We start from the raw sequence: 57,671 nt of genomic DNA, 5'->3' as shown, positions 1-57,671 counted from the left end.
GTTGGAGGCGTGGTTCATGCACATCCCCGGGATGAAGGTGATCGTGCCGTCCACCCCGCGGGATGGCAAGGGCCTGCTGACCGCCGCGATCTTCGACGAGGACCCGTGCCTGTTCGTCGAAACCATCCGCCTGCAAAGCAAACGCGGACCCGTCCCCGTCGACCCGGGTTTCTCGATCCCGTTGGGTCAGGCCGATATCAAGCGGACGGGCACCGACGTGAGCCTGATCGGCTACGGGCGCAGTGTGCACGACGCGCTCGCGGCCGCGGCCACCCTGCAGGAACAGGGGGTCAGCGCCGACGTCGTCGACCTGCGCACCCTGGTGCCGCTCGATGTCGAGACCGTCGTCGAATCCGTCCGTCGCACAAGACGAGCCGTCGTGGTGCACGACGCGGTGCAATTCGGCGGGCCCGGGGCGGAGATCGCCGCGATCCTGCAATCGCAACTGTTCGGCGAACTCGCGGCGCCCGTGGAGCGGGTCGGTGCGCGGTTCGTCCCCAACCCGGCCGCCGCCGCGCTGGAGGCGCAGGTGTATCCCTCGCCGGCACGAATCGTCACGGCCGCGCAGCGGACCCTGAACAGGACGGGAGTGCATGGCTGACTTCGTCATTCGCATCCCGCGCGTGTCGGTCGCGGTGTCCGAGGCCGAACTCGTCGAACTGCTCGTCGAAAGCGGCCAGCATGTCGAGGAGGGCACCCCGATCTACGTCGTCGCAACCGAGAAGGCCGAACAGGAAGTCGAGGCCGGCGCGTCCGGCACCGTGCAGTGGACCGCGGCCGCCGGTGGGACCTACGACATCGGCGTTCAGATCGGCGTCATCACCTCATAACCCAGGAGAAGGCATGGACCTCAAGGAAACTCGCGAACGCATCATCTACGAGAAGACCGGCGCGATAGCGCGGGTCACGCTGAACTGGCCCGAGAAGGCCAACGCCCAGGACCAGAAACTTGCCGAGGAGGTCGACGCCGCGCTGGCCGACGCGGACCGCGATTACGACATCAAGGTGCTGATCCTCAAGGCCAACGGCAAGGGTTTCTGCTCGGGACACGCGATCGGCAACAACGCGGTCGACTATCCGGCGTTCGTCGAGGGTGCAAAGGTGATGGGCACGCCGTGGAAGCCGCAGTCCGACTTGTTCGTCAAGCCGGTGCTCAATTTGTGGGAGTTCGCCAAACCGACGATTGCCCAGGTCCACGGCTACTGCGTGGGCGGGGGCACGCACTACGGGTTGACCACCGATATCGTCATCGCCGCCGAGGACGCCTACTTTCAGTACCCACCGCTGCAGGGCTTCGGCATGCCGTCGGGCGAATGCTCGATCGAACCCTGGGTGTTCATGAATTGGCGGCGGGCATCGTATTACCTGTACCTGAACGAAGTCATCGACGCGCAGAAGGCGTTGGCGGTGGGTCTGGTCAACGAGGTGGTCCCCCGCGATCAACTCGACGCCCGGGTGGAGGCGATCGCGCGGCACATCGCGCAGGCTCCGCTGACGACGCTGTTGGCGACCAAGGCCAACATCAAACGCGCCTGGGAGCTGATGGGCATGCGGGTGCACTGGCAAAGCTCCAATGACCTGGTGGCGCTGGCGTCGATCAGCGCCGACGTACAGGCTCTGGTGCAGCAGGTGCTGAAGGGCAAGATCAAGCCCGCCGAGATGGCGCGCCGCCAGGCGACCGCGGCGGAGTCGACCGACGGCGCTCCGGCCACATGACGTCGTGGCGAACCGACACCGATGAACCTGACCGACCACGCCAGTAGCGCAGCACCGGCACTTGTCGTGGGTGACGGGGCGGGCATCTCGTATGCGGAGTTGCATGCCCGCAGCCGCCGCGTCGCCGCGCTGCTGCACGAAGCGGGGTTCAGGCGCGGCGACGGTGTGGCCCTGCTGCTGTCGAATCGCCCGGAGTTTCTCGAAATCACCTGGGGCTGCCAGCTTTCCGGGCTCTACTACACGCCGGTGAACACCCACCTCACCTTGGACGAGGTGGCCTACATCGTCGACGATTGCGAGGCCCGGGCGGTGTTCCTCGACTCGGCTTTTGCCGACCTGGCGGGCAAGCTGGCCGACAGCAGCCGCGTCCCGGTCTGCGTCGGCGGGTCGATACCCGGCTGGCATTCCTACCTCGACGCGCTGGCCGGCGCCGGCGACGATTTCCCGGCGTCCGACGGCAGCGAGATGCTGTATTCGTCGGGCACCACCGGCCGGCCCAAGGCGGTGCGCCGCGGCCTGCCCACCGCCAACGGTTCCTGGGCTCAGGCGGTTCTGGAGATGGCGCTCACCCGGCGCTACGCCCTGCGCCCGGCCAGCGTGTACCTGTCCCCCGCGCCGCTCTATCACGCCGCCGGGGTGAACTATGCCATGGCGGTCCACCGCGTCGGGGCCACCGTCGTCCTCATGGGCAAGTTCGACGCCGAGACGGTACTGCGGCTGATCGAGACCCATCGGGTCACCCACGCCCAGTTCGTGCCGACGATGTTCGTGCGCATGCTCAAGCTGCCCGAGGAGGTGCGGCGCGCGTATGACGTTTCCAGCCTGCAGTGCGTGCTGCACGCGGCCGCGCCCTGCCCGGTCGACGTCAAGCACCGAATGATGGCCTGGTTCGGGCCGATCATCCACGAATACTATGGGGGCACAGAGGGATTCGCCGGAACCACGATCGGCCCGCGGGAGTGGCTCGCCCACCCGGGTTCGGTCGGCAAACCATTGAGCCCGGTCCATGTCCTCGGCGACGACGGAACCGAGCTTCCCGTCGGGCACTGCGGTGAACTCTTTTTCGAGGGCGGCCCGCAGTTCGAGTACTTCAAAGATCCGGTCAAGACCGCGTCGGTGCGCAACGACCGCGGTTGGCGCTCGCTGGGCGACATGGGTTATGTGGACGAGGACGGATACCTCTATCTCACCGACCGCTCGACGTTCATGGTTGTCTCCGGCGGGGTCAACATCTATCCGCAGGAGGCGGAGAACCTGTTGGTGATGCACCCCAAGCTCGTCGACGCCGCGGTGTTCGGCGTTCCCAACGATGAATACGGCGAGGAGGTCAAGGCCGTGGTGCAGCCGGTGGACGAGGTTGGGGCGGGACCCGAGCTGGAGGCCGAGCTGATCGACTACTGCCGAACGCACCTGGCCGGCTACAAGTGCCCGCGCAGCGTCGACTTCACCGCGAAGCTGCCCCGCGACCCCAACGGAAAGCTGTACAAAAGGCGCATCCGCGAACGGTATTGGCAAGGCCGCACGTCGCGAATCATGTGAGCGAGGGAAGCCAGATGGTGAACATTGAGGTGAACTGGACACCGCTGCCGGTGCCATGGGCGGTCCAGACCGCCGACCGGATCCCCAAGCAGCGCTACTACGACGCCGAGTTCTACGCGCTGGAGGCCGAGAAGTTCTGGCCACGCGTGTGGCAGATGGCCTGCCGGCTCGAAGAGATCCCCCAGCCGGGCGACTTCGTGGAGTACCAGATCCTCGACGAGTCGATCATCGTGGTGCGGGTGGATGCCGACAACGTGCGGGCCTATCACAACGCCTGCCGGCACCGCGGGGTAAAGCTGGTGGAGGGCAACGGATTCCGGCGCACCTTCGTGTGCCCCTTCCACGGCTGGTGCTGGGCCATCGACGGACGCAACACCTATGTGGCCCGGCCGGAGGTGTTCGGCGAGCACAACCTGTGCCCGCAGGATCTTCAGCTGGTGTCGGTCCGGTGCGAACTGTGGGGCGGGTGCGCGTGGATCAACCTCGACGACGCCGCACCCGCGTTGCGCGCCTGCCTGGAGCCTTTCGCCTCGATCTACGACGCCTGGAAGGTCGAGTCGCTGCGCACCGAGTGGTGGCTGTCGTGCCGGCTTCCGGTGAATTGGAAGCTGGCCACGGCGGCGTTCATGGAGGGCTATCACGTGCCGCAGACCCATCCGCAGCTGCTGCCGTCGGCGCAGGGCAACGGTACGTCCGCGCCGGGCACACGCCCGGTCATCGCCAGCAGCCTGTATTTTATGCGGACCCTCGGCGCGGGCATGGGCGGCATGACCCACGCCAACGACATCCGCATCGCCGAAGGCCTGCAGAACGTCGAGTTGCCGGACGATCCCGCCGAGGCGATGACTGCCTGGCGCGCCACGCTCAACGACGCCGTCGTCGCCTGGCATCGCGCCCGCGGATGCGATGTTCCCGACCTCAACGAGTTGGCGCGCCGCGGCATTGTCGACGCGATCGGGTTCGGCTTTCCGCATTACTTCCTGTTGCCGCAATACAGCAGCGCTTCCTCGTACCGGGTTCGTCCGCTGGGGCCGGAGGAGACGTTGTTCGAGATCTGGTCGCTCATCCGGATTCCGCCCGATCAGGTCACCGGCAAGCCCACCCCACCGGAACCGATGGCGCCCGATGACCCGAGCTGGCCGCCAATTCCCGCGCAGGACTTCTCCAACCTGCCGCGGCAGCAGAAAGGGCTGCGCTCCAAGGGTTTCGAGTACATGCGGTTGTCGAACCAGATCGAAGGGCTGATCTCGAACTTCGAGCGGGTCATCGACGGATTCCTGGCCGGGTTGCCCTACGACACGCTGCTGCCCGCGATTGCGCAGACCAACACCACCATCGACGTGCCGATCGCCGATTTGGGCCTCGCTGCGGGCGTTTCGGCGGCACAATGAGCGCGCGGTGGGACCGCTCGGTCGACCTGCTCATCGCAGGAAGCGGCGGGGGCGGCATGGTGGCGGGGCTGGCCGCACTCGACCGCGGGCTCGAGCCGCTCATCGTCGAGAAGCAGCACCTGGTCGGCGGCTCGACGGGTCTTTCCGGCGGTATCGTCTGGCTGCCGAACAACCCGCTGATGCGGGCCGACGGCATCGCCGACACCTACGAAGACGGTCTGGCCTACCTTGCCGACGTGGTCGGCGACATCGGCGCGGCGTCTTCGGCTGCCCGCCGGGAGACGTTCCTGTCAGCGGGCTACGAGATGCTCGATTTTCTTGTCCACAAAGGTGTTCGGCTGATCCGTTGCGCCGGCTGGAGCGACTACTACCCGAATCATCAGGGCGGCAACGCCGCCGGCCGTGCCGTCGAGGGAGTTCCGTTCGACGCTGCTGTCCTGGGGGCCTGGGGCGACAAGCTGCAGCCGCCGCTGGCCAAGAATTACGGCTACGTGGTGCTGACCAACGAGTTGCGCTCGCTGCAGTACTTCAACCGGTCGACACGTGCCTTCGCCGTAGCAGCCCGAGTGTTTCTGCGCACCCGCGCCGCCCGGGTCCGCGGCCGCCAAATCCTCACCAACGGAGCATCATTGATCGGCCAGATGCTCAAGGTGCTGCTTGACCTCAGCGATGGCCGGCCCACGTTGTGGACCAACGCCGCCATGGAGGACCTGATCGTCGAGGACGGCCGGGTGGTCGGGGCGCGCGTCATCCGCGACGGTATTCCGGTCGGTATCGAGGCGCGCAAGGGAGTCCTGTTGGCGGCCGGCGGCTTTGGCCACAACGCCGAGATGCGACGGCAATACAGTGGCGATCAGCCCAACGACGGTAAGTGGTCGATCGCCAATGCCGGCGACACCGGAGAGGTGCTGCGCGCCGCGGTGCGGTTGGGCGCGCAAACCGGCCTGCTGGACGAAGCGTGGTGGCTCCCTTCGGTGTTCATTGCCAACGGCGGTGCGGCGGCGGCGTCGCTGGGCTCGGGACGACAACGGCCGGGAGCCGTCTACGTCGACTTGGCCGGCCGGCGGTTCTGCAACGAGTCGAACTCCTACGTCGAAGTGGGCAAGGCGATGTACGCCGCCAAGGCGGTGCCGTGCTGGATGATCTTCGACCACGGCTACATCCGCCGGTACGTCACGGGCACCAACCCGCTCAACCGACGCCTGCCGCCCGAATTCATCGACAGCGGCGCCGTCAAGCGCGGTGACACCATCGGCGACCTGGCCCGCCAGATCGGTGTGCCCGTCGATGCGCTGACGCGAACGATTCAGCGGTTCAACCACTTTGCGGCCCAGGGCCTTGATCCCGACTTCGGCCGCGGTCAGTCGGCCTACAACACCTGCCTGGGCGATCCCGGATATCGGCCCAACGCCGCCCTCGGCCCGCTCAACCGCGCGCCCTACTACGCAACCAGAGTGTTTCCGGCGGACGTCGGCACCTGCGGAGGTGTGATCACCAACGAGCACGCCCAGGTTCTCGACGAGCACGACCGGGTGATCGAGGGCCTTTACGCCACCGGCAACACCACCGCGACGGTGATGGGACGAACGTATCCTGGGGCCGGAGCGAGCATTGCGAACTCGATGGTGTTCGGCTATGTTGCCGCCCGGCACGCCGCCGCCCGCTAGTTGGCTGCGCGAGCAGACAGAGAATCGCACGCCGAAGGCCCGCGCAATGCGATTCTGTGTCTGCTCGCGCTAGGAGTCGTCGCCGGCGACGAAATCGCGCGGCTTCATTCCGGACTGCATCAGCTCGGCCCGACGCGCCTGAACATCGGATGCGGCGCCGACCATGTTGGTCAGAATATGGCTGACCTGCAGGTGCACCCGCATTCCCATCAGTTCCCAGGCCCGCTTCACGTTGTTCTTCACCGCCATCAGCGTCGTGAGCGGGATCTGCGCGATCTTGCGCGCCATCTCCTCGACGGTGGCTTCCAGGTCCTCGCGGGGCACCACCCGGTTGAGCAGACCCCAGTCGAGGGCCTGTTGCGCCGACAGGGTCGGCGCCAGCAGCAGCCAGTCCATGGTGCGGTGCCAGTTCATCAGCAACCACGGCTCGATCATGGTGTGCCCGCCGGGCTCTCCCAGGCTTTGGGCAAGCGGCATCTGGAAATACGCGTCCTCGGAGGCGACGCAGAAGTCGGTCAACAGGCCCAGATAGATGCCGCCGCCCATGCAGTAGCCGTGGATCTGGGAGATCGTCGGCTTGGGGAACTCCCACAGGTACAGGGTGGGCCACAGGAACAGGTCGGCGGTGCCCTTGTACAGGTCCTCGAAGGTATTGCCGAAATCCGGGTAGGGGTTTTCGTCCGGATCCCAACGCGCCACGTGCCCGCCGCAGAAGCCCTTGCCGTTGGCCTTCAGAATGACGACTTTGATCTCTCTATCGCGGTCGGCCTCATGCAGGCAGGCATCGACTTCGGTGACCAGGACCGCATCCTTGGTGTTGGCCTTGTCGACCCGATTCAGGATGATCCGCGCGATCGGCGGTTCGCGTTCGTAGATGATCGCTTCGAGGACGCGCCGTTCCATGCTGGTGACAGTACCGGACGCGTGAACAGCCGAGCGCCGCCTACAGCGAACGGCTGATGATCTCTTTCATGATTTCGCTTGTGCCGCCGTAGATCTTGGTCACTCGTGCGGCCGCATAGGCGCGCGCGATGGGGTATTCCATCATGTAGCCGTAGCCGCCGAAGAACTGCAGGCACCGATCGACGATGTCGACCGCCTTGTCCGCGGCGATCAGCTTGGCCATCGACGCCGTGGCCGGGTCGTTGTTGCCGTCGATGTACTGCTGCACGCAGTGGTCGACGGTCGTCTTGATCGACAGCGTCTCGGCCTTGAGCTGCGCCAACTCAAACCTGCTGTGCTGGAACTTGATCAGCGGGCGCCCGAATGCCTCCCGCTGCCTGGTGTAGCGGATCGCCTCGAGCACCGCGCATTCGGCCAAACCGGCGCACTGCGAGGCGATGACCAGTCGCTCCCGGGCCAGCTGCTCCATCAGCTGGTAGAAGCCCAGCCCCTCGTTGTCGCCGAGCAGGTTTGCCGCCGGCACGCGCATGTCCGAGAAGAACAACTCCCGGGTGTCCTGGCCATGCTGGCCGATCTTTTCCAGGACCCGGCCACGCTCGAAGCCGTGCAGATTCTCGTCGGTCTCGGCGACGATCAGGGAAACCCCGGCCGCGCCGGCCGCCGGATCCGTCTTGGTGACGATGATCAGCAGATCACAGTGAGTTCCGTTGGAAATGAAGGTCTTCGAACCGTTGATCACATAGTGTGAGCCGTCGCGGACGGCGGTGGTGCGGATCCCCTGCAGGTCGGAGCCGGCGCCGGGCTCGGTCATCGCGATCGCCAGCACGGCGTCGCCGCTGATGACCCCGGGCAGCCAACGTTGCTTCTGTTCCTCAGTGCCGTAGGCGTTGAGGTAGTGCGCGGCGATCGGTGAGTGCACCGCCCACCCCGAGGAGGTATCGTGCGCCAGTGCCTGCTCTTCGGCGAAAACCGCGGAATAACCGAAATCGCCACCGGCGCCGCCGAACCGCTCGGGCAGGTCCAGCCCGAGCAACCCCGCGTCGCCCAGCTTGTTCCAATACTCACGATCGACCTGATGCTCGCGGGCCCAGCGTTCTTGGTTGGGGGTGGACTCCTTGAGCAGGAACTCGGCAGCGTACTTGCGCAGCTCGCGATGTTGATCGGTTTCCCAACTAGCCCGGTAGGCCGGGAAAAGCTCGGACATGGCTGCCCCCTGATGTTGCTCCGCGCAATATCGGTTCAGGTTCGCATAGTTTTCGATCGTTGGCGGTGGATTCGGCGAAAAGCACCGCCATGTTCCCCGGCCGCCGCCGGCGCCGTTGCCGCCGAGGACATCCGGACCGGGTTTGCCGAGGCCGTCGCCGCGGCACCACCTGGCACCCGAAAGTTGCGACTAGGGCGCTGATATCACTGCAGCACAAGAGATTGCGCAGTTGCGGCCCACCGAGCCTGACGGTTAGGCCCGTGCCAACAGCCAGGCCTGCCCCTGGCCTTCCCCAGCGGCAATCACGTCCAGTCCGGCAAATGCCGCCCGCAGCTGGCCCCGCCCGGCGCGGAAGGGACCCGCAGCCGCGCCGACCTCACTGAGCACGGCGATGGCCAGCAACCCGCCCGGTGCCAAGCGTGCGACGATCGGCCGGTCCAGGCGGGGATCCAGGAACTTATGGCAGACGATCACGTCGACGGGTGGCCCCGGCGGTAAACCCGCATCCAGGTCGACAACATCGAATCGACAGCGATCGGCGACCCCGCAATGCGCGGCCAAATCCCGTGCCTGGCCAATCGCTACCGGAGAGACGTCCACTCCCCACACCTCTAACCCTCGGTGTGCTAACCAGACCGCGCCCAGTCCCGGACCGCAGGCCAGATCGAACGCCTTTCCCGCGGTAGGGAATACGTCCGTGTGACCCACGAAGGCGCCGGGCGGTCCGACGGCGCCGGGCGCCGGCGCTCCCAGGTCGGTGTAGCGCTCGTCCCAGCGGCGGCGATCCTGCTCGGCCACAAGCTCTTACACCGGCCCGATGTCCAGATACCCTGGCGCACCGGCCATGCCGACGGTCCATACGGATCGCCAACCGCGAAAAAATACCGGCAAGGTTGTCGCACTCAGGAAAAGCATTGTGCCCCAGCATTTCCCAGGTAAGCGACGATGGCGTTGGTCAACCCTCGGCGGGCTTGGTCGAGGTCGGAGTAGGTGCCCAGCTGTCTTTCGGAGGTGATGCCGCGCATGGCTCCCGGGATGAACGTGGCTACCTCGCGTACCCGGTCAGGATCGACATCCAGATCCGCGAATGCCTTCTGGCAGGCCATCGCCCAGCTTTGGTGCCAGGACGCCAGCTCGGCAGCGGTTCGGGGATAGTGCCGCTCAAGTTCGGCGCGGTTGTTGGGCAGTGCTCGGCGAAGCGTCTCGATCGCCCGGGAATCGCTGGAGGTCAGCCCCTCGTACAAGGTGTCGATGATGACCGAGACCCGCTCGTGCAGCGGACCGCCGGAGATGGCATTCGACGGCAACTCGCCGCGTCGCTGCGCGGTGCGGTGCAGCACTGCGGCCCAGAACCCGTCGATATCGCCGAATTGGTACTTGACCGCGCCCCAGGTAGCGCCGCTGTCTTTGGCGATGCGATTGGCCGACGCGGCTGCGGGGTCTCCGGAGGCCAGCGACCGTATCGCGGCCTCGAGCATGCTCTCCCGCGTCGCCAGGCCCCGCTTGTTGGCACGCCGCCCCGCTACGCCCGCTTCAGCCATTCATGCGATGTTAGTGGCTGCGCTCATCGCGCGGCTAGCACCGCACGCCAGCGAATTCTTGCCGGCGCGACGCGCGCTGCGGCCATCGGTTTTGGGCACCGCGGGATTTCAAACACCTTGCCGTTGAGGCGATTTGGCCTTCGATGGCTCTCAGGTGCCAGGCTGCCGGGAGGTGGGCTGAGCCCCGGGATTCGCGACGTCCGTCGTCGACGCCACGGTCGATGCCGGGCCCCGGTTACCGGCCACAACCCGGGAGCGCGAACTGACCGCTCAGCGCCTATAGTCCTGCTCGGATCACGTAAACGGCTCTCGACCGGCCGAGAGTGCCGCGGTTGCCGCCTCCGTTCTGGCCCGGCAATGCGCAGCTGGCGGTCAGTGCCCGAAGGAGGAATGCAGGTGTCGGGTCTGCGAGAGCTTGCGTTGGGCAGTGCGCCCGTCTTCGGCGGTGTCATGCTCGCCGTTGCGGCCGGGCAATTCAAGGGCGCCGACTTTCGCGGCCAGCTCAAGCAGGACATGGACCTGCTCGACCGGCTCCCCGCCGACGCCCCGCAACGCGCCGATCTGGAACGCACGATCAACGAACGCATCGATGATCTGGTGGACGCCGCCGACCGGAGTCGCGCGCTGCGTAAAGCCGCAATGTCCTACCAGGGCAACTGGCGCGACATCGTGCTGCTGCTGTGCGCGCTGCTGTTCACGATCATCTGGTGGGAAGTCAACCACAGCCGCAGCAACTGGCTGCCGACGTTCATCCTGCTGATCGTGCTGTCGGTGGTGGCGGCCGCTTACACGGTGCGCGGCGCGGTGCGCAGCGCCACGTCACTGACACGCAAACGCCACGGCGGCCAGTCACACGAACCGGCTTCCGGGTGAGCACGGCAGCGCCGAACCTAACATCGGTAAGTTACGTATTTTTGCAATATAAAGGGTCGGCAGGCATTGCCCCGCTCCCGGCGCCGGTGCCACGCTATCTGCATGACAGAAACCGAGGGGTATGTCGACCAGGCGGTTACCGGCATCGCCGAACCACAACCCATGTACAAGGCACTGCGCGAGTCGACTCCGGTGTTCCGGGCGCCGCAGGCGGTGGTTCTGAGCCGGCTCGCCGACATCGAGATGGCGCTCAAACGCACCGACCTGTTCTCCTCCAACATGGATGCCGTCGATCTCGGCAACCTGCGGCCACTGATCCCGCTGCAAATCGACCCGCCCGAACACGCCAAGTACCGCCGTATCCTCGATCCGCTGTTCACGCCCCGGGAGATGGCTCGGCGTGAACCCCACGTCACCGCGCTGGTGAACGAGATGATCGACCGGTTCGCCGGCCGGGGTGAATGCGACTTTCATGCCGAGTTCGCGGTGCCGCTGCCGTGCACCGTCTTCCTGCAGCTGCTGGGCCTTCCCCTGGAAGACCTCGACAAATTCCTGGAGTGGAAGGACGGCGTGATCCGCCCCGCGGGTTCCACCGGCTACGACGACCGCCACGACGCTTCGGCGGCCGTAGCGCAACAGATCTACGAATACTTCGACCGCGCTATCGACGACCACATCGCCAACCCGCGCGACGACGTGCTGTCCGCGATGATCGCGGCCACGTTCAAAGGGCAGGTTGCCGGCCAACGGCTATCCCGCGAGGAACTGCTCGACATCTGCTTCCTTTTCCTGATCGCGGGCCTGGACACGGTCACCGACTCGCTCGACTGCTTCTTCGTCTACCTGGCCCGACACCCCGAGCATCGTTGTCAACTCATCGGGCAGCCCGACATCCTGCCGCATGCGGTCGAGGAGCTGTTGCGCTGGGAGACTCCGGTTCCCGGGGTCGCCCGGGTGGCCATGCAAGACGTCGAAGTGGGGGGCTGCCCGATCAGCAAGGGCGAACGGGTCAGCCCGTTGCTCGGCGCGGCCAACACCGACCCGGCGGAGTTCCCCGATCCCGACCTGGTGGACTTCAACCGCAACCCGAACCGGCACCGCGCTTTCGGCGGCGGCCCGCACCGGTGCCTCGGCTCCCACCTGGCGCGCATGGAGCTGCGGGTGGCGTTGCGCGAATTCCACCGCCGCATCCCGGATTACGACATCAAACCCGGCACCCGGCTGGTCTACACCGCCGCCCTGCGGTCGGTGGAAGCATTGCCCCTGACGTTCCCGGTCGCGCTATGACGCGCGTCTCGGTCGATCGTGATCGCTGCACCGGGCACGGACGCTGCTACACCCTGGCGCCGGATGTCTTCGACGCCGACGAGGTCGGACACTCCATCCTGCGGGTCGCGGAAGTCTCGGGCGAACTGGAGCGGCACGCGGTGATGGGCGCCGAAAACTGCCCGGAACGGGCGATCACACTGTCCTGTTGAACGCCAGCGTGGGTGGTTACTGAATCGCTTGCGGCACAAGAACATTACGACGAGAACCGGCCCCGCATGCCGTCGCCGCACGCCGCCACACGCGGGGATCGAACGACCGGCGCGGGAGCATCGGAGGCGGATATCACAGACGCTGGCGCTGGACTCGTCGTACGCTGACGCAAACCACAGAAGGGACACCTGCACATGCAACCAGGCTCGCTCGATCCGGTGGCCAGCGATCGTTTGTCGCACGCCGAAAAGTCGTTCACGTCCGACTTGTCGATCAACGAGTTCGCGCTGTTGCACGGCGCCGGGTTCGAACCCATCGAGCTGGTCATGGGTGTCTCGGTCTATCACGTCGGCTTCCAGTTCAGTGGCATGCGGCAGCAGCAGGAATTGGGCGTACTCACCGAGGCGACCTATCGGGCGCGCTGGAATGCGATGGCGCGCATGCAGGCCGAAGCCGATGCACTCAAGGCGGACGGGATCGTCGGTGTCCGGCTCAACTGGCGTCATCACGGTGAGGGCGGCGAGCATCTGGAGTTCATGGCGGTCGGCACGGCGGTGCGCTACACCGCCAAGCCCGGGGCATTTCGGCGTCCCAACGGGCAAGCATTCTCCAGCCACCTGTCCGGGCAGGACATGGTGACGCTGCTGCGATCGGGGTTCACCCCGGTCGCCTTCGTGATGGGAAACTGCGTGTTCCACATCGCCGTGCAGGGGTTCATGCAGACGCTGAAACAGATCGGCCGCAATATGGAGATGCCGCAGTGGACCCAGGGCAACTACCAAGCTCGAGAACTGGCGATGTCACGTATGCAAAGCGAAGCGGAACGAGACGGCGCAACCGGCGTCGTAGGGGTGCATTTCGCGATCTCCAACTATGCCTGGGGCCTGCACACGGTCGAGTACTACACGGCCGGAACCGCGGTACGCCGCACCGGCAGCGGGGAAACCATCACGCCGTCGTTCGTGTTGCCGATGGACAACTGATGACCCATTTCGACGCCGAGCAGGTGAGCCGGACCATCGGGGCCGCGCTCGCCGGCCCCGGTGGGGTCGCCTTGGTGGTCAACGTTTTCGCCAACCTTCCGGGGGTGATTCACACCGCCGCTCGGCGTGGCCTGTTCCGATCGAACCCGGAGCGAATCCAGATCGGTGATTGGCGTTATGAGGTTGCCCACGACGGTCGGCTGCTGGCCGCACACATGGTGAACGGCATCGTCATCGCCGAGGACATCCTGGCCGCCGACGCCGTTGGTCCGCACGTCTCGCGCGCACTGGGACAGATCGTCAGCCGGTACGGGCCGACGGTCATCCCGAACATCAACGCGGCGGTGGAGGTCCTGGGCACCAGTACCGGCTATCGGTACTGATCCGCCCGGGTCACCTAGCGGATCGGTTCTGATCAGCGAAATGCCGCTTCCGGCAATTCCGGAGTAGATAGGGTGCCCGGTCATGGGCGTCTTGCGGTTCCTTTGGCAACGCGTGCTGGCCTTCGACCGAATCGGCTCCCGTATTCCGCAGCTGATCCAGGTCTGGTTGCTGGAGCTGTTCTTCGTCATGCCATTGACCTTCTTCATCGGCAAAGTCATCGACATCCATGGCGCCTTCGGTGTGCCCGGGACCGGCGAGCGGCTCGACGCGACATTCTGGGGAGCCTTGGTTGTCGCCCTCGTCTTCGGGTTCTTGTTCGTGCGCTCCCTGGTGAAGCCGCGTATCGCCCAGGGTTCGTGGACGCCCACGGTGCACGCCGACATCGGAGCGTTCACCGGCTACGGCGGAAACCGAGCCTGGACGGTGACCTATCCCTTCCTGACCAGCCACCCCTCTTATGCACTGCTGCTGCTGCTGACCGCACCAATTCCCGCCGTGATGGTCGCGGCGACCGTCAACCAGGGCGACAGCACCTTCTACTTCCGGACGTGCGGGATTGTCGGGCTGATCATCCTTGCCTGCATGGCGCTGGCGCGAATATTGGCCTGGTACGTATTCCGTGTCGGCCGCCGCCGACTGGACGAGCAACTGCGGGGCCTGCCGATCTCGCCACGCCGGCTCGGCTGGGAAGTCGCCTGGAAACCCGTGCTGGTTCTGGTGGCGCTGATGTATGCGATCGTGTGCATCCCGCTCGGCGCCATGTGGCTGAAGGAGAAGCGCACCATCGCCGCCTTGCCTGTCGTCACCGTTGCCGACACGCAGTATCCCGGACAATATCGGCGCGTAACAGGCAAAGTGGCGTCCGCGCCCGTCTACTGGGCGCCGCAAGGCACCGGCCGCGGCGGCAACAACTACGCCGGCGCGGGGATTCTGGTGACGCTGCCGACCGGCGGTGAGGCGCTGCTGCTCGCCGACTCGATGGCGGTGCCGGATTTCAAGGGCATGATGGCCCGCGTCCACCACGGCGAACTCAGTGCGACCGGCAAAGTGATCGACGCCGTGACCGCGACCCAGCGCAAGTACTACGGATTCAGCGAAAACGCCTTTCCCGCGCCGTCGGCCGACGGGCGGGTCATGTTGCTGTTGTCAGAGCCCTGAGCCGATCGAGCCGCGCGATGAGAATCGTTTCGGCAGTAGCCGCAGCGGCAACGGCGGCCGAGATCCCGCCGCCGCGACAAGCGCACTGAACCGACGAAAGGGCGCACTGGAGGGAACCGTTCACGGCATGCCGGACCCGGTCGACATCGGCACCGGCGGGGTGACAGTCTCGGGACCGGGCGCCGGACGGCGCGAGCGGCGAGCTGAGCCGACAACGGCCGCCTCGCCGCGTCGGCGCCGAGCTACCGCACCACGCATGCGACGCTGGCCCAGGCGTTGTTGCCGTAGCCGCCCGGATTCCACAGGGACGCCGGCGATTGCGGCTGCAGCGTCCCGGTGTCGTCCCACGCGCGAGCGGTGATATGCAGCCCGCCGGGCTCGACGTCGACAGTCGATGACCACGGCCGCCATGACCATGTGCCGGGCGCCGGGTGCAGCTCGGCTTGGCGCCAGGTGTGCCCTTGGTCGAGCGATATGTCGATGCGCGCGACGCGGTGACCGTCGCCGGCGATGCCGTAGCCGCGGATTGTCAGCGCGCCGGCGGCGACGACGGCACCGTCGACGGGTTGCAGAATGTCGCAATTGAGCGCCAGCGTCGAGAGCGGAATGCCTTCTTCCGCAGCAGCGGTGGCGGGGTCGGCGTCGGGCGGCAGGATCCGGTAGTCATACGCCTGGAAGTAGTTCTCCGACGGGCCGGGTTGCACGGTAATCGCAGTGACCCACTTGACACTGCGGGCGCCGATGTATCCCGGCACCACCACCCGAACCGGGCCGCCGTGGGCAGGTGGCAACAATTCGGAGTTCATCTGCCACGCCAGCAGCACTTCCTGCGACATCGCCTTGCGCAACGGGATGGAACCGCCATAGGTCTGGACGGGCCGGGCCTCCGGGGCTATGTCGGGAGCATCGAAGGCGACGTGCAGCCCATCTTCGACGTGGGTCCGGGCCGCGCCGAGGATGTCGGCCAGGCGCGCGCCATACCACTGTGCCGTCGAGATCGCACCGTGCTGCCAGGGCTCCTTACCCGGGATCGCTCGCACGCGCAGCAACTCGGCGCGCCGATTACCCGCACACGCCAACGTCGCCACCACACTGTGGCGCGGGAAATCGTTGATCAGCCGGTCGTAGGTCAGCATCAGCGGTTTGTCGAGGCAACCGCTGACCGTCAGGCGCCACTGAGCGGGCGCGATACCGGGAATAGAGCCGTGATTGCGGGCATAGAACGCATCGATCGGGGTGATGTCGCTGCCGGCCAGCGCCGCGACCGGCGGCTCAGCGTTGTAGGGCAGCTGCGCATGCACGATCATGTCGTCTCGCTTGCCCCATGTCGCGGTGGCGTCGGCGGCCATAGTAGAGATCGTCCGCCATCACCGGCGACGGGTCTAGCGGCCGGGACCGGGCGGGCTCGAGAGCGCGGTCGCCGGACAGCTCGGCCTGCACAACACGGTCATCGGTGCGACGCCGACGGTAATTCGATTGGCAGCCAACGCTCGTCCCGGCATTTCGGCTCAGGGGCGCAAATCGGCATCGGGATGGCTCGGGTGTCGTACCGTTCTCACAGGTCTCACGAGGTTCAGCGAAAAGCCGGATGCGAGGTCACCGCATCGTGAGACGGGGCTGCTCCGAGGGAAGGGGTTCCACGCGATGAATAGACCGACGACCGCGCTCGCGACACTCGCCGCGATTTTCGTGACTGCCGGGTGTGGCGGGTCCACCAACAGCCAGGCCGCCGAAAATTCAACGTCGGGAAACCAATCGAGCCAAGCCTCGAACACCGCCACCACGACCGAGCCCGCCTCCTCGGGACGGATGAACCCCCGCTACGAAGACGCCGAAACACCGGAGGCACAACAAGGCCGCCAGCTCATGACGGACGCGAAACTGGTGGAGGCGGTGGCTCAGCAGGTCAACGACACTTTGAATCTGCCCCACGACGTGGGGGTTGTCGGCAAACAATGTGGTGAGCCCAACGATTATTGGGACCCCAATACCAACGAGATAACACTGTGCTACGAGGACATCCAGCAAAGCGAGCACCGGTTCGCCGACAGCGGCAATCCGGATCCGGTGGTCGCCGCGATCGATGCGACGACTTCCGGGTTCTATCACGAGCTCGGTCACGCCACCCTGGCCATCTACCAGCTCGCGTTCACCGGGCGCGAAGAGGATGTGGCCGACCAGCTCTCGGCGTTCATGCTGCTGGCTCCCGGAGCCGACGGAAAGCCCTACCCCAACGGTGTCCGGATTGCGACCAACACCGCCCAGGACTGGAAGTTGAGCGCCAAGGAGTCCGGCGACGCCAACGATCTCCCGTTCTGGGACGGGCACTCCATGGACATCACCCGCATGTACAACTGGGAGTGCTGGATCTACGGGTCCGACCCGGCGGCCAACGCCAACATGGTCGCCTCCGGCGACCTCCCGGAGGACCGGGCCGGCAATTGCGAGGAGGAGTTCCAGAACATGTCCAAGGCATGGCAGCAGATGCTGGGGCCGCACCTCAAAAAGCCCAGCTGATCCGAGCAGCCCGCCGCAAAACCCGGACCGATCGCGGCGAACCGGCGCAGCCGCCAGCCCGCCGGTCTTCCTGAGCAGCCGTCCTGAGCAGGAGTTCATGGACCGTTCAGGCATCGGTCGAGCGGACCTCACGGACCGCACATCAGCGAACGTTTTTCTCACGGTATGCGTGTCGTTCAGGTCGCCAACTTCTACGGACCTCGTTCCGGCGGGCTCCGGACTGCCGTCGACCGGTTGGGATCGGAATACTGCGCACGCGGCCATCAGGTATTTCTGATCGTTCCCGGTGCCCAGGCCACGCATACTCGGTTGCGTACCGGTGTCGTGCGAATCACCCTGCCGGCCAAGCTGATTCCATTCACCGGAGGCTACCGCGCGGTGCTGCCCGGGCCCGTGCGGGCGTTGCTGGAAACGCTGCGGCCCGACGCCCTGGAGGTCTCCGACCGGCTCACCCTGCGATCATTGGGCCGCTGGGGGCGCGACCGCGGCGTGACAACGGTCATGATCTCCCACGAACGCCTCGATCGCTTTGCCGGCCAGCTGCTTCCCCGACGCACGGCCCGGGCATTCGCAGACGTGGCGAACCGTCGAACCGCTGCCGACTACGACACCGTGGTGTGCACCACCGCGTTCGCGCGTGCGGAATTCGACCGCATCGGCGCGACGAATATCGCCACCGTCCCACTGGGTGTCGATCTGCAGACCTTCCACCCGCGGCGGCGCAGCTCCCTGGTGCGCCAACGTTTCGCCGAACCCACACAGATCCTGCTGGTCCACTGCGGCCGGCTGTCGGTCGAGAAGCGTGCAGATCGCAGCATCGATGCGGTCGCCGCATTGTGTGACGCCGGTGTCGACGCCCGGCTGGTAGTCGTCGGCGAGGGTCCGACGCGCGCCAGACTGCAACGTCAGGCCGCGGGTCTACCCGTCGAGTTCACCGGTTTCATCTCCGATCGGCGCGCCGTCGCCACCCTGCTGGCCTGCGCCGACGTGACCCTGGCACCCGGACCGCACGAGACTTTCGGGCTGGCCGCACTGGAATCAATGGCTTGCGGGACACCGGTTGTGGTATCGCGCACGTCGGCGCTGGCCGAGATCATCACCACAGACAGCGGTGCATCGGCCGACAACGACCCAGTCTCCATCGCAGCGGCGGTCTGCCGCGTCGTCAGCCGGCCCGAGCATGGCCGCCGCGCCTGCGCAAGACGGCGCGCCGAGGCCTTCACCTGGCAGCAAGCCGCGGCCGGCATGTTGATTGCACTAAGTGCCCGCGACGGTCAACGCGACGTTTCCCGTTGTGTGGACGAAGCGATCCGGCTTACGGACGCAGATTCGCCATTCACCGCATGAAGGTCAGGTGCACGGTAACCCGTGCGGGCCCCCGATCCAATGACCGGGCGGCGCCTGCCAGGGGCAGACTTGCTGAACCTGCCCCGGCGGGAACGGGTTTGCAATGCCTCGATCGTTGATATGCGGGCCCGGCGGAATCCACGGCTGCCCCGGGTCAGCCTGTGCAACAGCACCCCCGAATCCGAGCGCGGATGCTCCCAACGCTGCGGCGATTACGGCTTTCCCTGCGAACTTTTTCGCGATCATCGTGTCGTCCCTCCTTCAGTCGCCGTGTGCACTAAGTCAGCGACTACCTTGACGTTCATCCAGTAAGTATCCCAGAGACGGCGTTGTCAAACCTCGTCTCTGCTAACGGGCGCTTCGACGACGTCACGGTTTCCGGCCGTGCATCCAGGGTCAACCGCTGCTGTTGCCGGGCCCGCGGCGGGCGAATGCGGGGGCATGCTCGGGCCGCACCCCCACGCCGACAAAGTAGGCGGGCAGCATCGAGAGCCACGGCAATTTGTCCACGACCGCGAGTAATGCCGGCGGCGGGGTCGGGTCCTTGCCGCCAAGCAGTCGGCCGACCAGCATCCGGTGCAATACCCGTTGCACCGTTTGAGTCACCACGGTCGGAAGGAGGCGGCGGCGCCGCACGGCAGCCAGGTCGCGATCGGTAATCCGGTGTCGCAGAAGGGGTTCGGCCAATATGGTCGCCGCCGCGACGGCATCCTGCACCGCCAGGTTGATCCCGACACCGCCCAGCGGCGACATCGCGTGCGCGGCGTCACCGATGCACAGCAATCCATCGGTGTGCCAGCGCCGCAACCGGTTCACCTTCACGTCGAGGTGCTTGACATCGTCCATCGACGTCAGCGCCGCCGCCGACTCGGCCGCCTCGGGAACCAGCGCGGCGACGTCGCGGCCGAACGCCTCGATGCCCCGCTCCCGCAACGCTGCGTCGGCGCCCTTGGGCCCCAGGTAGGCGATCTGGAAGTACCCTTGGCGGGGAATCACCACGAGGGCCTTGCCCGGTCCGAATCGCGGCAGCAACGAGAACTGCGCGGTGTCCTCGTACGGCAGCTTGAACCACCACACGTCGAACTTCACCGGATAGTCGCGGGCCCTGAGCCCGGCCTGCTGGCGAGCCATCGACCAGCGACCATCGCACGCCACGGTTAGCTCCGCCCGCAACTCGCCGGGACCGTCGGGCCCCTGGTAGCGCACTCCGACCACCCGGCCTCCCTCGCACAGCAGCCCGGTGGCTTCGGTCTTCATGCGCAACGTGAAGGTCGGCTCGGCCTGAGCCGCCTCGGCGAGCAGGTTGAGCAGGTCCCACTGCGGCACCATTGCGATATACGGGTGGGGTTGTCGCAGTCGCTCGAAGTCGACGTAGGTCACCGAATGCCCGCCAGAATCGAGGGTGGCCTTGCGAACCTCGCTGAAGGGCAACGCCGCGAAACGCTCCCACAGTCCCAGCTCGTCGAGCAGCCGCAGGGTCGTCGGATGCACGGTGTCACCGCGGAAATCCCGTAGGAAGTCACCGTGCTTCTCCAGCAGGGTGACCTCGACACCAGCCCGGGCCAGGAGCAGGCCGAGGACCATGCCGGCTGGGCCGCCGCCGATAATCGCGCATGTGGTTGTCTCAGACATCAGCGCAAGCATAAGGTGCGCACGCGGCTTACCCGCGCTCAACGGAGCACCGGGCCTCGGTCTCGGACCACGCCACCGGTGTGTCCGCCGCCGACGGGATGGTGAGCGGTGCCGCATCGCCGGCCGGCTCACACGGGGTGCCCCACATGAACGGAGGACCACAGGCCATGACTGACACCATCCAAACGCTGTTACAAAAGCGCGCATCTGATTCGTCGGTCGCGGTGAAATACCATGACCTGCAATGGACTTGGCGCCAGTACCTGGCGGAGTCAGCCGCGCGCGCCGCGGCATTGATCGCCGCCGCCGATCCCGGCCGGCCGATGCACATCGGCGCTCTGCTGGGCAACACACCCGAGATGCTGGCCCAGATGGCCGCGGCCGCACTGGGCGGCTATGTGCTGTGCGGCCTGAACACCACCCGCCGCGGCGAGGCGCTGGCCGCCGACATCAGAAAGGCCGACTGCCAGATCGTGATGACCGACGCCGAACACCGCGACCTGCTACGCGGTTTGGACCTGGCCGGCACCCGGATTCTCGACAGCGCGACACCGCAGTGGGCCGAACTGGTCGCCGCCGCCGGTCCGTTGGTCCCGCATCGCATGGTCGACATGACGGACCCGTTCATGATGATCTTCACCTCCGGCACCAGCGGATGCCCCAAGGCGGTGCAGGTGTCGCAGCTGATGCCGATGTTCGCCGGGCGCAGCCTCACCGAGCGCTTCGCGCTCACCGAGCAGGACACCTGCTATGTGTCCATGCCGCTGTTTCACTCCAATGCGGTAGTCGCCGGATGGGCGCCCGCGGTGGTGTCCGGCGCCGCCATCGCGCCGGCCAAGTTCTCGGCCACTAGTTTTCTAGCCGACGTCCGCCGCTACCACGCCACCTACATGAACTATGTCGGCAAGCCGCTGGCGTACATTCTGGCCACTCCGGAGCGCGAGGACGACGCCGACAATCCGCTGCGGGTGGCGTTCGGCAACGAGGCCAACGAGAAGGACATCGAGGAGTTCGCGCGCCGCTTCGCGGTGCAGGTCGAAGACGGCTTCGGCTCGACCGAAAACGCGGTCATCGTGATCCGCGAACCCGGAACTCCGTCGGGCTCGATCGGCAAAGGTGCCCCCGGAGTCGCGGTGTACAACAGCGAGACCGTCACCGAGTGCCCCGTCGCACGCTTCGACGAGCACGGTGCCCTGCTCAACGCCGACGAGGCCGTGGGCGAATTGGTCAACACGACCGGATCGGGTTTCTTCAGCGGCTATTACAACGATCCCGACGCCAACGCCGAACGCATGCGCCATGGCATGTATTGGTCCGGTGACCTCGGTTACCGCGACGCGCAGGGCTGGATCTATCTGGCCGGCCGCACCGCCGACTGGATGAGGGTCGACGGCGAGAATCTGGCGGCCGCGCCGGTCGAGCGAATCCTGTTGCGCCACAATGCTATCAACCGTGTAGCGGTCTATGCGGTGCCGGACCAGCATGTCGGTGACCAGGTGATGGCCGCGGTCGTGCTGCACCGGGGCCGCGCCTTCGATCCCGGCTCGTTCGAGGCATTCCTGGATGCACAGCCCGACCTGTCCCCCAAGGCCAGGCCACGGTACGTCCGCATCGCCGCCGACCTGCCCAGCACCGCCACCCACAAGGTGCTCAAGCGCCAGTTGATCGGGGAAGGAATAACCGTCAGCGAGGGCGAGATGTTGTGGGTGCGCGAGCCACGCGGCACCGCGTACCGGATCGCGTTTCGCGGCGACGCCTCCTAGAACGCCGTCGAGCTGTTGGACGCGACAGTGACTGGCGCACCATCAGTCACACGAGTCACCGACTTCGGGGGTGCTCGTTGACTCACTAACAGTGCCCGGCTACGAGCGACACATACGTTGGGCACCTTGACACGCACAGGCGGGCTTCCGACTCGGCTCACATCCGCAACACGGGATCGCTGCAGTGCCACCTACGGATTCGGTCGGTGGTCCGCCGAAGGCTATGCACTAAACCTCGATCTAGGGCTGAATCGCGGGTGTCGAATTGCGGAAAATGCCCGTTGAACTCGGATGATTGTCTGTACGCCCCAACCCCGAAGGGGCTTGGACTTGACGGCGGCGAGCACGTCGGTCGTGGCGTTCGGTCCACGCCTTGCCGTTGTAGTAGACATCCCATGATGCAGCGACACTTTCGACAACCGATGTCGGACCCGCGTCAAGTCTGCTCGGGCGGCTTCTCGGGTGCCGACCAAATCCCGGACAGCGTCCTCGGCCGCACTCGGAATCCGCACCGCCACAACCTCGTCCAACCGCAACAACCGCGCCAAATTCGGTGCGTCACGCGCATCGGTTTACCCGATCACCCGCCAAGCGAAGCAGCTCGGATGACGCCGCGAGCGCGCAGCCCCGCCGCCGACAACGCCCGCCGCGCCCGGTACCCACGAGATTGCGTGAGCGAGGCCCCGGCCAGCAACTACTCCACTCCGCGAGGAGTCACCACATACGGTCTAAGGGCACGTAATCGGCACGGGAATCAAGCGTCCATCCGTGGGCCAGCACAACCCCGGCGGAAGGGGCGGCGGAGGTTGGTACCCCGAACCTGCGGGTTTCGGTGGCTGGTCATCACCGTCCCAGATCATGTTGGACACATTGCCCATCCTTGGATAGAGGTAGTAGTAGGTGTGACATACCGTCATGTCCCAGCCACGAAACGGGTCGGTCACGTGATTACCGGTCGCGGGCAAGGGATCCCCTGGGCACCACCGCTGCGGTGGGCCCCAACCGTTGTCGTCGGTGTGGAGGGGGCCGGGATGAAGCGGAATAGGACCGGGCTGGGCCTGGGCGGTACCTGCGGCCAGACCTAAGCTCTGGATTGGCCGTATCGAACGCGGTTCAGCCTCAATCCACGGATAAATAGGCGCCGTGGTGGGTGTGGGAATGGGAAAGTGTCCTCTGAGCTGCGATGATTGATGGTCTTCAGGAATTAACCAACCCATATCGAGGAAGTGGACTTCCAGTGCAAGTGTCCTACAGGTTCAGTATTCGATGATGGCAATCTTGTGTCATGTGTCGGATTGGTGCCGGTGACGACCCTAGCCGGGCAAACGGGCCTGTCGCGACTGCTCGACGAGAAGGTCGATATCGCCAAGCCGCGGATCAAAGTCGGGGTCGGCCAATCCCCTCGCCGAAGTTAGCGACCCTTGTCGCGGCGATGTGCGCGGGCGGACCCCGGTGCGCTATCCGACGCCCTGCAAGGTCGCGACACCGGCACCCCCGGCCGACATCCCATCCGGACGCTTCGGCGCCAACTCCGCCCGGGCGCTGCGCGCCGCCATCGCCCACAACCCGCTGCGCGCCGCCGGAGTCCTCGCCGACGCCCAACACGGCACGGCCCACAGAGCAACATTACAGCCGCCACTGGTCACCATCCCCGCCCTCCTGACCCGACCGCAACGCAAACCACTGCTGCACCTGCCCAGCCACGGGCCCAGGGAACCACCATGGCTTGCACTGTGGCACAACACAATCAGGTAGTCATCCACCGCTTCACCGACACCACCCGATCCGACGACCTGCAACCAACAGGAAAAGCCTGGCAGACCAGCGGAACAGTGATATCCCGGCCCACTAAATCAAGATCACACAGCACGGCGAGCAACACCTGTCGCTCAGACCCGGGCACTTTTAGTGAGTCAACGCGTGTCAACCGACGCACAGACAGATGTGACAGCCGTGATCGACACCGGTCTAAGCGGCGTGAAATACGGGAGCGTCAGGTCAGAGCCGACCTCGTGAAATTGCACTTGGACCCGCATGCCGATGGCCAGATCCGCCGGTGCCATCCCGACGACGTCGGTCAGCATCTGGTAGCCCTCGTCCAGCGTGACGATCGCCGGCGCATATGGCGGCTCGAACTCGGGTGTCGCCGGCCGGTAAACCACTGTCCAGCTGTATATTTCGCCGACCCCGGCACTGGGCATCCAGGCTAGATTCGCCGACAGACACTGCCGGCAGTGCTCGGCCGGCGGGAAATTGGCGGCGCCGCACCCCTGACAACGTTGATAGCGCAGCTCGCCTGCTCGGCATCCGTCCCAGAAAGGAGCGCTGAGCGGACTGCTCGGGTGCGGCACCGGCCCGGTCTGCGGCCGCAAAAGCTCGCCCGAACTCATCGCGGTTCGACTCCGAGAATCAGCACCGTGGTGAACAAGGCACCCGCTCCCCCGTTGCTGCACAACGCGATCCGTGCATCCGGAACTTGAAGCGCGCCGGCCTCGCCACGCAACTGCTGAACCGCCCGAATCGCGCGCTGCATCATTTGCGGATTCCTCCCGGCATGACTGAAGGACATGGTTCCGCCGTCGGTGGTGACCGGGTGGCTGCCGCCGATGGCGATGTGACCGTCAGCGACGAACGGTCCGCCTTCGCCCTGGCCGCAGAAGCCGAACGCCTCCAGCTGACGGATGATCTCGAACGAGAACGGATCGTAGAGTTCGAGCACGTCGACATCGTCGCGCCGCAGGCCCGCATGGCCGAAAGCACGCTCGGCCGCCCGGGCGCCCACCGCGCCGTTGACGTGGTCACCGCGCCGGCCCGCGAGGTCCCATGCGGGTGGATGCTGATACGACGGACCGTAATGATCTGCGCCACTTCCCAACACGTAGATCGGCTGTCTGGCGACTTGCACCTTGTCCAGGTTTGCCACCACCAGGGCGCAGCCTCCCTCGGAGGTGGTGGCGCAATCGAGCAGGTGAAAGGGCTCGGCGATCGGCCGTGACGCGGTGATGTCGTCGGGAGTGAACGGCCCGCGTTGGTAGTAAACGGCTTCCGGGTTTCGCGAGCCGTTGTTGCGGATGGTGGCCGCGACGATGGACAGCTGCTCGCGCGTCGTGCCATAGACGTGCATGTGGCGTCGGGCGATGAGCGCGAATTCTGCGGCGGTGAACATTCCCCACGGCGCTACGAACTCGTTCTCCGGTCTGGTCCATGGCGCCGTGGCCGCATGGTCGCGATACTCCCCCGCCTGGGCGGCGACGAGTACCACCACGTCGGCCATGCCGTGCTCGATTGCCGTGACGGCCTCGGTGATCATGCCGATCCCGAACCCCACCCCTTGCCAGGCGGGCCCGAGGCGGAGGTCGTAGGTCAGTGCCGTGGACAATGCGCCGGCACTGATCCCGTCCACGTCTTCGAGGTTGAGGCCGGCGTCGTCGAGGGCTCCCCGGATGGCCTTGACCGCCAGGCTGCGGGAGGTTTCGCCGTCCAGGCGGCGCCGCTGGCGGGTGTTGTGCACGCCGACGACGGCTGCGGTGCGGCGCTTGGTCGCGCTCACTGTCACTCCGTTCTGCTGCCGTGCGGGTGTGGCAGACGGCACGATGACGATCATGACTGATTCCAGCGCGACCCGAGTGGCCGTCTACTTCGACTTCGACAACATCGTGATCTCGCGCTATGACCAAGTACACGGACGCGGCACCTTCCAAAAGGACAAGGCCAAAGGTCTGGACCCGGAGCGGCTGCGGGCGGCGACGGTCGACCTGGGCGCGATCATGGATTTCGCGTCGTCGTTCGGCACCCTGGTGCTTACCCGCGCGTACGCGGATTGGTCGGCCCAGGTGAACGCCCGCTATCACGGCCAGCTGGTCGGACGCGCGGTCGATCTGGTGCAACTCTTCCCGGCAGCCGCATACGGCAAGAACGGCGCCGACATCCGTCTGGCCGTCGATGCGGTCGAGGACATGTTCCGGCTGCCCGACCTGACCCACGTGGTGATCGTCGGTGGCGATTCCGACTACATCGCACTCGCGCAGCGCTGCAAGCGGCTGGGCCGGTATGTCGTCGGCATCGGCGTGGCCGGCGCCAGCAGTCAGTCGCTGGCCGCCGCCTGCGACGAGTTCGTCACCTACGACACGCTACCCGGGATATCCACCACCGTCGTGGCGGCGCAGCCCAAGAAACAAGGACGCCATGCCAGCAGCGCGGAGCCGGACGAGGAGCCGACTGCACCCGACCCGCAGGCCGCGGCCACCAGCCTGCTGGAGCGGGCACTGCGGATCGGCCAGGAAAAGGACGACGCGGACTGGCAGCACAACTCCATGGTCAAGGCCCAGATGAAGCGGATGGACCCGTCGTTCAGCGAGAAGTCGCTGGGCTTCAAGTCGTTCAGCGACTTTCTGCGTTCCCGCGGCGACGTGGTCGATCTTGACGAAAGCAGCACCACGCGGATGGTGCGCCTGCACAGCGACGCCGGTTGATCGCCGAGCAGCCGCAAAAGCCCGCGACACGCCGGGCGTAACGGGGCTTTTGCGCCTGCTCGCGGGGGAAGGTGGCTACCCGGCCTTACCCGTCGAGTTCGCCGGCGATGCCGCGCTCGATGCTGGTCCGGGTGCCGCCCGGCAACACGATGAGGCCGTCGAGCTCGGTACGGGCCAAACCATATGCCCGCTGTCGTTCCTGCTGCGTCGCCGAGGGGTCGGCCGCGACCCGCAACAGGCTCTGGGCACGGGCCAGCCGTTGCCGTTCCTCGCGGGAGAAGTCGCTTCGGCCTTTGCGCGTGGCCTCCGCTTCGGCGGCATTGAACGCGGTCACATAGCTTTCGACGGCGTCGAGGTACTGCCGCGTGCCTTCCCGGTCGTCGACGAGATCTTCCGCCCGGACCGGCCGGTGGAAGTCGGCCGCCAGTTTGGCCTTGTGAAAGGCTGTCGTCAGCGGGTCTCGCATATCGGTCATGGCCGGGAAGTCGAGGAGCTTGGCGGCATCGAGCTCGTAGGCCAGCCAGCGAGCATCGGTGTGGTCATGCGCATCGAGAGCGCGTCGAATTGCCCGCCAGCGTGATGCGTGATTGCCGATGTCACCGGAGCCGGCCCCCGCAAGGTCAGCCGGGACGGGATCGCCGGGCGCCTCGCGTCGCTTGTTGACAGACGCGATCATCCGGATGCCGGCATAGATCACGCCGATCACCGGCGCGGCCAGAACCAGCAACTCGAGCAGCCGAAACAGCAGTCCCACCAGGCCAGGATGCCATCACCGGGGCGCTTGCTGAACCAGTTGGACCCGAGAGGTGATGCCCAGCTGGGCGTAGCTGTGAGTGAGGTGAGCTTGGACGGTTCGCGGCGACCACACCGGACCTGGAAAAGCGTTGTGGCAATGCGATATTCGGCGCTGCCTCCTCGGCGCACGCAGCGTCGAAGTCGTTGGCGCTCAGCGCCTCTCGCAATGGCCACGGACGCGTCATGGGTGGCGTGATGAACCTTGAACCACACCAAACTCATTGGCCGCCTTGAGCGCATGCGCCGCGTCGAACACCCGTGGGCGGCTCATGACGACGGCCAGCGCTGGCGGCGCGGATAGCGATATGGTTGCCCGTCGCCTCCGGCCCGACCAGCCGCGCCGCGCCGTTACCGCTTGTCGGTCTGACCAGCTGCGATCTCGTCCGCCGCCTTTGCCACGATTCCCCCGGCCAGCCGCGACGACATCTCGGGTGCGTTCGCCGCGAAACGGGCCAGCGCCCGCTGGCGCAGCGGGGCCACAGTGACCTCCGCGCGATTGCGCTCGATGGCCGTGACCACGGCCGCACCGACCTGTTCGGGCGTGCCGGTGCCGATCAGCGGCGGCATGGCGGCTCCCGAGTCGGCGAACATCCCGGCGCCGCCGATCGCCCCCGGGCTGACCACCGAGACCCCCAGCCCGACCGGCCGCAGGTCGTCGCGCAGGCACAGCGCGAAGCCCCGAAGACCGAATTTCGTTGCCGCATAGAGCGAAGCGCGCGGTGTGGGAGCCTTACCGGAGATCGATGAAAGGAAGACGAAGTGCCCGGACCCGCGCTCGGTGAACACCGGAATGAGTTCGCGCGTCAGCTGTACCGGCACCTCGAGGTTGACCCGCAGCGCACGGTCCACCTGCTCGGCCGTGAAGCTGTCGAGCTTCCCGGAGGCCGGCAGCGCGGCATTGGCGACCAGGACGTCGATCTCCCCCGCTTCGGCGAGCAAGGCAACGGCGGCGCCGGAATCAGACAGGTCGCTGACGACCGTTCGATGGTCGAGTCCGCTCAGCGAAGTCGCCAGCTTGTCCAGCTCCGCGGCTTTGCGGGAGCTCAGGATCAGTCGCGCGCCGCGGTCGGCCAGCGCCGCGGCGATCGCTCGTCCGAGGCCGCCGGTGGCACCGGTGAGCAGGACAGTCTTGCCGGTTAGTTCCATTCGCTCGACGCTAGTCGATCCGGCGGCTCAGTATTCGAAGCGGTTCAAGACGTCATAGTCGCCGAACGGCGTGGCGTGCAGCAGCCGGTACAAAAACCGCACCGGGGCCGCCTCGATGTGCTGGTAGCTGGCCAGCGCGGAGGTCTGTTCGCGGAAACGCAGCCTCGGGTTCCACCGTTCAATGTCTCGGACATCGCCGATGCCCCATTTGACGATGCCTTTCGTGAAGATCTTCGACAGCCGCGGCCCCAGCGGGGAGGTGGTGTCGAAAAGCATTTCACCGTGCTCGAATCGGTCGGTCAGGCGCGTGAGCAGCTGCCGGACATCGCCTTCGGCGAGGTACATCAGCAGGCCTTCGGCGACGACCAGCGCGGGACGTCCGGCCGGAATACGCTGCAGCCACCCGGGATCAGTCACCGACGAGCCGATCATGCGGTAGTTGTCCGCTTCGTCGTAGAGCCGGCGGCGCAGGTCGATGACACCCGGCTGGTCGAGATCGAACCACAGCGCCGACGCGGGCACCGCGAGGCGATATGGTCGGCTGTCCAGCCCGCAACCAAGATGCAGCACAACCACATCGGAGTGACGGCGAAGAAAATCCGCGCACCAGTCGTCGAACTGTTCGGCGCGCAGCACCACCAGATACTGATTGGTGGCCGGCAGCGAGGTGCGATGTATCCGTTTGAAGTCGTAGTCGATACGATCCACCGCTTCGGCGGCCGCCCGATCACCCAGGATGGGCTTGCGGGAACGACTGTCATAGGCCCGCAGATACAGGGTCACCAAGTTTGTCCATTCCACGGAACCCCAACCGACCGAACTGAAGTCGACTTTGGGAGGCGCCACGATTGCCCACCAATCTCCGGATCTGACCGGCCCAGGGTGCGGACGGTCCCGAGCGTACCGAAGCGGACTGCTCATCGGCGAGGGCCGTGGTCTACCCGGATGGATCGTGGAAGTATCAAGGAATGCCAAACCGACTGACCGGCAAAGTCGCACTCGTCAGCGGTGGCGCCCGCGGCATGGGCGCCTCGCACGTGCGGGCATTGGTGGCCGAGGGCGCCAACGTCGTCTTCGGCGACATCCTTGACGACGAGGGCAACGCCGTGGCGGCCGGAGTCGGCGACGCAGCCCACTACGTCCACCTCGATGTCACCGATCCCGCTCAGTGGGAGGCAGCAGTCGAGGCGGCCCTGAGCAGGTTCGGCAGGCTCGACATTCTGGTGAACAACGCCGGCATCCTCAACATCGGAACCATCGAAGACTATGCGCTGTCGGAATGGCAGCGGATTCTCGACGTCAACCTCACCGGGGTGTTCCTGGGCATTCGCGCCGTCGTCAAACCCATGAAAGCTGTCGGCCGCGGATCCATCATCAATGTCTCCTCCATCGAAGGGCTGGCCGGAACCATGGCCTCCCACGGCTACACCGCGACCAAGTTCGGGGTGCGAGGTTTGACCAAGTCGACGGCAGTGGAGCTCGGAGTCAGCGGAATCCGGGTGAACTCCATTCATCCCGGCCTCGTCAAGACGCCGATGACGCAGTGGGTGCCCGAGGACCTGTTCCAGACCGCGCTCGGCCGCGCCGCCGAACCGCAGGAGGTGTCCAACCTCGTCGTGTACCTGGCCAGCGACGAGTCGAGCTATTCCACCGGCTCGGAATTCGTCGTCGACGGCGGCACAGTGGCGGGCCTGGGCCACAAAGACTTCTCCGCCGTCGACGTTGCCCAGCAGCCTGACTGGGTCACGTAGACCGGCAGCCGGGCCGGCGTGGCACGCGCACCGGTACTAAGGCCACCTGATTTGAGGACTCAAGTCACTAGAACGAGCGGGCGGGGCCGGGTGAGATGGTGGCGTGACTACCCTTCCTTCTGCTGGATCGCTGCCGATTTCCACCGTCACGGGCGACCCGGTGGCGCGTGTCGTGGCCGACGCCACCGTGGCCGATGTCGCAAACGCGATGGTCGCCGACAACGTCGGGGCGATTGTCATCGGCGACGACGAACGGCCTGCAGCGCTGGTCAGTGAGCGCGACATCGTCAGGGTCGTGGCCGCCGGGAAAGACCCGAACGCGGTGCGGGCCCTCGACGTAGCCAGCACCAAGCTGGTGTGGTGCGACTCCGAGGCCACCGTCGACGAGGTGGCTAACCAGATGATGGAGCATTACATCCGCCATATTCTGGTGGAGCACGAGGGCGTTCCGGGCGGGATCGTTTCGGCTCGCGACCTGCTCGGCGTCTACTGCGCCGAGGCCGACTTGAAGCTGGACTAGCCGGCTCAGAATCCGTCCGGGTTCTGCTGAATGTGCACCGGCACCGGATGACGATACAGACGCGCGGCGTTTTGCCAGGTGACCTTGCGCACCACGTCCTCGGGCAGCCCACCGATCTGATCGTGAATCGTTTGCTGGGTGTGCGGCCACGTCGAATCACAGTGCGGATAGTCGGCTTCCAGCATGATGTTGTCGGCACCGATCCGGTCGTACTGGACGAATGACGACTTGTCCTCCACCGCACAGAACCAGAAGTTTCGGGTGAAAACCTCTGCCGGAGTATGGCTTTCACCCATAGCCTGCCAGGTGCCATACATCTGGTGATAGCTCAGCATGTGGTCGAGGCGATCCAACAGCCCTGCGACCCAGCCGATGCCGCCCTCCGACAAACAGATCTTGAGATCGGGGAACCTGCTGGGCAGACCCGAGTACAACCAGTCGACCGCAGCCGAAATGGCATAGGCGAAAAACAGCACACCCACGACATCGGACGGCGCGTCGTCGGTGGTGGACGGCGACGAACCCGACGACCCGATATGCAGATTCACCACGGTCCCGGTTTCGGCACACGCCGCCATCATCGGATCCCAATGGCCCGAGTGGATGCTCGGCAACCCCAGCATCGCCGGGTTCTCGGTGAACGTGACCGCGTGAAATCCACGCTCGGCGTTCTCACGGATCATCGCCGCGCCGAGTCCGGGATCCAGCAGCCACGGCAGCTGACAGGCAATGATCCGATCGGGATAGGAGCCCGCCCACACCTCCAGATGCCAGTCGTTCCACGCCCGCACCGATGCCAGCGCGAGGTCACGATCGTTGGTCACCTGCTGCAGCCGCTGGCCGGCGAATCCGGGCAAGAACGACGGGAAGTTCAGCGAGGCGTAGACGCCGTTGAGATTCATGTCTTTGATGCGCTCGTGGATATCCCATGCGCCCCTGCGCATCTCGTCGAAGCGCACCGGCTCGAAACCGTACTCGGCCACCGGTCGACCCACCACGGCGTTGAAGCCGACGTTGGGCAGCACCTGACCGTCGTAAACCCAGGTCTGGCCGCCATCGTCGGTGTCCACGACGCGCGGCGCCCGGTCGGCGAACCTGCGGGGCAGACGGCCGGTGAAGGTATCCGGCGGTTCGACGATGTGGTCGTCGACCGAGATCACCGTGTAGTGGCGTTGTGCCCGGGGCGGGTCGGGCAGCAACGTCACCGACCGGTCCGCGCCGGTCTTGGCGGTCGTGAAGTCCGGGTCCGTGGCCAGCTCATCAATCGACTTCATGGTCGTTCACCGCAGAACTTCTGGATCAGCCTTGATGGTCATCCGCGCGGCGCCGGCCCAGTACACGTCGGCGGCGCGTTCGATGAGCGAGCGTTGCATACCCGCCATGTCCGCCCAATTCATCTGCGCGGGTTCCTTTCCGGTGAGCATGATGTCGTAGGCCAGCTTGCATACCCGTTCGATCGAGGCGGCGCGGTAGACGGCTTCAGCCAGACTGCGGCCGGTTGCGATGACGCCGTGGTTGGCCAGGATCGTCAGGTTGGCGTCTCCGATGTGCGCCGCGAGATCCGCTGCGCGGGAGGCGCTGTCGACTTCACCGTGGTAGGTGTCGACCAGGCACAGGTCGTCGAGGAATAGCGAGCCGGTCTGATGCACCAGCTCGGGCAGCCTGCCCAGCGCGGCCAGTACGCACACGTAGTAGGGGTGGTTGTGAATGACCACCCTTGCGTCGTCCCGGACGCGGTGCAGTTCGGTATGGATGTGGATCGCCGGGGTGACATCCCACCGGCCGCGGACCACTCGCGCATCGGCGTCCACCACGCAGATATCCGACGCGGTGAGCTCCTGCCACCACAACCCCCACGGGTTGACCAACATGTCGGTGTTCCCGTCGGGTTGCCAGGTGATGTGTCCGGCCATGTTCTCGGCGAACCCGATCGCGGCGAGGTGGCGGAAGGCCACGGCCAGCGCCTGCTCGTCGGACAGCTCGACTCCGATCGGGGGCATCACGGCCGGCGCCCACACCTCCAAGCCGCCCGGGCGTGGCTCAGCAGCGTTCATTATCGACCTCCATCCTGGCGTGAATGTCTTCGCGGAGCGTGCTTTTGGCGACCTTGCCGCCCGAGGAACGAGGCAGCTCGTCGACCACGATCAGTCGCTCGGGCAGTAGCTCCTTGGAATAGCCCAAGCCCAGCAGATGATTCACCAGTTCGGCCAGCTCCAGGGTGTGCGAGCCGGTGAGTTCGGCATAAAGGCAGACCTTTTCACCGAACACCGGATCGGGCATCGAGACCGCGGCCGCCACCGCGATTGCCGGATGTGTCAGCACGGCGTCTTCGACCTGCGCCGCACTGATATTCTTGCCGCCGCGCACAATGAACTCGGAGATCCGGCCGGTGACAGTCAGGTACCCCTCGGCATCGATCTCGCAAAGGTCACCCATGCGCATCCACCCGTCGGTGGTGAACAGCGTGTCGTGGTCGGTGCCGTCCAGATAGCCAAGGCTGGTCGCCGGCCCCCGGCAGGCGGGCTGGCCGCGGCCCGTCGCGGTGACGTCGCGATCCCCGTCGAAAAGCCGGACCGACATCTCCGGCACCACCCGTCCAGCGGTCCGCAGCCGGCGTTGCCGCTCGTCATCGAGCGTGGTCCCGCTGAGCAGCCCGGTCTCGTTGGAGCCGTAGAACTGCAAAATCTTGGCTCCGGTGATTTCCTCGAAATCAGCGGCCGGCCGGTACGGCACCGCTTCGCCGCCGGTGAAAACGACACGCAGCGAGCTCAGATCGTACTTCCGGCACCCGGCGTCGGCCATCAGCATCGTCAACTGCGTGCTGACACAACACAACACCGTGACCCGGTGTTCGGCTATCGCCAGCGCCGCCGCACTTGTGGTGAACCGGTCCAGGATCACCGCGGTGGCGCCAAGATGGATCGGAGTCGTGTGACTGGTCCAGATCCCGAACCCGAACGGTGCCGCGATGACCGGCAGGAACACGTCGTCAGCGGTCAACAGCCCATGAGCGACGGCCTTCTGATGGAAGTAGTGCCAACGGTTTTGGGTATGCACCACACATTTGGGCCGTCCCGTGGTGCCGGAGGTGGAGTTGATCAGGAAGACGTCGTCGGGTCCGAGCCGGCAGTCGACGTCCAGCGTCCCGGGTTTGGTCTCGACGCTCAGCGCCGGCGCTCCCCCGCGCCGGCCGAGCACCAGCAACGGCACCGGGTATTCGGCGGCCACCCCCGCAGCAGCGTGGCTGCGCCGCCGGTCGCTGATCAGGATTTTCGGCCGGGTATCGCGCACAATCCGCACGACTTCGCGAGGACCGGCACGCGCGCCGAGCCCGACGACGACGGCCCCGCAGCGCTCGATCGCGACGAACAGCACATGGATGGCTGCCGAGTCACCGTGCCACACCGCCACCCGATCCCCCCGCACTACCCCGACACCCGCCAGTTGGTCGGCTAATATCGTTGCACCACAGTCGAATTCATTCCATGTCAGCGATCCGCCCGGGCGGTCGACATAGGCGTTCCGGTGGGGTGAGAGTTCGGCGTTTCGACGCGCCGCGTCAGACAGCGTGATGTCCGACCACCAACCGGCCGCATAGTAGCGGGCCGATTCTTCGGCGCTGAACGCCGCAGAACCCACGGTATCGAGCCCACCGGTACCCATCACCAAATGATAGGAAAGCGGCGTGGCGCGTCATCCGGAGCCGCACGACGCGAATCTGCCACGCGGCGGCGCTGCGCTACCCTCCCCTCAACACATCCCCCTCGAGCAAACCAGCGGGAGCGAGCGTGACGGAGATGCCCGACGGTGTCTCGGTCCGGCGAGCCGAGCCGGCGGACTACGCGAACGTCGCGCCGATGCACTGCCAGAGTTGGCGATTGTCACACCGGGGAATCGTGATCCCAGAGCTGCTCGACCTCTTCGATTGGCAGACCTGGGTCGATCGGGAATACCCGCTAGCGTTGAGCCGCGCCGGGTGGGCGATGTGGCTTGCCGAGTCGCACGGCCACGTCGTCGGAGTGTGCATCTTTGGGCCGGAGCCGGGAAACCCTGGCCACCTTCAGATCGACGCGCTGTATGTCGCCGCGGGACATGAACGCCGGGGCATCGGCAGCCTCTTGCTCGACCATGCGCTCAGCTCTGAGCCCTCGCATGACGCCGTCCTGTGGTGTGCCGAGATGAACCATCAGGCGCAGTGCTTCTACCAGAAAAAGGGCTTCCGGCGCGACGGACGATCCGTCCTGTTGACCCTGCTACCGGGTGTGCTGGCGGTACCCCAGATAGGTTTCACCCTGCATCGATCCACCGGCCAGGGCTGAGTCGCCCTACCGGTCACAATCAGCCGCGTGGCAGGCGGATCTTCCACCGCACGAAGCACAGGTAGGCAACGCTGATCACGGCCAGCATGCCCATGTCGAACCACCACGCGCCGGGCGTGTGATGCCAGTGCGAATCCTTGGGAGTCAGCGGGCCGGGCACCAACTTGATCAGGTCGACGGTGGACGCCGAGGCCGCAAATCCCCAGCGCGCCGGTGTGGCCCAAGACATCTGGTCGAGACCGGCACGCCCGGTGACCGGAATCATGCCGCCGGAGAACACCAGCTGCGACATGACCGCGACCACCAGCAGCGGCATGATCTGTTCATTGGATTTGGCGATAGCCGATAACGCCAGTCCGAGCATCGCCGAGGCGACGCAGGTCAACGCGACGTCGGCGAACAGCTCCAGACCCGGCTTGCCCAACGCCACCGCACCCTGCGTCGGGCCGCCCTTGCCGATCAGCACGATGATCGTGACGATCGCCGATTGGACCACCGCGAACACGGTGTACACACAGATCTTGGCGATCAAGTACGCGGTGGTGGACAGGCCGACCGCCTGTTCTCGCCGGAAAATGGGCCGCTCCCCGATGAGGTCACGGATGGTCAGTGCGGTTCCCATGAAGACGGCGCCGACATTGAGCAACACCAGGATCTGGCCAGGCTCGTTGGGGGCATTGCCCATCGGATTGGGGAAACCGAAGCCGACGTCACCGGGTACCGACATCGACAGTGAACCCATGATGAAGGGCAGCAACGCCAGAAAGACGAAATAGCCGCGGTCGGAGACGATCAACCGGATCTGCCGCCGGGCGATCGTGGAGAACTGCCGAAACAGGCTGGTGTGCGACGGATCGCCCAACTCGGCGGGTTGCTCGGCCGGCGGTGGTGGCGGCGGCGGGCCCGTGCGCGACAGATACCGGGCCTGGGCGCCGTCCGGGTCGTCGGCGACCGTGCTGAAGATGTCGGCCCAGTTGGTGGTGCCCATGGCCGGGCCGATCTGGTTGGGCGGCCCGCAGAACGCCGTCTTGCCGCCGGGGGCGAGCAGCAGCACCTGGTCGCAGACGTCGAGGTAGGTCAACGAATGGGTGACCACCAGCACCACCCGGCCGGCATCGGCCAACTGTCGCAGCATGGTCATGACCTGGCGGTCCAGCGCTGGGTCCAGGCCCGACGTCGGCTCGTCGAGGATCAGCAGCGACGGCCCGGTCAGCAGTTCCAGCGCTACCGAGGCTCGTTTACGTTGACCGCCCGACAGCTTGTCGACCCGGGTCTCGAGATGCTTGGACATCTCGAGTTCCTCGAGTACCCGGGCAACCACCTGTTCCCGGTCTTCCTTGGTGGTGTCGGGCGGTAACCGCAGCTCGGCGGCATACATCAGCGCTTGTTTGACGGTCAGCTGGCCATGCACCACGTCGTCTTGCGGGACCATGCCGATCCTGCTTCGCAGCGAGGCGTATTCGGCGTGCACGTTGTGGCCCTCGAACGCCACCGTGCCGCTTGTCGGATGCGTGTAGCCGGCCACTAACCGCGCGAAGGTCGACTTACCCGCCCCGGAGGGACCGATGACGGCAGTGAGCATTCCCGGGCGCGCGGTCAACGAAATGGTGTCCAGCAGCGTGTTGTTGTTCTCGATCGTCCACGTCACCCCGCGCACATCCAAACCGCCGGTGCGCGTCTCCAGCAACGTCTCTTCGCGGCGCGCCAGCGCGCCGCCGGCGAAAACCAGATCGATGTTGCCGATCGTGACCACGTCGCCGTCGTGCAGCAGCGCCGATTCGACGCGCACCCCGTTGACGAAAGTGCCGTTGATGCTGCGGTTGTCGCGGATCTCGGTGCCGCCGGGCGTCGGGACCAGGGTGGCGTGGTGGCGCGACGCCAGCACCTCGGGGATGACGATGTCGTTGTCGTCGGCCCGGCCGATCCGCAACGAGCCGGGCGGCAACTCCCCCGCGGCTTTGCCGGGCCGCAGGATCTTCATCATCGACGTCGCGATGTTGCCCGTTTCACCGCCGGGACGGACCGCTACCGGAGGCGGCGGACTCGCCGCGGGTGGGCGGTAAATCTGCGGTGCCGGCTGCGGCCCCGACTGCGGGCGGACCGGTTGAGCGCCGGTCGGGTAGTGCGGCGGCGGCCCCGACGGCGGCGCGTGCTGTGGCCCGCCGGGCGGTTGGGCGGGTATCCGGGTAGTCGGCGGTGGCTGCTGTGCCGCTTGTGGCTGCGGTGGCGGCTGGTGCGGCTGCCATTGGGCGCCGGTCTGCGGCGCAGCGTGCGCCGGCCAGGGTCCGCTCGGGATAGGGGGCACCGGCATCGCCGTCGTCGGTGGTGGACGTCCGACAGAACCTTGCTGGCGGCGACCGACCTCGAAGTCCAGTGCCGGACCATCGGGATTGCCGATGTTGATCCGCTGGCCGTCGTGGATGTCGACAACCGGTACGCGGCGGTTGTTGACATAGAGGCCGTTGAGGCTGCCGTTGTCGATGGCCATCCAGCGGCCCTGGTCGAAGCGCAGCAATAGGTGTACTCGCGAGATCAGCGGGTCCGCGACACGGACGTCGGCGCGTAGATCACGGCCGATAACGACATCGTGGCCTGCTGCGAAGGTGCGCTCAGCTCCGTTGTATCGCACGGTCAGCACTGGCGGCGCGACTGTTTGGGTCATCGGGACCAACTGTAACGGCAGCAGCGCCAACTGCAGAACAGGACGCGAATCAGTGTTCGTCGCGTGGAATCGGTTCGAACATCGTGCGCTGGGCCGAACGCCCAGGCGACGGAGAGATTGGTCAACGAGACCCGGCATCCGCCGTCGAATCCGGCGGCACGCAGGACGACCTGTGCCTGGTTGCATGAGAACGCGGATAAAATTCGTTGCCTAACGATTCCCACGCGATCGATTGGGAAAGCCGGGCAGGCGCCAGCCAGCAGCAAGGAGATCTCGATGCGTCCCTGTAAGCGGCCCGTGGCCGTGTTAGCGACAGCGGCACTGGCGTTCACCGCCGTGCCAGAAGTGGTCGCCATCATGGCGCCGTCCGCCCAAGCGAATGCGGATGTCTGCGTCAATGCCGGCCGACGAGTCTCGGTCAGCGGATGCACCGACATCGCCGACGCGGTAGCTCCCTACGTACCGCCGCCGTCGGAATACGCCCCGTTGCCGGAAGACTATCCGCCTCCCCCTCCCCCGGCGCCGAATGTCAACGTCTGCGCCAATGTCGGCCGGCGCATCAGCGTCAGCGGGTGTGTGTAGTCGCTGATTTGTGCATCGCTATCGGCGCCCAGTGGGTTGAGCCGGGGACGTCGCGTGTCTAAGGGCTATGGGTTCGCTGTGCATGTTGCCTCAGGTTGAGACTTTGCCGCAGCGTATTGCACACCCCGGCGGCAAGCCGGCCGATGCCACGGGCGCTTTGTCCCATCCCTCTGGCACTCGAGAGATCAATCAACCCTAGGCACGCGGGTCGTCAGCGCCAACACTATGCCGAGTCGCGGAAGTCATGACCAGACAAGAATTTTCGAGCGCGACTTGATTGCCGCACAGTGGTGCGCGGGTTATCGACACTAGGGACCCTTGGTCGCTAGGAGAAGTGTGCTTGATCCGCGGTGGTACCCAAGGCGGGGCCCGCTCCCGCGCCAGAGCATTCGCCGTACCGAGGCCGAATGCCCTTGTTGATGGCGCGGCGGCGTCTTGGGTCATAACGGGAGGTTCTTGATGATTGCCCACATCTGGATGGCGTTGCCGCCGGAGGTGCATTCGACGGCGTTGAGCAGCGGTCCCGGGCCCGGCCCATTGTTGGCTGCCGCGGACGCGTGGATGTCCCTGAGTACTGAATATGCCGACGCGGCAGACGAATTGACTGCTTTACTGGCCGATGTGCAGGCTGCGGACTGGCAGGGTCCAAGCGCCGATAGCTATGCCGCCGCGCACCTGCCGTACGTGGCATGGTTGACGAAGGCCGCCACCGACAGCCCGGATGCAGCGGCCCAGCATGAAACCGCGGCTGCGGCCTACAGCTCCGCGTTGGCGGCGATGCCGACCGTCGGTGAGCTGGCGGCCAACCACATCACTCACGCGGTGTTGATGGCGACGAGTTTCTTTGGGATCAAAGCAATCCCGATTGCGCTCAACGAGGCCGACTATGCGCGGATGTGGGTCCAGGCCGCGGTCACGATGAGTGTGTACGCTGCCGTCAGTGGTACGGCGTTGGTCGCGGCACCGCATACCCCGTCGGCCCCCGCCATCGTCAAACACCACGTCGGTCACGTTGGGAGCTTTCCTCCACCCCCCAAACCTCCCTGGTGGAACATAGTCTGGCAGCTGCTTGAACGCTGGCCCAAGTGCTGGACCAGGCGCTATGGCAGTTGGTCGGCGAGCTGGCCGGGTTCGGGGTTGACATGCTCTTCGACCCGCTTCAACTCCTGGTCGCGTACGTGGTCTTGCTTGCCGGCTATGTGCTTCAAATGGTGAAGATACTGAACCTTCTCATCAGCGACCTGCTGGTATTGCTGCTGGACCAAGTTCAGCTGGTACTCCTCTTTCTCGATATCACGCTGCTGTGGATGAAGGCGGTGGTCCAGGAGCCCGCTGTGTTCCTGGGGAAAGTGCTGGGAACGCTGTACTGGGCGGTCGACAACGCAGCTGCGGCGGTGGTGCAGGCGACACGCGAGCTGCTCGGCGGTGCCGCAATGGCGGCGGAAATGGTGGGGGTTTCACCGGCTGTGCCGCAAACCGGTGTTGCAACTCCCTTGTCGATGGGCGGGTTCGCCCCACCAGTCGCACTGTCGGCCGGTACCGCGCCGGCAACCGGCTCGGCCACGCATGCGGCCGCAGCGGCGAGCTCGGTGGTGGCGCACGCTGGCGCTCCCGGTTCTTCAGCCGGGTCGCAGATGCTGGCATCCGAATCGGGCGCCGAGATCTCAAGGTTTGCTGGGACCGCGCCTCATGGGGCCGTTCTGCGACCGGCCGGGTTCACGGTATTGAGCAGCGAGTTCGGAAGTGGCCTGGCGGTGCCGATGTTGCCGGGTACCTGGGATTCAAGCATGGGATGTGCGATGTCGAGCATCGCCAGCTGAGCACCGCCGCCGACAGCACTTGTGGCGAGCCCGTTCGAGATTGCGGAAACCGCCGTCCATGGGTAGTCGCGGTGATCAGGGCCAGCCGTTGCTGCGGCGAATCTCCTCGCGGCATTGACGGCGGGTCTGGCCCGTCTGCTGCATGCAGATGCGGATCGGCGATTCCTGCTCGGTGGGCAGCGGCGACTCGGTGGGTTCCGCGGTAGCGGTGATCGTCGGACTCGCGACCGTGCCCGGGGTGAGCGACCAGATGGTCGTGTTGGTGCCCTGCAGGGTCGAGCAGTAGGCGGTCGCCCCGGTCTTGGTGACGCCGGTACTGCCCTGCGGTGCGCAGACGGCGCCGATGACCACGACTGGAGCCGGGGCCGCCGAGGTAGTGGTTTCGGTCTGTGCCGCCGCGGTAGTCGACGGTGTGGTCGGCGGCGTCGTCGGGGTAGCGGAAGTCGCTGCCGCCGAAGTGGTGGTTGTCGCCGGCGAGCCGGACGTCGTTGCGGACACGGCGCGCTCGTCGTCGGCCCGCTGGAACTCGCGGAGCGCCACCGCGATCGCGATGACCAGCAGTATCGCCAGAACCGCAGGGATCAGCACGGCTGGTCGCTGCAGCGACCGTTTGGCCGGCGGCACGGGCACCGCGACCGGTCGGGCGAGAGTTTCGTCGGTATCGCCACCGCCGCCCAACCGATGGCCGAGTGCCCGGGCGAAGTCGATGCAGTGCTGATACCGGTCCTTGGGATCTTTGGCCAGTGCCTTGGCGAATACCGGGTCGAGGTCCGCGAGGGCAGGCAGCCGATCACCGATCGGCGGGGGTGACGCGCTGAGGTGCTGGCTGATCACCACGGCGGGGTTGGAGTGCTGGAACGGTGGGGTGCCGGTGAGCAGATGGAACGCCGTCGCTGCCAGGGCGTACTGGTCGGCCCGGCCGTCGAGGTCTTGACCCATCAGCTGTTCGGGCGCTGCGTAGGACACGGTGCCCACGGTCATATTGGTCGCTGTCAACCCGCTGGCTTCGCCCACCCAACCGGCGATCCCGAAGTCGGCCAACATGATTCGCCGATCTGCGGAGTCTGGCTTGGCGATGAGGATGTTGGCGGGCTTGACGTCGCGGTGCAGCAGCTTGTGTTCGTGGGCGTAGTCGAGCGCTTCGGCCACCGCAGTGATGATCGCGGTGACCTCGGGGCCCGGCATCCCGTCGGGATACCGCTCGCGCAGCAACCGTACGGCGTCCACACCGTCGACGTAGTCCATGTCGATCCACAACTGGCCGTCGGTTTCGCCCCGGTCGTGCACCGCGACAATATGCGGATGCCACAGTGAAGCCGCGGCGTCGGCTTCACGGTTGAAGCGTTCCCGGTACTCGGTGTCGGCGGACACCTCCGGCCGGAGTACCTTCAGGGCATCCTGGCGGGGCAGTCTCGGGTGCCGGGCCAGGTAGACCTCGCCCATCCCGCCGGAGCCCAGCTGTCGGACGATGGTGTAGCCGGCGAACGTCGAACCTTCGGCGAGCGGCATGGCGGCATCGTAGCTCGCCATGCCGTTGAGGGGTCGAGGAAGTGGGTGTCCGCCCAGGTCAGGACCTACCGGCTGTGATGATTCACACGAGTGCCGCGCCGCCCGGCTCCCGGTTTACCGCGTTTTCGACGCCAAGACGCCGGGTAACCCGGGTCCATGGGCAATAGCGACGATGTCTTTCCCGACGACGTGCCCGTCGCCGATGCCGTTGAACAACTGCAGCCGACCGGGGACTCTCCGTCGGACGACCTGTCCGGCGGATCTGACGGAGCCGACCCGCCCTGGTCTCAGCTCGACGACGTGCCGCTCGAGACGACGGCCTACGACTGGCAGGAGCAGCGGGAAACGGTGCTGATGGACGACGAGCTGGATGAACCGCTGCTCACGCTAAACGCTACCCGGCTGCCGCGGCGGGCTAAACGCTACCCGGCTGCCGCGGCGGGCTAAGCGCTACCCGGCTGCCGCGGCGGGCATGCGCGCAGTGACCTCTTTGACGAAGTCGCCGAGGTATCGAATGGCCCGCCGGCCTTCCGGCAAGATGTCTGCCGCCAGCGGGAAATCGTGAATTTGGCCGTCCCACAGGTGCAGATCACACCGGATTCCCGCGGCGGTGAGCCGTTTCGCCATGAGCTCAGCGTCGGCCAGCAACAGTTCGTCCGAACTCGCGTGGATGGCGACGGGCGGCAACGGGGATAGGTCGGCGTCCACCGGGGACTCGACCCGACGTGAGGATTTCGGCCGCTCGTGTGGAAGCTGCACCTGGCCCAGATACCGAGCGAACATCGACAGGGCCCCGCAGGTGAACATCGAACATCGACGTGCGTTGCGGTGGGCGAGCTTGCGGGCCGGATCGGGATCGGTGAAGGGCGAGACGGTGGCGATGCCGGCCGGCTTCGCGAGGCGGCTGCGGATCGCCGACAACGTCGTCATGAACGCCAGGTACCCGCCCGCCGAATCGCCCGCCACCACGACCTGCCCGCCGTCGAAGCCTTGATCCTGCAACCAGGCGAGGCCGCTCAACGCATCCTCGATCGCGTCGGTGATCTGGTGCGACGGCAGCTTGCGGTACCCGACGTTGAGCACACCGGCATCCGCGGCCCTCGACAACCGGCACACCAGAGAGCGGTGGGTGTTGAGCCCACAGGTGAGGAAGGCTCCGCCATGCAGGTAAAGAATTGCCCGTGTCGGGGAAACACCCGGCGCTCGAACCCATTCCGCAGCACAGTGGTCGAGGCGTACCGGGTCAATCCTGGCCGACGACCGAAAGCGCGGCAACAAACCCGCTAAGCCGTCGATGTAATCAAATGGCCAGCGCAGATTCGGTTGGATGGCCCAGGCACGCACCGCGTTCTTCACGATCAACCGGGTGGCAAGTGAGACGGCAATTGATTGCGGACTGTGGCGATGGTGAATTCGCCGGCCATCCGCCTTCCTCGCCCGTGCGTGCCGGGGATTCTTTATCGTGACCATTGCGATCAACTCCTCATGATGGCCAATGAATACCCTGGCCGGTCACCACCAAACTGAGGTACTTGCCTGTGCCACGAGTAGGATTCGTCACGTTTACTCGACAAACCACGGGGTATACCGCTATTGCAGTGTGTCGGGCGCTATGGGTACCAGTTGCTTGTGCCCCTGGTCGGTCAATAAATGTGCTTCCGCAAATTCGCAAGGGTCTTTCGGGTCCTTTTCGGGTCCTTTTCGGGTCCTTTTCGGGGTCTGGTTAACCGATCGGCACCGGAAGGCAGTTGAGCTTGAGCAGGCCCGCTATTCCGCTACCACCGGCAGCGGAACTGGCCGTCGAACGCGGCCGTATGATGAACCGACGCGGGGCAGGTTCGACCGTAGCCAGCGAAAAGGGCGCAAAGGAGGCCGTGTGCCGATATTCATGGTCGAGCGCACCTATGCCGAAAAGCTGGAACCCACCTTCGAGGTCGCCGATGGCATCAATCGGATCAATGCCGAGGAAGGTGTTCGTTGGCTGTATTCGTTCCTGTCGGCGGACAAACGAAAGACATATTGCCTCTACGAAGCACCCTCACCGGAGGCGATCCGAACCGCTGCTTCCCGGGCCGGTCTTCCGGCCGATGTCATCGTCGAGGTCAGCAAACGCGTCTTGCCGGACGGCGCGTCGACCGACATTTGATCGTCACCCCAGCAGTTGGTGGTCGGCGGCATACATCACCGCCTCCGTGCGATTGGCAGCCCCGGTCTTGATCAGAATGCTGCGAACATGGTTGGCGGCTGTGTTGGTACTGATGTAAAGCCGTTCTCCGATGGCCCGGTTGCTCAATCCCGCTGCCAGCAGCCGCAATACTTCGACCTCCCGGTCTGTCAGCCCATCCGGCCCCGTCATCAGCAACGAATCCACCAGGCCAAGAACCCGCACCTGACCGATCGGCCGGGCGATCGCACAGGCCCCGTCGGCCAGGCGCCGGGCATCCTCGGCTCGCCCGCGCGATGCGGCAAACAAGGCTTGGCGGGCCAGCGTCTCGCTCACATGGACGACCGAACCCATCCGCCGGTCCATCTCCAGCGCGGTGCCGAAAAGGCGCTCAGCCGCCTGATTGTCACCGCGCTGGGCCGCAATGCGGGCCAGATACCGGTCGGCGCTACCGAACAGCGCTACGAACTGGCCCGCCAACAGGTTCTTGCCGGCATAGCGGGCAACTAACGGGCGCAGTGCGTGCACCGCCTCCACCATGAACACCAGCTCCATCGGCCACTGAGCCTCGTCGGTGTGGTCGCCGAGATTGCGGTTGAGCAAGTGGTCCAGGGCACGGGCCATGCCGCGTTCGCAGTTGAGCTCGGTGTACAGCGCCAGCCGGCCGGGGACCCAGCGGCCGGCGAAGGTCTCGCTGCCGTCGACGAAGCCGGCGAATCTGTCCAGCCCGCCGGTTTCGCGGCGGATCATGAACATCTGTACTCCGTGCGAGCCTTCGGTTCCGTCAGCGCCAAACGAATTGCCGGTGCGCAACGCGATGTCGGCCCACCGTTTCGCACCGGGGAAGTCGCCGCGCAGAAATGCCAGTGCTTGCTCGACGCACGCGCTGATGAAACCGAAGAAGGGCTGGCCGCAGGCTTGTACCGATCGCTGCATGTCGGCGGCCGAAGCGGCCAGTGCCTCGGGAGGCTGAGCTGGTGCTCGCTGACGGGCGGACGATGACGGCCTCGGAATCCCAGCACCCCGACCTGTTCTGGGCATTGCGCGGCGGCGGCGGAAACTTCGGGGTGGCCACGTCGTTTACCTTCCGGTTGCATCCGGTACCCACCGTGATCTGCGGTCCCACCGCGTGGCCGGCATCGGCCACCGCCGACATCCTGAGCTGGTACCGGGACTTCCTGCCCGCCCAGGACGAAGATCTCTACGGGTTCTTCGCAGCCATGACCGTCCCGCCGGTGGCGCCGTTCTCCGAGGCTTTCCACCTGCACAAGGCGTATGCGGTGGTGTGGTGCTACACCGGCGACCCGGCCGCAGCCGAGGAGGTGTTCGCCCCGGTGCGCCAGATGGAGCCGGCCTTCGACGGTCTCGGCGCGGCACCCTATCCCGCGCTGCAGTCCACCTTCGACGCCCTGTATCCCAAAGGGCTGCAATGGTATTGGCGTGGCGACTTCTTCCGGACCATCGCCGACGGTGCCGTGCAGGCCCACGCCCGGTTCACCGAGGAGCTGCCGACCATGCACTCCACCATGCACCTCTACCCGGTCGACGGCGCGGTGCACCGGGTCGGCCAAACCGACACCGCCTGGGCGTACCGGGACGTCACCTTCTCCCAGGTGATTGCGGGGGTCGACCCCGACCCGGCCAACGCCGCGGCCCTGAAGCGCTGGACCGTGGACTACTGGGACGCCACGCACCCGTTCTCGGCGGGCGGCGCGTACGTCAACTTCATGATGGACGAGGGCCAAGACCGGGTCCGCGCGACATACGGTCCGAACTGTCGGCGCCTCAGCGAGGTCAAGGCGACATACGACCCGCACAACGTGTTCCACATCAACCAGAACATAGTGCCGGCGGGATGACCGGCACCGGATCCGTCACGTCCAGCCGAGGGCTTGCGGAACCATGTAAAGCCCGAAGGCGATGACAACCAGGCACAGCGTACGAGTGGTGTACTTACGTACCCCACTCATGCGCCATTGCTCGGGCAGCGCGCGGGCTTCCAGCACCAGCAGCAGCCCCAGCACGATGGGTAGCAGCAAGGCGTTCATCACTTCGACATCGACCGCCAGGTTGACCAGGTCGACGCTGCCCAGGACCAGTGCCGCACCGACGAGGTGGGCAAGAGCGTAGGTGGTGTAGAACTTGGCGGTGGCCCGAGTGGGCCGCTGGTTGAGGGTGTGCTGCCACCCGAAGACTTCCGACAGCCCCCAGGCACCGGCCAGCGAAGCGACGATCGCGGCGACCAGGGCCGCGCCGAGCATTCCCAAACCGAACAGCACGGTGCCGCCGAATTCGCCCAGATACGGCGTCAGGGCACCGGCGATCTGCCCGACGGTTTGCAGGGGAGCCGCCTCCTGATGGGTCCCGATGGTGGCCGCGACGGTCAGCACCACCGCGATCATGATCAGTTGGGTCAGCACCGCGCCGGTGGCGGTGTCGTAACGGGCCTGCCGGATCGTGGCCACCGACAGGTGTTTGTCGACCACCGCACCCTGTTGATAGAAGATCATCCAGGGCATGATGACCGCGCCGACATTGGCTGCGACCAGCAGCAGATAGGACGAATTGCCCAGCGGCATCGACGACAAGCCGGCCAGCAGCGCGTCCAGCTGCGGACGGGCCATCACCATGGCGACCAGAAATGCCAGCTCGGCCGCGCCGATCGCCAGGCCGATGCGCTCGACCCGCCGATAGCTGCCGGTCAGCGCCAACGCCAGCAGCATCGTGGTAGCGATCGGGATGCTGACCCAGCGCGAGACACCGAAGAGTTCGCCGACCCCGGCGACCCCGACGAATTCGGTCAGCAACGCCCCGATCGCCGAGGCGAACAGCGTGAACGCCGACAGCCATGCCCAACCGCGGCCGAATCGCTCTCTGATCAATGCACCGTGGCCCCGGCCCGTCACGATGCCCAGGCGCACGGTCATCTCCTGAACGACATAGAGGATCGGCATCAAAATCAGTTGCGGCAACACCATCCGATAGCCCCACTGGGCACCGGACTGGGCCGCGGTGATCAGCGAGCCCGCGTCGGTGTCGGCCAGCATCACCACCAGGCCCGGACCCCACACCGCCAGCAGTGCCCACCGCCGCCGTCGGGGGCTGCCCACCGATCTTGGCGACGAACGGTCCTCGGATGCCCCGCTAACCCCGGTCACGGCTCGACTGACCCCTAGATGTGACAGCAAACGTGATGCGCCATACCGGGTTCTTGTCGAAGCCAACACCGGCCTGCCGGTACTCCTTCGAAAGACTGCCAGCCAAGGCGGATGAACCACAACTCGCGCCGGTATCCCAAGATGGTTAAGCATGAACGACCTCACGCACGGCCGCCCGCTACTCGACGACCGGGTGGCGGTGGTGACCGGTGGCGGCGGCGGTATCGGCGCGGCGACCTCACGGTTGTTCGCCGAACACGGCGCCCGGGTGGTCGTCGCCGACATCGACCCCGACCTCGCCGAGCAAACCGTCGAAGAGATCGGTGACCCGGCCTTCGCGGTCGTCACCGATGTCCGCGACGCCGGCCAGGTCGGCGCGCTGGCGCGGACCGTGCTCGACCGCTACGGCCGAGTCGATGTGCTGGTCAACAACGTGGGCCACTGGCTGCGTCACCCCGGCGATTTCGTCGACACCGACCCGGAGCTGTGGAACGAGCTCTACCGGGTGAACCTGCACCACGTGCTGCTGGCCACACACGCGTTCCTGCCGGCGATGATCGATCGACGTGCCGGAGCGATCGTCAACGTGTCGTCCGTGGAGGGGTTGCGCGGTTATCCGGAGGATCCGGTGTACGCCGCCTTCAAGGCCGCCGTCATCCACTTCACCCGCAGCCTTGCCGTCCAGGTCGGACGCCACGGGGTCCGGGTCAACGCGATCGCGCCCGACGTGACGGAATCACTGCAGGTGCCCTATTCGCAGTGGTTGTCCGAGGACGAAAAAACCCAATGGCCGCAATGGGTTCCGGTGGGCCGGATGGGTCTCCCGCAAGACCAGGCGCGGGTGATCCTCTTCCTGGCCTCCGACCTGTCGGCGTTCGTCACCGGCCACACCATCCCGACCGACGGCGGCACCGGCGCGGCCGGCGGATGGTTCCGCTCGGCGCGCCGACCCGACCGGGAATGGACGAATCGCCCCATCGCCCCCTAGCTGTAATGGCCGGCACACGCGCCCCCCGGGGATTCCCGTTCGGTGAGAACGGGAAGACTGAGCAGGTGGTCGGGCCCGACGTGGAAGCGTTCGACAAGCTGGTGTCGCTGCTGGACTACCCGATTTTTATCGTCACTGCCGCGGTCGGCGGCGCTCAGGCCGGCTGCCTGGTGGGCTTCGCCAGTCAGGCCAGCATCCATCCCCCTCGTTTCCTGGTCGGACTGTCCGAGCAGAACCACACGTTCCGGGTGGCGGCCGGCGCCACCCATCTGGGGGTGCACCTGTTCGACCGTGAGCATCTCGATGTCGTCGAGCTTTTCGGCAGCCGCAGCGGCGACACGGTCAACAAGTTCGACCACTGCTTGTGGCATATCGGTCCGGCGCGGACACCCATCCCCGACGACGCGGCGACGTGGTTCGTCGGCAGGATTCTGGATCGGTTTCCGCTAGGCGACCATGTCGGGTATCTGCTGGAACCGGTGGACGGCAGCCCGCCGCACCAACTGGAGCAGTGGGTATCCTTCCGCGACGTTCGCGACCTGCCACCGGGCCACCAGGCCTAGATTGCGCGGTTCAGGCGCCCGGCAGGATATCCATGAAGGGCCGGATGCTGACGTGGAGGTTGCCCGGGCCCGCGGTCGCCTCGACGCCGTCGGCGACGGCGACGGCGAAATTGAGGAAGCCGTTGAAGGCTTTGGCTCCGGCTCCGATGCCGCCGACGATCGCGAGGTTGGCGCCCGCCAACCTGCCCGCTGCGTCGCCGGCCAGCGCGGTGTTGTTACCTCCCACGACGACCGCGATGTTGAGCAGTCCGGTGGCACCGGCGAGGACTCCGTGGTTGTTGTCACCGACCACGGTGGCGACGTTGAGGATGTTGGCCGGGCCGTTGCCGACGGCCTCGACGCCGTTGTTGCCGAAGCCGACGACGGTGGCGACGGTGCCGAGATCGGCAGCGCCCTGCCCGCGGGCCGCGACGTTGATGTTGGAGTCGCCGACGGCGGTGGCGATGCTGCCGATGTTGACCCCACCCCCGCTGGCCGCGACCGTATTGTGGTCGCCGATGGCGGTCGCCGCGATGGCGATGTTGCCGCCCACGCCACCGGCCTGGGCCGCCACGTTGGTGTTGCCGTCACCGATCGCGGTACCCAGGGTGGCGATATTGCCGCCGAGCCCCGATGCGGTGGCCGAGGCCCCGTTGTTGCCGCCGGCGGCGGTCGCCAAGGTGGCGATGTTCTCCACACCGGACGCCGAGGCAGTGGCCGAGTTGCCGCCACCGATGAACGCGGTGGCGACGGTAGCGGTATTGCCCACGCCGGTGGCGGTGGCCGAGACCGCGTTGCCGTCGGTGATCGTCGTCCCCAGGGTCGCGATATTGCCGCCGATACCCACCGCCCTGGCCACCGCGGCGGTGTTGTTGTTGCCGATCACGGTGGCCAGGGTGGCGATGTTGCCGCCCACCAGACCGCCGGCTTCGGTGACGCCGCCAGTGTTGTTGTCGCCGATCACGGTGCCCAGGGTGGCGATGTTCTCCACGCCGAAGGTGCTGACCTTCATCTCGTTGCCGCTGCCGATCACGGTGGCGACGGTGGGGATATTGCCCACGCCGGTGGCCGCGGCCGTGGCGATGTTGTTGTCGCCGAACGCATTGGCCAAGGTGGCGATGTTGGCGCCGATTCCCCCGGCCGCGGCGCTGACTTGGGTGTTGCCGTTGCCGATTGCGGTGGCGACGGTGGCGATGTTGCCGCCCGCGCCGGTCGCGCTGGCGGCGACCCCGTTGCTGTCGCCGCCCGAGGTCGCGAAGGTGGCGATGTTTTCCAGACCGAACACGGTGACTTCGGCGGAGCCCTTGTCGCCGATGGCGGTGGCAACGCTGGCGATGTTGCCGGAGCCGGTCGCACTGGCTGCGACCGTCGTGTTGCCGTCACCGATCACGGTGCCCAGGGTGGCGATGTTGCCGCCGATGCCCACTGCCTTGGCGCCCGTGGTGGTGTTACCGCTACCGAACACCGTGGCCAGGGTGGCGATATTGCCGCCGGCGCCGCCGGACTCGGCGGCTACCGTGCCGTTGCCGTCGCCCCACGAGGTCGCCACGGTCGCGATGTTCTCCAGGCCGAACGAGTTGGCAACCAGCCCGCTGTTGTTGCCGATACCGGTGGCGATGGTGGCGATATTGCCCAGCCCGGTGGCACTGACGTTGGCAGTGTTGTTGTCACCGATCACGTTGGACAGGGTGGCGATGTTACCGCCGCCTCCCCCGGCCGAGGCGCTGACCTGGCTGTTGCCGTCGCCGATCGCGGTGGCGATGGTGGCAATGTTGGCGCCGATGCCGGGTGCGCTGGCCGCAACCCCGTTGTTGTCGCCGATTGCGGTCGCGATGGTGAAGTCGTTCTCCGCGCCGAAAGTGTCGACCTTTGCGGTATTGCCGTTGCCGATGACGGTGGCGACGTTGGCGGTGTTGCCGATGCCGGTCGAGCTGACATCGATCTTGTTGTTGTCCCCGAACGCGCTGGCCAGGGTGGCAACATTGCCGCCACCGCCGCCGGCCGAGGCGCTGACCTGGCTGTTGCCGTCGCCGATCGCGGTGGCGATGGTGGCGATGTTGGCGCCGATGCCGGGTGCGCTGGCCGCAACCCCGTTGTTGTCGCCGATTGCGGTCGCGATGGTGAAGTCGTTCTCCACGCCGAAAGTGTCGACCTTTGCGGTATTGCCGTTGCCGATGACGGTGGCGACGTTGGCGGTGTTGCCCAGGCCGATCGAGCTGACATCCATCTTGTTGTTGTCGCCGAACGCGCTGGCCAGGGTGGCGATGTTGCCGCCACCCCCGCCGGCCGTGGCGCTGACCTGAGTGTTGCCCTGGCCGATGGCCGTCGCGAAGGTCGCGATGTTGGCGCCGACTCCGGGCGTGCTGGCTGAGACGTTGTTGTTGTCACCGTAGGAGGTGGCCACCGTGGCGATATTTTCCACCCCGAGAGCGCTGGCCGAAGAGGTGTTGTTGCTACTGAACAGCACGGTGGACACCGTGGCGATGTTGCCGGCGCCCAGTGCGCTCGCCGAAGCCGAGCTCTTGTCGCCGATCACGGTGGCCACCGAGGCGATATTGCCGCCTCCGGCGCCGGACACGGCACTGACCTGAGGGTTGTCGCTGCCGAGGGCGGTGGCGACGGTGGCGATATTGGCGCCAAGCCCCGGCGCGCCGGCAGCAATTCCGTTGTTGTCACCAATTGCGGTGGCCACCGTGGCGATATTTTCCACGCCGATCACATTGACGTCGGCGGTGTTGTTGTCCCCGATGACGGTGGCGACGCTGGCGATATTGGCCGCACCAAGGGCCTGGTTTGTGACGCTGTTGCCGTCGCCGAGTGCGGTGGCGACGGTCGCGATATTGCCGCCGCCGGGGCCGGCTATGGCGTTGACCTGGGTGTTGGCCTGGCCGAGAGCGGTAGCCACGGTGGCGATGTTGCCCCCGATGCCGGGCGCGGAGGCCGAGACATTGCTGCCGTCACCGAAGACGGTAGCCACGGTGGCGATGTTTTCCACCCCCAGCGCGCTGGCGTGGGAGGTGCTGTTGCTGCTGAACAACACGGTCGCTACATCGGCGATATTGCCGGCACCCAGTCCGCTGGCCGATGCAGAGTTGTTGCCCCCGAACAACACGGTGGCCACCGAGGCGATATTGCCGCCCCCGGCACCCGATTCGGCGGCAACCTGATTGTTGCCCTGGCCGATACCGATGGCGGTGGCGACGGTGGCGATATTGCCGCCGACGCCCAGCGAATTGGTAGCCGAGACCCCGTTGTTGTCACCGATCGAGGTGGCCACCGTGGCGATATTTTCCACGCCGAACGAGCTGGCCGAGATCGTGTTGTCGTTGCTGAACAACGCGGTGGACACGTTGGCGATATTGCCGGCGCCGAACGCGCTGGCCGTTACCTTGTTGCCGTTACCGAACGACGTCGCGACGGTGGCGATATTGCCGCCGGCCCCGCCGGCGTCGGCACTGACTTGACTGTTGTCGTTGCCGAATGCGGTGGCGACGTTGGCGATATTGCCGCCGACGCCCACGCCGCTGGCTCCGACCGCATTGTTGTTGCCGGCCGTCGTGGCCACCGTGGCGATGTTGTCCACGCCGATCGCTTTCGCGGTGGCCGAGTTGCCGTTGCCCAGCGCGGTTGCCACGTTGGCGATGTTGCCCACGCCGAGCGCGCTTGCCGCGACGTTCGGGCTGTTGTTGCCGAACGCGGTGGCCACGGTGGCGATGTTGCCGGTGCCATTGGCATCGGCGCTGACTGCGCTGTTGCCGCTGCCGCCCGCGGTGGCCACCGTCCCGATGTTCTCCGCACCGAACGAGGTGGCTTTGACCACATTGTTGTCGCCGAACAACGCGGTGGCCGCAGTGAGGGTGTGCGCACCGGTCGCACTGGCGGCAACCGTGTTGCCGTCCCCGACGAACGCGGTGGCGGCGGTGCCCAGATTGCCGCCCACGCCCGTCGCGGTGGCCGCGACGGAGTTGTTGTTGCCGAAGGCGCTGGCGAGAACGATCTCATTGAGGCCCGCGCCGCCCGCCTGGGCCAGGACCGTGTTGTTGCCGCTGCCGGCGACGGTGGCCACCACGGCGTTGTTCTCCACGCCGAACGCGTTGGCGGCGACCCCGGAATTGTTGCTGCCGAATACGGCCGACACGATGCCGGTGTTTTCCACACCGTTGACGACGGCCGAGACGTCGGTGTTGTTGTTGCCGAACACCGCCGCCACGGTGGCGTTGTTTTCCACACCGTTGGCGATGGCGGTGACCGTATTGTCGCTGCCGAACGCGGCGGCGACGGTGCCTATATTGACGGTGCCGATGGAGCTGGCTTTGACCGTGTTGTTGTTTCCGAACGCGAGGGCGCCGGTGCCGAGGTTGACTCCGCCGGTGGCGCTGGTTGAGCTGTTGCTGCCGAACGAGCCGGCGACGTTCAAGACGCCCCCGGTGGCCTCGGCGGTGCTGCCGCTACCGAAGGCAAGAGCGATATCGGTCACGCCGGCGTTGGCCGTGCTGTTGGCCCCGGAGGCGACTGCCAGTCCGCCAACGGTCGAGTTGGCGTTCGCGGTGCCGGACTGCACCAGCTGCAGCCCGAAGATGGAAATGCTGAAGTCCACGGCGGCCGGCAGCGCCAGCGCCTGCTGCAACGGCGCCAGCTGCGCCGCAGCCGCCGAGACACCGGCGTGGTAGGCCGACATCACGGCCACATCGGCGGCCCACATCTCCTCATACAGGCCCTCGGTCGCCGCTATCGCAGGCGTGTTCTGGCCGAACAGGTTCGAGATCACCAACGCCACCAGATCGTTGCGGTTGGCCACGACCATAGCCGGGTGGACGATCGCGGCCTGGGCGGCCTCGAACACCGCAGCAACCGAGCTGGCCTGCCCGGCCGTCCCCGCCGCGGCGGCCGCCGCCGCCCCCAACCAGCTCGCGTAGGGTGCCGCCGCGTCCACCATCGCCGCAGCGGCCGGGCCCTGCCACGCGCCGCGCGCCAGTCCCGCTGTGACCGAGGCGAACGACGACGCCGCGGCCTGCAATTCGTCGGCCAGACGGCCCCAGGCCGCCGCCGCCTCCAACATCGGTTGGGCCCCGGCGCCGGCATACATCCGTAGTGAGTTGATCTCCGGTGGCAACACGGAAAAGTTCATCGGATCCATCCGTTCCTACGTGACGGGCTTTGTGCCGGCCGCCTGACCGGGAAGACGGTCCCGGCTGTCCCTGACCGGCTGCCCGCGCCCAGTGCAGACCTCCGGGCGACCCACGTGGCACCGTCCCATCGCGCACCTTCCGCCACGAGAACCAGACCACCGACCGGTCATCGAATAGCTTGGCAGCAAAAACATATCTGGCTTCGACGCGCAGTATGTGCGTTTGCCCGAAATCCCATCATCGGTCCGAAAAATCCCGCGCGTCACGGCCGTCGCGACACCGGCAAAGAATCAGTTGTGCGGCGGTGGCGACGACGACAACGATTACGCTGCAACGACTTTCGAATTGGATCGAAAACATTCCGGCGGAATTGAGACCCGGAAATTATCCACTCCGAAGATGGGCAATGGCCGCTCCGGCGTCGCGGGCCACGCCACCACCAGGTGCTACCGCCGGTTGACGTCCTTCCGGGTGGGGAGAACCTGGGTTATCCCAGCGTGGTGTGCATCAACATCACGTTGTACGCCGACCACAGCGACAGGTTGAAGTACACGTCCTTGCCCGTCGACCACGGGTGCATCATCGGCGCGTAGATGCCGCCGGGCATCTGCCAGGACGACACGAGCATTTGCTCCGGGCTCCACGGCCCCTGAGGAGCCGGCGCGGTCCGTGCCACGACGTCGTTCATGCCATTGGTGTACATAACCAAATATTGCTTCAGATAAGTGTTGTATTGGGCGGACATTTCGCCCACCGGTCCCGGGATGACCGGCGTCGCCGCGTCCGGTTTGCCGGGTACCCAGGAATTCGAATCGCCGTTCCAGTATTGGTATTTGCTCAAGTCCGGTACGAACTGCTGGGGAACTCGCGCCACATACGCCGAGCCGCCGCGTCCCGGTGGGGTGCCGAACGAGTACAGGTAGCCGTCGTTGGACTTGACGAATGCCCCCATCTGGAAGTTCTCATTGCCGGGCACAAACCTGGCTCGTCCGCTGTCCGGCCCGGAGGCGCGGATGGTGCCGGGATAGACCCCCCAGTTCTGGCCGTTGTCCTTGGACACCGCAATGCCCGAGTAGTTGGTGGTCCATTCGCCGTCGCGGCCCCAATCCCGGATGGACATGAAGTTGATGTATTGGGTTCTTCCGATGGAGATTCCGGAGGTCGGAATGATTCCGGTCTCGTCAGGCGCCCACTTGATGCTGCTGATGATCTGTTTGGAGAAGCCCGGTTGGCGCACCGGTGAGCCGGAGTATCGGTTGGCCGCGTCGCCGGGCGCGACGTGGATTCCGTCGCCCAGATCACGGTCCTGACTACGGAACAGCGTGTTGTACCGCCACTGGTGTTCGTTGACCGCGCAATAGCCGAAGGTGTCGCCGAAAGCCATGAGCACCTGGTGGTTGGCGGGATCGCCGTTGTCCCAGATGATTCCGAGGTCGGTTCCGGAGATGCCGAATTGTTGGAGAGTCTTGTTGGGGCTGTCGGGTCCGGTTACCCACTCGGCAAGCGACGTCGTGGCACCCCCGAGCGCGGCGCCAGGATCGGGTGCCCCGGGCGGCGGTACCGCGGCCGGGGCAGGGGCGGGTGGCGGTGCCGCATTGGGCGCCAACTGGGTGGCATTGGGTGGCTGGTTACCCGGGTTGGGCGGAGCGGGCGGGGGGACCGCCGCCTGGTGTGGCGGAGTCGCCGCTTGCTGCTGTATCGGCGCGGACCGCGGCGCCGGATTGAGCAACCTCGACAGGGGCCCCAACCTGGGCAACGGCGCCCGGTCATTCGCGCCACGAGGCCTCGGGCCCCTTGTCATCGGTCCGAGCGTGGTGCCCCCCGGGTTGGTCACAATGGCGTTCGGCGGCGGCGGGGCGTTGGCGGCGTCCCCGCTGCACGGCACCGCCATTGCTGCCGGCGCCAGGCCCACCGCACTGATGAGTCCCAATGCGGCCGCCGACGCCACCGATACCGCCAGGACTCGATGAATCGCCGACATGTCACAACCTTCCAGGGGCACAAACGTCGGATTGACGTCCGCAGTTGGCTGATGTGACGATAGTGATTGATGTGGCCGTTGTGATCACTGATCCGCGATAGGTATGCGTCCGTGACCGTGTCGCAACGCAATTCGCATTGACCCTGCTCGCGAGGTCACGGGGTGGAAGCCTCGAAGAGCGCCGCAGCGGCGGATATCGCCGCCACCCAGAGAGGCGGGCGACGCGTGCCACGCAGGGCAGGGTCACGATGAGCGACAGTGAAAGCTGGCGGGCCGCCCAAGCCATTGACATCGTGGTGTTGGTGGCCTCGGCCGGGGGGCTGGCCGCGTTGTCGACGGTGTTACAGGGACTGCCCCATGACCTGCCGGCCGCGGTTGTGGTTCAGCAGCATCTCGGTGGTCAGGGCAGCATCCTGGCACAGCTGCTGCAGCGCCGCACCCAAGCCCGGGTCGAGTGGGCCGTATCCGGGCAGCGCATCGAGCCCGGGCAGGTGACGGTATGTCCCCCGCTGAAGCGCTTGGAGCTCTTCCCGGACGGCACGTGCGTGCTGCACGATGCCGGCGGCGCCCTCGATCTTCCGCATGACGCCTTGTTGACGGCGGTGGCCGATTCCTTCGGCGCCCGCGCGGTGGCGGTGGTGCTGAGCGGCTTCGGCCGCGACGGCGCAGTCGGCGTGGCGGCGGTGAAGGCGGCGGGCGGCATTGCCATCGCGCAGAGCGAGGACACCGCCGAGGCTCCGGCGATGCCCCGCGCGGCCGCCGAGGCCGGCGCCGACGTGGTGTTGCCGTTGCACGAGATCGCCGGAGTGATCGCCGACGTGGTATCCGGCGGGACACTTCCGTTGCCGCCGTCTGAGATCCAGGCGGCCGCGGCCCTGTTCGCCGGCCCCCGCGAAGTCTGCGCGCGGCTACGCGACATCGATTGGACCCGATCGGCATTGGGTCCGGTGCAGTCGTGGCCGACATCGCTGCGCACCATGCTGCGGATCGTGCTGGCCAGCCCGATGCCGATGATCATCATCTGGGGCCCCGACCGGATTCAGCTGTACAACGACCACTACCGGGCGCTGATGGGACCCCGCGGGGCTGGGTCAGCCCAACCGGGAGTGCTGGCCGGAAGTGTGGCATATCAACGGACCCGTCTTCGACCGGGTGTTCAGCGGTAAAAGTGTCGCATTGGAAGATGCGCTGTTTCCCCTCGTGCATGGGTCGGAACCGCCAGCGACATCACCGATCTCAAAGCCGCCGCCCAGAGCGCGCGAGGCGGCGCACCCGGTGCCGAGACGTAACGGCGATAGCGCCACATCGGACCGTGGCGCAGGCCTGCTCACCTCCCGAACCCCGCGTCCCGCAGCGCCCGGGCCATCGAGCCGGCCGGCGAGTTGGCCGGCTGACGGCCGAAGTTCTTGCCATGAGCCGAGTTTCGCCGCGCTGGTCGGCTCACCGGCTGGCGTTGCGGATCGTCGTTGAGGCGCAGGCTCAGTCCGATCCGCCGGCGTTCTACGTCGACATCGATGACCTTGACCCGTACCACCTGTCCGGACCGGACGACGTCGTGCGGGTCGGCAACAAAGCGCTCGGCCATCGCGGAGACATGCACCAGGCCATCCTGATGCACGCCGACATCGACGAAAGCGCCGAAGGCGGCCACGTTGGTCACCACCCCTTCCAAGACCATCCCGACCTTGAGGTCGGCCACCTTCTGCACGCCGGCGGCGAAAGTGGCCGTGGTGAAGGTCGGTCGCGGGTCGCGTCCGGGTTTCTCCAGCTCGGCGAGGATGTCGGTCACCGTGGGGATGCCGAAGCGGTCGTCGGCGAAGTCGGCGGGCCGCAGTGATCTCAAAGCAACTGCGTCACCGATGATTTCAGCCAGCGTGACACCCGCTCGGTCCAGAATGCGGCGGACGACGGGGTACGCCTCGGGATGGACACCGGACGCGTCCAGCGGGTCGTCACCGCCACGGATCCGCAGAAACCCGGCACACTGCTCAAATGCCTTGGGCCCCAAGCGAGGAACGTCCAGCAGCGCGCGGCGA

General features: G+C 66.2%; 46 protein-coding genes and 6 pseudogenes (2 of these 52 running past the window's edge). 29 read left to right on the top strand and 23 right to left on the bottom strand.

The genetic code is table 11. The features are described from left to right. The 6 genes in view from EET10_RS14120 to EET10_RS14095 are tightly spaced (at most 21 nt apart) and all read left to right on the top strand, a layout consistent with a single transcriptional unit that may run on beyond the window. On the top strand, positions 1–601 hold the 3' portion of the coding sequence (locus EET10_RS14120; RefSeq protein ID WP_063468018.1) for an alpha-ketoacid dehydrogenase subunit beta. Its footprint begins 398 nt before the window's first position; the window shows 601 of its 999 coding nt (coding positions 399–999); its start codon lies beyond the left edge, outside the window; it ends in the stop codon at positions 599–601. After that, on the top strand, positions 594–830 hold the full coding sequence (locus tag EET10_RS14115; protein ID WP_036403175.1) for a biotin/lipoyl-containing protein: 237 nt from the start codon (positions 594–596) through the stop codon (positions 828–830). The genes EET10_RS14120 and EET10_RS14115 overlap by 8 nt, the downstream gene beginning before the upstream one ends. 13 nt (positions 831–843) lie before the next feature. Then, positions 844–1,716 (top strand): enoyl-CoA hydratase-related protein, encoded by an 873-nt coding sequence (locus EET10_RS14110; protein ID WP_036403177.1) that lies wholly within the window; start codon positions 844–846, stop codon positions 1,714–1,716. Between the two features lie 21 nt (positions 1,717–1,737). After that, entirely contained in the window at positions 1,738–3,255 is a 1,518-nt protein-coding gene (locus tag EET10_RS14105; RefSeq protein ID WP_122502235.1) for an acyl-CoA synthetase, read from the top strand. A gap of 14 nt (positions 3,256–3,269) precedes the next feature. Next, complete coding sequence (locus EET10_RS14100; RefSeq protein WP_063468027.1) at positions 3,270–4,646, top strand: aromatic ring-hydroxylating oxygenase subunit alpha; 1,377 nt, start codon at positions 3,270–3,272, stop codon at positions 4,644–4,646. Continuing rightward, positions 4,643–6,313 carry an FAD-binding protein gene (locus EET10_RS14095; protein ID WP_099187286.1) on the top strand — a complete coding sequence of 557 codons (1,671 nt, stop codon included), beginning with the start codon at positions 4,643–4,645 and terminating at the stop codon, positions 6,311–6,313. The genes EET10_RS14100 and EET10_RS14095 overlap by 4 nt, the downstream gene beginning before the upstream one ends. Before the next feature lie 69 nt (positions 6,314–6,382). Here EET10_RS14095 and EET10_RS14090 read toward each other — a convergent pair whose 3' ends face one another. The 4 genes from EET10_RS14090 to EET10_RS14075 all read right to left on the bottom strand — a co-directional run bounded on the left by EET10_RS14090 (position 6,383) and on the right by EET10_RS14075 (position 9,961). Continuing rightward, positions 6,383–7,216, bottom strand: a complete 834-nt coding sequence (locus tag EET10_RS14090; protein ID WP_063468021.1) for an enoyl-CoA hydratase-related protein — start codon at positions 7,214–7,216, stop codon at positions 6,383–6,385. Between the two features lie 40 nt (positions 7,217–7,256). Further along, a complete protein-coding gene (locus EET10_RS14085; protein ID WP_036403187.1) occupies positions 7,257–8,420 on the bottom strand; it encodes an acyl-CoA dehydrogenase family protein in 1,164 nt (387 codons plus the stop codon). Positions 8,421–8,672: 252 nt separating this feature from the next. Next, a complete protein-coding gene (locus EET10_RS14080; protein ID WP_122502234.1) occupies positions 8,673–9,218 on the bottom strand; it encodes a class I SAM-dependent methyltransferase in 546 nt (181 codons plus the stop codon). A gap of 104 nt (positions 9,219–9,322) precedes the next feature. After that, positions 9,323–9,961 carry a TetR/AcrR family transcriptional regulator gene (locus tag EET10_RS14075; RefSeq protein ID WP_099187284.1) on the bottom strand — a complete coding sequence of 213 codons (639 nt, stop codon included), beginning with the start codon at positions 9,959–9,961 and terminating at the stop codon, positions 9,323–9,325. A gap of 390 nt (positions 9,962–10,351) precedes the next feature. On the opposite strand from EET10_RS14075, the gene EET10_RS14070 reads away from it, so the two are divergent. The 6 genes from EET10_RS14070 (at position 10,352) to EET10_RS14045 (ending at position 14,838) form a co-directional block, all read left to right on the top strand. After that, positions 10,352–10,834: a hypothetical protein gene (locus tag EET10_RS14070; RefSeq protein ID WP_036403188.1), complete on the top strand. Its 483-nt coding sequence runs from the start codon at positions 10,352–10,354 to the stop codon at positions 10,832–10,834. Positions 10,835–10,936: 102 nt separating this feature from the next. Then, a complete protein-coding gene (locus EET10_RS14065) occupies positions 10,937–12,121 on the top strand; it encodes a cytochrome P450 (protein WP_063468024.1) in 1,185 nt (394 codons plus the stop codon). After that, a complete protein-coding gene (locus tag EET10_RS14060) occupies positions 12,118–12,312 on the top strand; it encodes a ferredoxin (protein ID WP_036403190.1) in 195 nt (64 codons plus the stop codon). The genes EET10_RS14065 and EET10_RS14060 overlap by 4 nt, the downstream gene beginning before the upstream one ends. A gap of 195 nt (positions 12,313–12,507) precedes the next feature. Then, a complete protein-coding gene (locus tag EET10_RS14055; protein WP_036403192.1) occupies positions 12,508–13,296 on the top strand; it encodes a heavy metal-binding domain-containing protein in 789 nt (262 codons plus the stop codon). Beyond that, complete coding sequence (locus tag EET10_RS14050; RefSeq protein WP_036403195.1) at positions 13,296–13,679, top strand: DUF5073 family protein; 384 nt, start codon at positions 13,296–13,298, stop codon at positions 13,677–13,679. The genes EET10_RS14055 and EET10_RS14050 overlap by 1 nt, the downstream gene beginning before the upstream one ends. Positions 13,680–13,761: 82 nt before the next feature. Continuing rightward, positions 13,762–14,838: a hypothetical protein gene (locus EET10_RS14045; protein ID WP_036403197.1), complete on the top strand. Its 1,077-nt coding sequence runs from the start codon at positions 13,762–13,764 to the stop codon at positions 14,836–14,838. A 242-nt stretch (positions 14,839–15,080) separates the two neighbouring features. Here EET10_RS14045 and EET10_RS14040 read toward each other — a convergent pair whose 3' ends face one another. After that, complete coding sequence (locus EET10_RS14040; protein WP_036403200.1) at positions 15,081–16,187, bottom strand: sulfite oxidase; 1,107 nt, start codon at positions 16,185–16,187, stop codon at positions 15,081–15,083. A 295-nt stretch (positions 16,188–16,482) separates the two neighbouring features. Between EET10_RS14040 and EET10_RS14035 the strand changes: the two genes are divergently transcribed. Together EET10_RS14035 and EET10_RS14030 are read left to right on the top strand one after the other, a co-directional pair. Continuing rightward, positions 16,483–17,355 (top strand): DUF4344 domain-containing metallopeptidase, encoded by an 873-nt coding sequence (locus EET10_RS14035; protein WP_036403202.1) that lies wholly within the window; start codon positions 16,483–16,485, stop codon positions 17,353–17,355. Positions 17,356–17,520: 165 nt separating this feature from the next. Continuing rightward, on the top strand, positions 17,521–18,702 hold the full coding sequence (locus EET10_RS14030) for a glycosyltransferase (protein ID WP_051490515.1): 1,182 nt from the start codon (positions 17,521–17,523) through the stop codon (positions 18,700–18,702). A 396-nt stretch (positions 18,703–19,098) separates the two neighbouring features. Here EET10_RS14030 and EET10_RS14020 read toward each other — a convergent pair whose 3' ends face one another. After that, positions 19,099–20,334, bottom strand: a complete 1,236-nt coding sequence (locus tag EET10_RS14020; RefSeq protein ID WP_081260731.1) for an FAD-dependent oxidoreductase — start codon at positions 20,332–20,334, stop codon at positions 19,099–19,101. A 167-nt stretch (positions 20,335–20,501) separates the two neighbouring features. On the opposite strand from EET10_RS14020, the gene fadD1 reads away from it, so the two are divergent. The 3 genes and pseudogenes from fadD1 to EET10_RS14010 all read left to right on the top strand — a co-directional run. Next, the gene (gene fadD1 / locus EET10_RS14015; RefSeq protein ID WP_099188399.1) at positions 20,502–22,097 is read left to right on the top strand and encodes a fatty-acid--CoA ligase FadD1; all 1,596 of its coding nucleotides are present in this window, start codon (positions 20,502–20,504) and stop codon (positions 22,095–22,097) included. 1,226 nt (positions 22,098–23,323) lie between these two features. Next, positions 23,324–23,541: pseudogene (locus EET10_RS32300) on the top strand (hypothetical protein); the annotation flags it as partial. Positions 23,542–23,588: 47 nt separating this feature from the next. Beyond that, positions 23,589–23,846, top strand: a pseudogene (locus EET10_RS14010) (IS1380 family transposase); the annotation flags it as partial. Between the two features lie 164 nt (positions 23,847–24,010). Here the strand turns inward: EET10_RS14010 and EET10_RS14005 are convergent. Further along, positions 24,011–24,487 carry a Zn-ribbon domain-containing OB-fold protein gene (locus EET10_RS14005; protein WP_051490516.1) on the bottom strand — a complete coding sequence of 159 codons (477 nt, stop codon included), beginning with the start codon at positions 24,485–24,487 and terminating at the stop codon, positions 24,011–24,013. After that, positions 24,484–25,647 carry a thiolase family protein gene (locus EET10_RS14000; protein ID WP_036403207.1) on the bottom strand — a complete coding sequence of 388 codons (1,164 nt, stop codon included), beginning with the start codon at positions 25,645–25,647 and terminating at the stop codon, positions 24,484–24,486. Before EET10_RS14000 ends, EET10_RS14005 begins: the two co-directional genes overlap by 4 nt. A 52-nt stretch (positions 25,648–25,699) precedes the next feature. Between EET10_RS14000 and EET10_RS13995 the strand changes: the two genes are divergently transcribed. Beyond that, positions 25,700–26,569: an NYN domain-containing protein gene (locus EET10_RS13995; protein ID WP_036403473.1), complete on the top strand. Its 870-nt coding sequence runs from the start codon at positions 25,700–25,702 to the stop codon at positions 26,567–26,569. Positions 26,570–26,654: 85 nt separating this feature from the next. Here the strand turns inward: EET10_RS13995 and EET10_RS13990 are convergent, their stop codons facing one another. From EET10_RS13990 to EET10_RS13975, 4 genes and pseudogenes are all read right to left on the bottom strand, one after another. Next, positions 26,655–27,323, bottom strand: a complete 669-nt coding sequence (locus EET10_RS13990) for a hypothetical protein (RefSeq protein ID WP_063467445.1) — start codon at positions 27,321–27,323, stop codon at positions 26,655–26,657. A 15-nt stretch (positions 27,324–27,338) separates the two neighbouring features. Next, a pseudogene (locus EET10_RS32295) lies at positions 27,339–27,431 on the bottom strand (LuxR C-terminal-related transcriptional regulator); the annotation flags it as partial. A 281-nt stretch (positions 27,432–27,712) separates the two neighbouring features. Further along, positions 27,713–28,510 (bottom strand): SDR family NAD(P)-dependent oxidoreductase, encoded by a 798-nt coding sequence (locus tag EET10_RS13980; protein ID WP_036403210.1) that lies wholly within the window; start codon positions 28,508–28,510, stop codon positions 27,713–27,715. A 27-nt stretch (positions 28,511–28,537) separates the two neighbouring features. Next, complete coding sequence (locus EET10_RS13975) at positions 28,538–29,359, bottom strand: class I SAM-dependent methyltransferase (RefSeq protein WP_036403475.1); 822 nt, start codon at positions 29,357–29,359, stop codon at positions 28,538–28,540. A gap of 119 nt (positions 29,360–29,478) precedes the next feature. Between EET10_RS13975 and EET10_RS13970 the strand changes: the two genes are divergently transcribed. Both EET10_RS13970 and EET10_RS13965 read left to right on the top strand, forming a co-directional pair. After that, positions 29,479–30,261: a glucose 1-dehydrogenase gene (locus tag EET10_RS13970; protein WP_036403477.1), complete on the top strand. Its 783-nt coding sequence runs from the start codon at positions 29,479–29,481 to the stop codon at positions 30,259–30,261. Between the two features lie 103 nt (positions 30,262–30,364). Then, entirely contained in the window at positions 30,365–30,781 is a 417-nt protein-coding gene (locus EET10_RS13965) for a CBS domain-containing protein (RefSeq protein WP_036403213.1), read from the top strand. Positions 30,782–30,786: 5 nt separating this feature from the next. On the opposite strand, the gene EET10_RS13960 is transcribed toward EET10_RS13965, so the two are convergent. From EET10_RS13960 to EET10_RS13950, 3 genes are read right to left on the bottom strand one after another with little or no spacing between them, the layout of a single operon-like run. After that, on the bottom strand, positions 30,787–32,055 hold the full coding sequence (locus tag EET10_RS13960) for an amidohydrolase family protein (RefSeq protein WP_036403215.1): 1,269 nt from the start codon (positions 32,053–32,055) through the stop codon (positions 30,787–30,789). 6 nt (positions 32,056–32,061) lie between these two features. Further along, the gene (locus tag EET10_RS13955; RefSeq protein ID WP_051490517.1) at positions 32,062–32,835 is read right to left on the bottom strand and encodes a class II aldolase/adducin family protein; all 774 of its coding nucleotides are present in this window, start codon (positions 32,833–32,835) and stop codon (positions 32,062–32,064) included. After that, positions 32,822–34,444 (bottom strand): class I adenylate-forming enzyme family protein, encoded by a 1,623-nt coding sequence (locus EET10_RS13950; protein WP_122502233.1) that lies wholly within the window; start codon positions 34,442–34,444, stop codon positions 32,822–32,824. The genes EET10_RS13955 and EET10_RS13950 overlap by 14 nt, the downstream gene beginning before the upstream one ends. A 134-nt stretch (positions 34,445–34,578) precedes the next feature. On the opposite strand from EET10_RS13950, the gene EET10_RS13945 reads away from it, so the two are divergent. Then, complete coding sequence (locus tag EET10_RS13945) at positions 34,579–35,100, top strand: GNAT family N-acetyltransferase (RefSeq protein WP_244601943.1); 522 nt, start codon at positions 34,579–34,581, stop codon at positions 35,098–35,100. Positions 35,101–35,119: 19 nt separating this feature from the next. Here EET10_RS13945 and EET10_RS13940 read toward each other — a convergent pair whose 3' ends face one another. Next, a complete protein-coding gene (locus EET10_RS13940; protein ID WP_122502790.1) occupies positions 35,120–37,762 on the bottom strand; it encodes an FHA domain-containing protein in 2,643 nt (880 codons plus the stop codon). Positions 37,763–38,038: 276 nt separating this feature from the next. Here EET10_RS13940 and EET10_RS13935 point away from each other — a divergent pair, with 276 nt between their 5' ends. Together EET10_RS13935 and EET10_RS30855 are read left to right on the top strand one after the other, a co-directional pair. Next, entirely contained in the window at positions 38,039–38,344 is a 306-nt protein-coding gene (locus tag EET10_RS13935; RefSeq protein WP_036403484.1) for a hypothetical protein, read from the top strand. Between the two features lie 459 nt (positions 38,345–38,803). Further along, a pseudogene (locus tag EET10_RS30855) lies at positions 38,804–40,164 on the top strand (PPE domain-containing protein). A 75-nt stretch (positions 40,165–40,239) separates the two neighbouring features. Here the strand turns inward: EET10_RS30855 and EET10_RS13920 are convergent. Next, positions 40,240–41,673 (bottom strand): serine/threonine-protein kinase, encoded by a 1,434-nt coding sequence (locus EET10_RS13920; protein ID WP_036403489.1) that lies wholly within the window; start codon positions 41,671–41,673, stop codon positions 40,240–40,242. Positions 41,674–41,829: 156 nt separating this feature from the next. Between EET10_RS13920 and EET10_RS13915 the strand changes: the two genes are divergently transcribed. Then, positions 41,830–42,120 carry a hypothetical protein gene (locus EET10_RS13915; protein ID WP_122502232.1) on the top strand — a complete coding sequence of 97 codons (291 nt, stop codon included), beginning with the start codon at positions 41,830–41,832 and terminating at the stop codon, positions 42,118–42,120. 3 nt (positions 42,121–42,123) lie between these two features. Here the strand turns inward: EET10_RS13915 and EET10_RS13910 are convergent, their stop codons facing one another. Then, positions 42,124–43,143 carry an alpha/beta hydrolase gene (locus EET10_RS13910; RefSeq protein WP_036403223.1) on the bottom strand — a complete coding sequence of 340 codons (1,020 nt, stop codon included), beginning with the start codon at positions 43,141–43,143 and terminating at the stop codon, positions 42,124–42,126. 406 nt (positions 43,144–43,549) lie between these two features. On the opposite strand from EET10_RS13910, the gene EET10_RS13905 reads away from it, so the two are divergent. Continuing rightward, positions 43,550–43,819: a DUF4242 domain-containing protein gene (locus EET10_RS13905; RefSeq protein ID WP_103801658.1), complete on the top strand. Its 270-nt coding sequence runs from the start codon at positions 43,550–43,552 to the stop codon at positions 43,817–43,819. 3 nt (positions 43,820–43,822) lie between these two features. On the opposite strand, the gene EET10_RS30230 is transcribed toward EET10_RS13905, so the two are convergent. Continuing rightward, complete coding sequence (locus EET10_RS30230) at positions 43,823–44,773, bottom strand: helix-turn-helix transcriptional regulator (protein ID WP_246013635.1); 951 nt, start codon at positions 44,771–44,773, stop codon at positions 43,823–43,825. Positions 44,774–44,814: 41 nt separating this feature from the next. Between EET10_RS30230 and EET10_RS13895 the strand changes: the two genes are divergently transcribed. Further along, positions 44,815–45,696 (top strand): FAD-binding oxidoreductase, encoded by an 882-nt coding sequence (locus EET10_RS13895; RefSeq protein WP_246013634.1) that lies wholly within the window; start codon positions 44,815–44,817, stop codon positions 45,694–45,696. A gap of 15 nt (positions 45,697–45,711) precedes the next feature. On the opposite strand, the gene EET10_RS13890 is transcribed toward EET10_RS13895, so the two are convergent. Then, a complete protein-coding gene (locus EET10_RS13890) occupies positions 45,712–46,947 on the bottom strand; it encodes an NRAMP family divalent metal transporter (RefSeq protein ID WP_218028464.1) in 1,236 nt (411 codons plus the stop codon). Between the two features lie 199 nt (positions 46,948–47,146). Here EET10_RS13890 and EET10_RS13885 point away from each other — a divergent pair, with 199 nt between their 5' ends. Both EET10_RS13885 and EET10_RS13880 read left to right on the top strand, forming a co-directional pair. Then, a complete protein-coding gene (locus EET10_RS13885) occupies positions 47,147–47,983 on the top strand; it encodes an SDR family NAD(P)-dependent oxidoreductase (protein ID WP_063467449.1) in 837 nt (278 codons plus the stop codon). 5 nt (positions 47,984–47,988) lie between these two features. Continuing rightward, positions 47,989–48,546, top strand: a complete 558-nt coding sequence (locus EET10_RS13880; protein ID WP_122502228.1) for a flavin reductase family protein — start codon at positions 47,989–47,991, stop codon at positions 48,544–48,546. A 10-nt stretch (positions 48,547–48,556) separates the two neighbouring features. Here EET10_RS13880 and EET10_RS13875 read toward each other — a convergent pair whose 3' ends face one another. Together EET10_RS13875 and EET10_RS13870 are read right to left on the bottom strand one after the other, a co-directional pair. Continuing rightward, positions 48,557–53,653: a PPE domain-containing protein gene (locus EET10_RS13875; protein WP_122502789.1), complete on the bottom strand. Its 5,097-nt coding sequence runs from the start codon at positions 53,651–53,653 to the stop codon at positions 48,557–48,559. 488 nt (positions 53,654–54,141) lie between these two features. Continuing rightward, positions 54,142–55,822: pseudogene (locus tag EET10_RS13870) on the bottom strand (DUF4185 domain-containing protein). Between the two features lie 61 nt (positions 55,823–55,883). On the opposite strand from EET10_RS13870, the gene EET10_RS13865 reads away from it, so the two are divergent. Beyond that, a complete protein-coding gene (locus EET10_RS13865; RefSeq protein WP_051490520.1) occupies positions 55,884–56,801 on the top strand; it encodes a chemotaxis protein CheB in 918 nt (305 codons plus the stop codon). A 161-nt stretch (positions 56,802–56,962) separates the two neighbouring features. Here the strand turns inward: EET10_RS13865 and EET10_RS13860 are convergent. Next, positions 56,963–57,671 (bottom strand): annotated as a pseudogene (locus EET10_RS13860) (Tex family protein); it runs 1,597 nt beyond the window's last position.

This window comes from Mycobacterium pseudokansasii, from assembly GCF_900566075.1.
In the GTDB taxonomy this organism is placed as follows: domain Bacteria; phylum Actinomycetota; class Actinomycetes; order Mycobacteriales; family Mycobacteriaceae; genus Mycobacterium; species Mycobacterium pseudokansasii.
Note: the sequence above shows the minus strand (reverse complement) of the source record. Positions and strands in the feature narration are given on the sequence as shown.

Bases quoted from the DNA above. Each gene is read 5' to 3' on its own strand.
- EET10_RS14115 (WP_036403175.1), top strand. From the start codon at position 594: ATGGCTGACTTCGTCATTCGCATCCCGCGCGTGTCGGTCGCGGTGTCC.
- EET10_RS14110 (WP_036403177.1), top strand. From the start codon at position 844: ATGGACCTCAAGGAAACTCGCGAACGCATCATCTACGAGAAGACCGGC.
- EET10_RS14105 (WP_122502235.1), top strand. From the start codon at position 1,738: ATGAACCTGACCGACCACGCCAGTAGCGCAGCACCGGCACTTGTCGTG.
- EET10_RS14100 (WP_063468027.1), top strand. From the start codon at position 3,270: ATGGTGAACATTGAGGTGAACTGGACACCGCTGCCGGTGCCATGGGCG.
- EET10_RS14095 (WP_099187286.1), top strand. From the start codon at position 4,643: ATGAGCGCGCGGTGGGACCGCTCGGTCGACCTGCTCATCGCAGGAAGC.
- EET10_RS14090 (WP_063468021.1), bottom strand. From the start codon at position 7,216: ATGGAACGGCGCGTCCTCGAAGCGATCATCTACGAACGCGAACCGCCG.
- EET10_RS14085 (WP_036403187.1), bottom strand. From the start codon at position 8,420: ATGTCCGAGCTTTTCCCGGCCTACCGGGCTAGTTGGGAAACCGATCAA.
- EET10_RS14075 (WP_099187284.1), bottom strand. From the start codon at position 9,961: ATGGCTGAAGCGGGCGTAGCGGGGCGGCGTGCCAACAAGCGGGGCCTG.
- EET10_RS14070 (WP_036403188.1), top strand. From the start codon at position 10,352: ATGCAGGTGTCGGGTCTGCGAGAGCTTGCGTTGGGCAGTGCGCCCGTC.
- EET10_RS14065 (WP_063468024.1), top strand. From the start codon at position 10,937: ATGACAGAAACCGAGGGGTATGTCGACCAGGCGGTTACCGGCATCGCC.
- EET10_RS14060 (WP_036403190.1), top strand. From the start codon at position 12,118: ATGACGCGCGTCTCGGTCGATCGTGATCGCTGCACCGGGCACGGACGC.
- EET10_RS14055 (WP_036403192.1), top strand. From the start codon at position 12,508: ATGCAACCAGGCTCGCTCGATCCGGTGGCCAGCGATCGTTTGTCGCAC.
- EET10_RS14050 (WP_036403195.1), top strand. From the start codon at position 13,296: ATGACCCATTTCGACGCCGAGCAGGTGAGCCGGACCATCGGGGCCGCG.
- EET10_RS14045 (WP_036403197.1), top strand. From the start codon at position 13,762: ATGGGCGTCTTGCGGTTCCTTTGGCAACGCGTGCTGGCCTTCGACCGA.
- EET10_RS14040 (WP_036403200.1), bottom strand. From the start codon at position 16,187: ATGGCCGCCGACGCCACCGCGACATGGGGCAAGCGAGACGACATGATC.
- EET10_RS14035 (WP_036403202.1), top strand. From the start codon at position 16,483: ATGAATAGACCGACGACCGCGCTCGCGACACTCGCCGCGATTTTCGTG.
- EET10_RS14030 (WP_051490515.1), top strand. From the start codon at position 17,521: ATGCGTGTCGTTCAGGTCGCCAACTTCTACGGACCTCGTTCCGGCGGG.
- EET10_RS14020 (WP_081260731.1), bottom strand. From the start codon at position 20,334: ATGTCTGAGACAACCACATGCGCGATTATCGGCGGCGGCCCAGCCGGC.
- fadD1 (WP_099188399.1), top strand. From the start codon at position 20,502: ATGACTGACACCATCCAAACGCTGTTACAAAAGCGCGCATCTGATTCG.
- EET10_RS14005 (WP_051490516.1), bottom strand. From the start codon at position 24,487: ATGAGTTCGGGCGAGCTTTTGCGGCCGCAGACCGGGCCGGTGCCGCAC.
- EET10_RS13995 (WP_036403473.1), top strand. From the start codon at position 25,700: ATGACTGATTCCAGCGCGACCCGAGTGGCCGTCTACTTCGACTTCGAC.
- EET10_RS13980 (WP_036403210.1), bottom strand. From the start codon at position 28,510: ATGGAACTAACCGGCAAGACTGTCCTGCTCACCGGTGCCACCGGCGGC.
- EET10_RS13970 (WP_036403477.1), top strand. From the start codon at position 29,479: ATGCCAAACCGACTGACCGGCAAAGTCGCACTCGTCAGCGGTGGCGCC.
- EET10_RS13960 (WP_036403215.1), bottom strand. From the start codon at position 32,055: ATGAAGTCGATTGATGAGCTGGCCACGGACCCGGACTTCACGACCGCC.
- EET10_RS13955 (WP_051490517.1), bottom strand. From the start codon at position 32,835: ATGAACGCTGCTGAGCCACGCCCGGGCGGCTTGGAGGTGTGGGCGCCG.
- EET10_RS13950 (WP_122502233.1), bottom strand. From the start codon at position 34,444: ATGGGTACCGGTGGGCTCGATACCGTGGGTTCTGCGGCGTTCAGCGCC.
- EET10_RS13945 (WP_244601943.1), top strand. From the start codon at position 34,579: ATGCCCGACGGTGTCTCGGTCCGGCGAGCCGAGCCGGCGGACTACGCG.
- EET10_RS13940 (WP_122502790.1), bottom strand. From the start codon at position 37,762: ATGACCCAAACAGTCGCGCCGCCAGTGCTGACCGTGCGATACAACGGA.
- EET10_RS13935 (WP_036403484.1), top strand. From the start codon at position 38,039: ATGCGTCCCTGTAAGCGGCCCGTGGCCGTGTTAGCGACAGCGGCACTG.
- EET10_RS13920 (WP_036403489.1), bottom strand. From the start codon at position 41,673: ATGCCGCTCGCCGAAGGTTCGACGTTCGCCGGCTACACCATCGTCCGA.
- EET10_RS13915 (WP_122502232.1), top strand. From the start codon at position 41,830: ATGGGCAATAGCGACGATGTCTTTCCCGACGACGTGCCCGTCGCCGAT.
- EET10_RS13910 (WP_036403223.1), bottom strand. From the start codon at position 43,143: ATGGTCACGATAAAGAATCCCCGGCACGCACGGGCGAGGAAGGCGGAT.
- EET10_RS30230 (WP_246013635.1), bottom strand. From the start codon at position 44,773: ATGCAGCGATCGGTACAAGCCTGCGGCCAGCCCTTCTTCGGTTTCATC.
- EET10_RS13885 (WP_063467449.1), top strand. From the start codon at position 47,147: ATGAACGACCTCACGCACGGCCGCCCGCTACTCGACGACCGGGTGGCG.
- EET10_RS13880 (WP_122502228.1), top strand. From the start codon at position 47,989: ATGGCCGGCACACGCGCCCCCCGGGGATTCCCGTTCGGTGAGAACGGG.
- EET10_RS13875 (WP_122502789.1), bottom strand. From the start codon at position 53,653: ATGAACTTTTCCGTGTTGCCACCGGAGATCAACTCACTACGGATGTAT.
- EET10_RS13865 (WP_051490520.1), top strand. From the start codon at position 55,884: ATGAGCGACAGTGAAAGCTGGCGGGCCGCCCAAGCCATTGACATCGTG.